This window comes from Methylobacterium sp. 092160098-2 (assembly GCF_028920805.1).
In the GTDB taxonomy this organism is placed as follows: Bacteria; Pseudomonadota; Alphaproteobacteria; order Rhizobiales; family Beijerinckiaceae; genus Methylobacterium; species Methylobacterium fujisawaense.
On record NZ_JAQPZJ010000001.1, the window covers coordinates 573833 to 631503 of the forward strand.

Genomic DNA, 57671 nt, shown 5'->3' on the forward strand with positions numbered 1-57671 from the left:
CCGACATCCTTGGCCTGGATCTCGGACGCCTGCTGCGAGGTCAGGTTCCGGACACCCTGCTTCGGGATCCAGTGGAACTTGCAGAGCACCGCCTCGCCCTGGTCGTTGACCAGCTTGTAGGTGTTGACGCCCGAGCCTTCCATCTCGCGGTAGTTGGCCGGGATGCCCCAGGGCGACTTCAGGTGCGTCACCATGTGGATCGACTCGGGGTGCTGGGCCACGAAGTCGAAGAAGCGCCACGCCTCCTGGCGGTTCGTCACCGGATCCGGCTTGAACGCGTGGATCATGTCGGGGAACTTGATCGCGTCGCGGATGAAGAAGACCTTGAGGTTGTTGCCCACGAGGTCCCAATTGCCGTCGACGGTCTTGAACTTCACCGCGAAGCCGCGCGGGTCGCGCTCGGTCTCCGGGCTCTCCTTGGCGCCGGCCACGGTGGAGAAGCGCACGAACATCGGCGTCTTCACGCCGGTCTCGTTCAGCACGCGGGCGCGGGTGTACTTGGAGGCCGGCTCGTCGCCGATCTTGCCGTAGGCCTCGAACCAGCCGTGGGCGCCGGCGCCGCGGGCGTGCACGACGCGCTCCGGAATGCGCTCGCGATCGAAGTGCGTGATCTTCTCGATGAACTGGTAGTTCTCGAGCGTCGCGGGCCCGCGCTCACCGACCGTGCGGGTGCTCTGGTTGTCGCGGACCGGATGGCCCTGGCGGGTGGTCAGATAAGGCTCGTCGGGCATAACCTTTGAACTCCAGATCCGATCGCGATCGGTTTCTCTCCCGCGGAGAAAGACCAGAATACATACTGGACTTTTCGTCACCCCGACGGGATCAATTGCCTATGTTCTTAGTTTTACCAATTTCATAGTACAGTGAAGCGACAAAATACCCACAAGTCAATGCTCTGCGTGTAGCAAAATAGGACTTTGTGGGTGCGACGTTCACTGCAAATCCGGCAGAGTTCTCGTGAAGGGTTTGCTCTCTGCAATGAAGCGCGCGGCGAGCACGAGCGCGCCCATGGAAAACTCTTTCCCGTGGGCCGCAATCATACGCTCGGAAAGCTCCGCGATCTCTCGGAAGAACGCGTCCTTGCTGTCGTTCTCAGGTTGTTTCGTCTCGGCTTGGGACATGATGGTCTCCTCTTGGCCGCTTCGCTCATTTGAACAGCTGCGGCGGGAAGGTGATGATGCTGGCCTCGCCCGCCTCTGTGCCGAAGACGAGTGACTGCCCGTCGCGAGACCAGGTCATCTCCGTGACGGGATCTCCACCCGGCGTACGGACAACCAGTTCGTCGCGCTCCCCGATCGGCGCCACAACCACCATCCCGTTCTCGTAGGCGGCGGCGATGAGCGCGCGTTGTGGATGGACGGCGATGGCCTTCACCGTCGCCAGCCCGGAGCGCCCGGTCGGCAGGCTTCGCGGTTCCGTGACTTCGGTCTCGAACTGTTCGACGGGCCAGACGATGATGCGGTAGGCGCCGCTGGTTGCGAGCAGACGTGACGTCGAGTCCCAGCTGAGGGCACGGACCGGCGCCGGATAATTCGGGAGACCGATGGTCCGCAGGACACGACCGTTCTCAAAGCGCAGCAGCGCGACCCCACCGCCGGTGAGCGAAGCCGCGAGCCAACGTCCGTCCGGACTCCAGGTCAGACGCTGGGGGTCGAGCGCGGTTAGGACCTCGACGCCACGGCGAGGGTCGGTGACGTGGCGGAGCGTCAGGCCGACTCCTCCATGTGCCAGCCAGTCTCCACCGGGAGCGGCAGCCACGGGCGCGGACGCCCGATCGCTCTGCAGCAGAGGATGGATGCTGGCGTCCCCGGGAGCGGCGGTCATCAGCGCCTGACCGAGCGCGACCAGCACGCTGCCATCGTTCATCTGCGCGAGCGCCCGGAGCGGTTGCTCGACGCTCGCCAGCCGCGTGGTGTTTCCGTCCGGCGCGACGATGTTGAGCGCACCCGAGATGCCGCCGGCGAGGAAGCCCGCGGCACCGAACGCAGCGACGTGGCGATGTCCCGCCTCCCCTGCCACGACGATGATCGGCGCCGTGCCGCTGCGGCGGGGCGTGATCGTTGCCCGTCCGGTATCGCCCGCGACGTGGTAGCGATCGACAGCCGAGTCGGGATCCGCGACGGGCGCGAGCGCGAGACCACCGTCGGCCAGTGCAAAAGCAGCCGTCGTCTCCGTCGCGTCGAGGGCGATCGCGGTAACAGCCGACCCCAATGCCCAGCGCCGTCCGAGCAGATCAATCAGGTTCGTAGCATTCATAGCGACAGTGGCTCTATTCGCGCGCCGTGGATCAGGACGTCCTCTGGGCGGCAATCTGCTGGTCGACAGCCGCGAGTTCGCGTTCCAGTTGGTCGATCTCGGTCTCGAGCGCGGTGATCGTCGCCTGAAATCCGTCGTCGCGCCCAGTCGTCTCGGCGGCTTCGCCGGCGTGTGGCGACTGGCGTCGCTCGGCGAGCGCCGCGATCTGGTTCCCGAAGGCCAGCTGTTGACAGGTCACCATCTGAGCCTGCGCAGCAGAGATCCGGCCGCAGAGTTCGAGGCGGGCCCGCAGGAGATCGTCCAGCGTTCGGCTCGGTTCGGCCATCGCGTGTGATCCTCTCGTGGAGCGTCGCCGCAACGGCGGCCGGGCATAAGCGGTCGGGCAGACGTCCGTAGGGATAAAAGCCGGTCTGGTCCCGTGGTCCCGGCCGCGAAGGTGTCAGACAGGCCTCAGGCATCGGCATCGTCCTTCCGGCGGCTCTCCTGAAATGTCGTGACCTCGGCGAGAATGGCCGGCAGCCCCTGGGGCGAAGCGGCAAAATGTGCCTCGGCCTGCTCGATGAGCGAGCGGAGATCATCCCAGAGATCGACGCGCTGGAGATCGGGTGGCGTGATGTTGGTCGTCTGAAAGTCGCCGAGCCCGAACCGGTGTCGAAGAGAGATCCCGTTGTGAACGAACTCGGCCAGTTCACGCGCGTGTGTGTCGACGAACGGCCGCAGGAGAGGATGATCGCCGTAGCCGATGCCGCACGCGGTCAGCGACTCCTCAATGAAGCTCTGAAAGTGGTCGACGAGTGTCTGTTGGCTCTCGCCGACGATTCTGAGGATGAACGTCACGTCGCGGTCCGCGACAGCGAGAATGCGCGTGGCGACGTCCGCGGCTGAGGCGCTCGGCGTTCCGGGCGGCGTAGTCATGAGCGGCGCCTGCCCTTGAGGTGGTGAATTTGGCGGTAGATCGTGCTGCGCGCGACACCGAGCCGGCTGGCCGCGACGGAGACGTTTCCGTTCGCGTCGGCGATGGCCTGCTCGATCGCGCGCCGTTTGGCGTCCTCCAGGCGATCGGTCGGAAGCGCGGCGTCTATGTGCTGCGACGCTACCGGTGGGAGAGGATCACGACCTGCCGGCGTGTCGGCGATCATCTCTTCGGGCAGATCCGTGAAGCCCACCGGTTCGCCGCTCGACAGAAGCACCAACCCCTCGATCAGGTTGCGCAACTCCCGCACATTGCCCGGCCAATCGTAGCGCTGCAGAAAGGCGAAGACGTCCGGCTCGAAACGCAGCGGCGGACACCCGTGCCGGATCGAGAGCTCCCTGTTGTAGTGCTCGATCAGGGCCGCGATGTCATCCGAGCGCTGGCGCAGCGGCGGGATCGTGATCCGCACGACGCTGATCCGGTAAAAGAGATCCCGCCGGAAGCGGCCCTGCTCGACCTCCAGCTTGAGATTGCGGTTGGTCGAGGCCACGAGCCGCACGTCGACGGGGCGCGGCTTGCTATCGCCAAGCCGGGTGACGGCGCGCTCTTCCAGAGCACGCAGGAGATAGGGTTGCAGGTCCAGCGGCATCTCGCCGATCTCGTCGAGGCTCAGCGTGCCGCCGTGAGCCTGTTCGAAGCGGCCCGCGCGCCCTTCGCGCGTCGCACCCGTGAACGCTCCGGGCGCGTGGCCGAACAGTTCGCCGCCGAGCAGATCCTTTGAGATCGCACCGCAATTGAGGGCGACGAAAGGTTCGTGGCCCGTGGTCGAACCGACCGTATGGGCAAGCTGGGCGAAGAGCTCCTTGCCGACACCGGTCTCGCCTTCCAGGAGGATCGCGGTGCGTCCCCGAGCGGCCCGGACGACGCGATCAACCGCCTGCAGAAGCGGCTCGCTGCTGCCGATGATCCGTGCTTTGGCGGCGGTGAGGAGCGGCGTCTCCGGGATGCGCACCGCAACGCTCGGCCGCGGCTTGCCGCCGAGGACCAACATCGCGCCTCTCACCGCGCCGCCGCGCATGAGCGGTTCCAAGCTGTGGCCGGTCAATGGCTCCGGGAGCCGCAAGCCAAGATCGGTCACTGCGCCGGTCTCTGACCTGGCGAGCCGCTCCCCGATTCTGAGGTTCGCACCGGCGCCGAGCGTCGGCCACCGTCGGCGGGCGACCTCGTCGAAGTGCAGAACTCGCCCGAACTGGTCGAGCAGAATCATGCCGTCCGACGATCCGACGTGCCGAACCCGATCGAGAGACGCTTCCAGAAGAGAGATCCGTTCGATGTTCGCGCGCTCGACCAGCATCTGCTGGATCTGCCCGGCCGAGAGCATCACCAGCGCCAGGTTGTAGCGGTGAAACAGCCCCTGTGGCCCGGACAGGTCGACGAGACCGATCACGCTCCCGTCGAGCGGGTCGCGGATCGGAACGCCGACGCAGGCCCAGGCCTTCACGCCCTCGCAGAAATGCTCCGCGGCGTGAACGTGGACCGGGCGGCCCGTCGACAGGGCGGTACCGATGCCATTTGTGCCGGCGACTGACTCCCCCCAGGCGGCCCCAACTTCCAGACGAATGTCATGCGCACGCTCGATGGTGCGGCGGCTTCCGCCGACATCGAGAATGACACCCTGCGCATCGGTGACCACCGCCATGGCCCCGGTCTCGCCGATGATCTCCGTGATCCGCTGGAAGGCGGTACGGGCCGAGACCAAGAGATCCTCGTTCTCGCGGCGAAGCCGCTCCAACGCGTCGTTCGAGGTCGACTGCGCGCTACCGCGCCCGTGCGCGTCGACGCCCAGGGTGGCGCTGCGCTCCCAGGAGTGTCGGATCGCAGGCCGGATCATTCCGGTCTCGCCCTCGAGCCGACCCGAAATCACGAAGTGCTCCCAAGCCCGCATGATCCGCTTTTCGTCGTAGTCGCGGTCGCGGAGCATCTCCGTGTCGGCGGCCCAAACGCGCTCTGACGCCAGCTCCTGGCCAGTCGGCAGTTGCGCATCGGGACCGAGATCGGTCGGAGGTTTGAACGGAAGCTTGGTCATATGGACGTCGCTGTCACGCCAAGCGGCTGCCGCCACGCGGAGGATATCCGAACGGGATGAGCACCCATCTCGCCCAGGCGTGCGCGGCGTGCTGGGATCCAGACATGTTACTCCTCGATACCGAGCCTCGCGGCGATCTCCCGCTTGAGACCGTCTTCCGTGTTCGCATCCGTGACGACGGTGCCATCCAACGCGGCGAGCCGCTCGGCAACCGCGGCGTCGAGCGGTGCGAAATAGCCGTTCTCCTTGGTTGCCAGGACGAAGCGCAAGGCCTGCCGCGGTCCGCGCAGATCGCCCACGTGATGCAGTTGCCGGCCGGACTCGAAGTCGGCAACGACCACGCGGCCGTTCGGGCTGAGACGGATGTAGGGCGTGACACTCTTTTCCGCCGCGCTCCGACGGGTCCCGTAGGCGCGCGTGACCTCTGGTGACGGAGTTTCGATGATACGCGTTCTGGCACCCCCTCCCGTGATAGCCCGCTTGATCTGATCGATCGTGCCGCGGTTCTCGGTGAGGATCCGCTTCATCGCAGCGTCCTCCTTCCGCGGCCCATCCTGCCTGGAAAGAATATGCACCATGGTTTCCTCCCGATGCCTCAGCAGCCCCGCCTCGACGAGCGGCTGGTTGTTCGCGCCAATTACAGAGCACCGCTCGAATACGACAAGGCATCACTAGTTTCGGCCAGCTATGCCGGGCGACCGCTGTAACGGGCGGTCGCCCGCATGGTCGGTTGCGGGATGTCACGCGCGGCCCAGGTTCTCCGCGCCACCGCCGAGAGCGGGGCCCGCTGTCGGATCGACATGTTCCGGAAGCTCGGCCACGAGCGTGTCGGTCGTCAGCACCAGGGTCGCGACGGAGGCCGCGTTGCGAAGCGCGGTGTAGGTGACGCGCACCGGATCGACGATGGCAGACTCGACCATGTCCGTGAACGTACCGGTCGCGGCATCGAAACCGCTACCGCGGCGCGCTGTCGTGAGGTTCGAGATGACGCGCCCGGGGTCGTGTCCGGCGTTGCGTGCGATGAACGCCGCAGGTCGCGTCAGGACCTCTTTGACCAAGCCAATGCCGCGCCCAAGGTCACCGTCAACGTTGCCGAGCGCGCGTTCCAGAACGGGCGCGCACTGCGCCAAAGCCGTACCACCGCCGGGGACGATCCCTTCCTCGGCCGCGGCGCGGGTTGCGCTGACGGCGTCGTCGATCAACTGCATGGTCCGCTTTTGCTCGACAGGCGTCGCGCCGCCGACCATCAGCACGGCCGTTCCGCCGGATAGCTTGGCCAACCGCTCCTTGAGCTTGTCTTGCTCGATGTTGGGCGGCGCCAATTCGTACTGCCTCGTGACTTGAGCGAGCCGGGCGGCGATCGACGCTGGGTCGCCCCTACCGCGCACGATTGTGGTCTCACGAGCGCTCGACCGCACGCGGTCCGCCGAACCGAGATCGGACAGGCTCATCTCTTCCAGGCGACCCCCAAGATCGCGAGCGACGACCTTGCCGCCCGTGATGATCGCGAGATCGTCCATCATGGCCTTGCGCCAATGCCCGTAATCCGGCGGATGGACGACGAGGACCTTGCCACGATTTTCGTCCCCGAGAAGCGTGACCAGAACCTCCGGAGAGACTTCTTCGGCCACGATGACCAGCGGCCGTCCGGTGCCGGTCACTGCCTCGCGGATCCCGGCGAGTTCCTCTGGGCTCCTGATCTTCAGGTCGGTCAGGAGTATGAACGGGTCGTCGAGGACGACCTCCATCCGTTCGACGTCGGTGACCATGTGATGAGAGATATAGCCGCGATCAAACGAGAGTCCCTCGGTCACCTCCAACGTCGTCTGCGTGGTGAGCCCATATTCCGACGTAACAATCCCAGTGCTGCCGACTCGTTCGATCGCCTCAGCTACGAGAGCGCCGAGTCTCGGATCCGTGGCGGCGATCGTCGCGACTGCCCGCAGCATCTTACCGTCTCGAGCCGGCACCGCCGACCGACGCAATTCTTCGACGACCACCTCTACGGCACGGTGGATCCCCTTGCAGAGGTCGACCGCTCCGGCGCCCCGCTCCAGGGCCCCGACGCCGCCCTGGATCAGGCCGTTCGCCAGGACCATCGCCGTCGTCGTTCCGTCGCCGGCGACCTCGTTGGTCTGCATCGAGACTTCCCGAACGACCTGAGCACCCATGTTCTCAAACCGGTCCGGCAACTCGATCTCAGAAGCGATCGTGACGCCGTCGCGCGACACGATCGGCGTCCCAATCGGCCGGTCGATCATCGCGTTCATTCCCTTCGGGCCGAGCGTCGACTCCACGGCGACGGCGAGCTTCCCCACGCCGCGGGCCAGCGCCCGACGCGCCTCGATATCGTGCAGGAGGACTTTGGGCATGTGTGTTTCTTCCCCGGTGGTGTCGTTGATTCAGAAGGGGGCCGCTGAACTGAGGTTCGAGATCCCCCAACCGCTCCCGCGGGCGTCCGATGTTTCGGGCGGGAGGCGCCGGCCGCCCGTGGGCGGCCGGCCGATCTGTCCATCGACGTCGTTTACTCGATGTACTGCAGAGCAGCTTCCATATCGCCGAACAACGTGACCGTATTGTCGTCGATGCGGATCATCCTGCCGTAGTGCGTCGAAGTGTTGACCTCGAAGATCTCCGCGGTCATCTCCTTGCCGAGAATTTCGCTGATCTCGTCCATCTTGAAGACGAGTTCGCCGTTTCCATCGATGCGGATCAGCGCAGGCTGGTGGGTGATGGTGACGCCCGGCTTCTGGCCCATGAATTCAGCGATCGCGCGCGCCTCGACGCTGTCGTTCATGGTAACACCGCACTGGTGTGAGATCGTCTGATCGAAAGAAAGATCCCCCATCTTTTGGAAGATGTTCTGGTTCGACGCATTGCGTGCATTCACAGACATGCCAATTACTCCTGAGGAAGATCGAGGCCGAGCTCGCCGAGGATCTTGGTGACACGTTCGGTGGACGCCGCTTTCGCGTCGGCGAACTGGGCCGGCTTCGAATGAGGCTGTGACCAGATCGGCTGGAGATCGGCAGCTGCCTTGCGAGCCAAAGCGACGTGCCGGTCGACCCAGCTCCGGAACAGGGTCCGGTTGTGCTCGGCGTGCGCGGCGTCCGTGGCGAGCAGGTGAAACAGGTCGATCGCGTTGGCGAGGTTGCGCTCGTAGTCCGCCTCGGCCGCGGAGATCACCGGCGGCGTGATGAAGTCCCCGTTCGAGGACGCGACCTGCATCAGGAAGCCGCTGCGAAACAGCTCGCCCACCAGCGGCTCGAAGACGATGTTCGTCGCGAAGTACTGCTCCAGGTAGTCGGTCGAGCCCATGATGGCCTCCACCGCTTCCCGGGTGCCCTGCCAAGTTCCGTCCTCGAGCCAGTGCCGCTTACCCGCCGTGTCGTCGAACCCGGCGATGTCCATCCCGATCTCCGCGAGGTAGAGCGTGATGTCCTGGGCGAGGCGCAGCTTGTAGGACGAGTTCGTCAGGGTCGCGTTGTTGATCATCTGCGTGTAGCCGTAGCGCTGCGCCTGCATGAGCGCGGTGCCCAGCCCGAATTCCACATGCTTCCATGCGCCGAGATGGTTCTGGAGGATCTTCACCCAGGCCTTGTCGAAGGCGGCCGGAGCGCCGGCCTTGCGACCATTGGCGATCACGGATTGCACCATCGCCTCGATCTTCGACTGTCGCTGATAATGCGTGCGCTCCCACTCCTGATCAGGCGCGCGGAAAGCGTGCCAGTCGGAGCTCAGGGCCGCCGTATTCTCCTTCGAGTACGCGCCCTTCCCGTCCGCGAACGAAATGATCCAGTTCTGGAGTAGGTAACGCTCGGGATCGGGCTGTACGTCGACCGTCATGTCTTCGTAGTGGGTCGCACGTTTGCCCTTGGGTTCGAAATACCGGTACTTGCGGCTATCCGAGTCCGCGAAAATCGCGGAGCCGGCTGCGCCCGACTTCCGTGTGGCGGCTTCCAACGTCATCATTGTCCTCCCGGTGGTAACTCGCCGCTGGTGGCGACTTGGTTCGGCCCGGTTACGTCCGTGCCGGTGTGAACTTGTCGAAGAAAATCCGCTCCGAAGATACGTCGTTCATCTGCAGCACTGGGGTGAGTGCCTCGATCATCGGCTCCGGACCGCAGGCGTACACGTCGAGATCTTCCCCGTAAGCGAGACGACGTAGATGGTCGTTGACGACCTCGTGGACGAACCCCCGCTCACCCTGCCACGCGGCGTCGTCCGAAGCGTGGGAGAGGACCGGTATGAAGGTGAAGCGCGGATTGGACCGCGCCACCTCGGCGAACAGATCCAGATAGAACAGATCCGTTTGCGTGCGCGCGCCATAGAAGAAATGGACTGGGCGTTCTTCTCCGCTCGCGATGTGGTCGTGAAGGATGGACCAGAGCGGTGACATCCCCGAACCACCCCCAACGAGGATTAGGGCTCCTCCTCTGTTTTCACGGCGGAAGCAGGTTCCGTAGGGTCCTTTGACGCCGACGGGGGTTCCGACGTCGAGCTCTCCGTCGAGGCGGGAGGAGAATCGGCCGCCGGGATATTTTTTGATGATGAACGAGAGTTTTTGCGTTTCGCTCGGCGGATTTGCCATGGAAAACGAGCGCGTAATCTCCTCTGCTCCCGGAAGTGTGATGTCGACATACTGTCCAGCCCAGAACTTCAGAGGTTGATCAAGTTCGATTTCAAGCAGGCGAATGTCGTGCGTCAGACTCGAGACGCGGCTGACACGCCCTTGGAGGTCCCGGACCGGGATCGATTTTGAGAGCAGCTCCTCGTCGTAGTTGAGGAGGTCGACCTCGATATCGCTCGATATAAGGCTCCGGCAGAGAAGAACATGGTTCTGGTCACGCTCCGTCTCGTTCAGCGCGAACGTGGAATAGGGCAGCATCTCGACTTCGCCGTCGGTGACGATGCATTTGCAAGCCGCGCAACGCCCCTCTTTGCAACCGTGTGGGAGCGCAATGCCCTGCCGGAAGGCCGCGTCGAGGACGGTCTCGTCTTCCTCGACCTCGAACTCGACGCCCACCGGGTTGAGTTTGACGGTGTATACCTCGCTCATGGGAGCCAGTTCCTCCTGTGTCGGTGTGTTCTTTTCTGACCGGCTGGCCGGGGTGCCCCGGCCAGCCGTCCGACATCAGTTGCAGGGATTGATCGTGAAGCCCGCGCGATATTCGGCGAGATGCGCCTCGCGCGCCTCCGGCGACATTTCGCGCAAGGTGATCAGCGGGCTCTTCAGCGTGTATCCACGCACATCGTCGAGCGTCCACATATCCTTGTTGTCGAAGCGCAGATGCGGTTGAGGAACGAGGGTCTTGCCGTCTGTGCGGACGAAGCCGAGATCCTTGATGGCATCTGCCAGATCCCAGTTGTGGTATACACTCTCCCATTCACGACGGCCGCTGAACCGCCCCATGGCCGGTGTGGGACGTCCCTCGTATTCGTTGGCGAAGGCTTCGACCGCGGTCCAACGATCGATCTCGTGCGCGAAGGTGTGCAGCTGGCCGTCGATCTCGTCAGTGACGAGATCCTCGCGCACGACGCACGGCACCAGCGAACTCCAGCAGCGGTGCGGATAGACGTAACCGACATCCTCGTTGAAGGTGACGATCTTCTGGCCGGGCCGGCTCAGCTTTCCGTACCACTTCCAGTACTCGCCGAACTGAGCGTACCAACCCGGATATTTGTGCTCAAACCACTCGAAGTCTTTCTCGGTCTGCGCCTCAATCCGCCAGAAATTCACCGGCCAGCCGACGGAGAAGAACTGTGCGATCTTGTGAACGTAATGTTTCTCGGTGATGCGCTTCCAGGCCGTCTGAACGTCGTCGTGGTGAATTTTGATGCCGTATTTCTCCAGCGGGAGCATGTAGGTGCGATAGTAGTCCTCGAAAATCCAGCGGTGCCACATCTCCGCGTAGGACTCCTTGTCCTTGTCACGGTTCGTGGTGCCGTACTCGATGAACGTGCCAATCGCGGCATCGACGATGGCGTGGTTCTGCCAGAAGGCGTAGCGCAGGTCGCGCTCGAGCAGGAGGTGGTTTTCCGGCTCTTTCAGGATCGACATCAGCATCGAATGCCCGTTGCCGACGTGCCGGCTCTCGTCGGACTGCACCGACAGGAACACGGTCGGCAGAGCATAGTCGCCGTTACGGGCGGCCTCGGACGGCATGGCCACGAACAGCGTGTTCGTGAAGGCGGTCTCGGCGACCACGGTCAGGTAAATGTTGGCCGAGGTGATCGCGTCGCCGGTGATGAAACCTTCGCCGAATTGACGACCGATCGTCGTCGCATAGCATTTGCCGAACGCCTCTTCGGTGATGTCGAAGCCCGCCGGGTCGATATAGTTCTCCATGTACCATTTCTTGAGGTTCATTTGGATGGTCGAGTGGCGGAACTCGTCGACCATCTGCATGGTAAACCCGGTACGCAGCTCCTCGCCGGGCGCCAACCGACCGACCATCGCCATCGAACGGGCGGCCGAAATCTCGGGAAACGGAATGATAGCCAGGAAGAGCTTCATCCACTCGACCCACCGCGGCTCGACGTTTCGGAACATGTCGCCGCGCAGCGCCGCATCGAGCGCCCCGTAGACCCGATTGTCCTTCTCCTCCTGCATTGGGAAATAGGACCGCAGAACCTGCTTCATCGGATCTTTGGGGGCCTTGGTGATCTTGTAGTCCGTTGGGAAGGTCATAGCCTCCTGGACGTACGAGGGGTTCCAGCCGAGATCGGCGATCTTCTTGGCCGCCTCTCCGACGGAGATCCCTTTCTGGGCTGTTATCTTGTTGAGTGTCAGTGTTCCAGACATCGCTGCATCCTTAGGTTTCGCGATAGTCGATGTGAAAGACCAGGTAGGTCCCGGGATACCGGGCCCTCAGACGCAGGAAGGCGTCGAGCGCGGACGCGCCTGGTCTCAGCTATCGGCAAAGGTCTCGGATGACTGCTGGAGCGTCTTGCGTGCCCCCGATCGCGACTGCGCAACACCGAAGTCTTGCATCAGGCCGCTGAGCGTGGCGTCCAGATCAGTCTCCTCCCTCGTTCTTGTCGTGACCGCCACCTTGGGCTTGTCATCATTGTTCTAGATCGAACTTACGCATGGGCCGTGCCAGGTCAACCGGAAAAGGGATTTTAGCAAGAAAATGCAGGTTTTTCGCGCGGCCTTTTCAAGCATCGAGGCCGCCATCGCTCGAATTTGCTGCACTTCAACTGTTGCAAAATGCGCCACTGTCGCATCGTGCAACAGTACGGAGAATATTCTTTTCTCAAGGGCAGGTCGGTGGCAGACGAGAGATGGGAATGGTCAGCCGAATGATTCGCTCGGATCCCTGGCGTCGTGGCGGGAGGACATGCGAGCGTCATCGCGATAGTAGCTGATTCTTGGACTGCCGCCGCTTTAAAGGATGTCGGCCAGAACATGCGCAGGGTTCCATGACGGTAGTGTATCAGCCCGGCACCGAGGCGGAGGCCGGGGAGATCGTGCGGGCGGCGGCCGGGCGGGGCGAGCGTCTGCGGCTCGCCGGCGGCGGGACCGCCGCGGGGCTCGGCCGGCCCGCGCAGGACACCGCGACCCTCTCGGCGAAGGCGCTCACCGGCGTCACGCTCTACGAGCCGGCCGAGATGGTGGTGGCGGCCCGGGCCGGGACGCCCCTGGCCGAGGTCGAGGCGCTGCTCGCCTCCCGGGGCCAGATGCTGCCCTTCGAGCCGATGGACCTGCGCGGCCTCTACGGCAGCGCCGGCACGCCGACCCTCGGGGCCGTGGCGGCGATCAACAATGCCGGACCGCGCCGGATCAACGCCGGGGCGGCCCGGGACAGCCTGATCGGCGTGCGGTTCATCAACGGGCGCGGCGAGGCGATCAAGTCGGGCGGCCGGGTGATGAAGAACGTCACCGGGCTCGACCTCGTGAAGCTCATGGCTGGCGCCCACGGCACGCTCGGGCTCCTCACCGAGGTCACCTTCAAGGTCCTGCCGGCCTGCGAGCGGGTCGCCACCCTGGTCTTCCCCAACCTGGACGACGCCCGGGCGGTCACGGCCCTGTCGGAGGCCCTGGGCTCGCCCTTCGAGCTCACCGGCGCGGCCCACCTGCCGGCCGGGATCGGCGCCCCGCAGGCGCGGACGCTGATGCGCCTCGAGGGCTTCTCCGACTCCATCGACTACCGGACGGGCGAGCTGCGCCGCCTGCTGAAGCGCTACGGCCAGCCCGAGATCGTGGACGGCGAGGCCGCCGCCGCCCTCTGGCGGTCGGTGCGCGACGCCGCGCCGCTGGCCGAGCCCGGGACGCCGCCCTCTGGCGGATCTCCACGGCGCCGACCCACGGCCCGGCCCTGGCGGCGGCGATCGCGGCGGAGCGCGACGCGCGCTGGTTCTTCGACTGGGGCGGCGGCCTGATCTGGCTCGCCACCGGCTCGGAGGGCGATGCCGGCGCCGGGACGGTGCGCCGGGCGGTTCAGGCCCAGGGCGGCCACGCCACGCTGGTGCGTGCCCCCGACGCCGTGCGCGCCGCCGTGCCGGTGTTCCAGCCGCTGGCCGAGCCGCTGATGCGGCTCACCGCGGGCATCAAGGCGGCGCACGATCCGGCCGGGGTGCTCAACCCGGGCCGGATGTACGCCGGACTGTAAGCTTCAGATTCCGCCCCTCCCCGATCGCGGGGAGGCGAGGCGCCGAGGATGTGACCCGTGCAGACCAACTTCGCCCCCGCTCAGCTCGCCGACCCCGCCATGGCGGCCTCGGAGAAAATCCTGCGGACCTGCGTGCATTGCGGCTTCTGCACGGCGACCTGCCCGACCTACCTGCTGCTCGGCGACGAGCTCGATTCCCCGCGCGGGCGGATCTATCTGATCAAGGACATGCTGGAGGGCGGCAAGCCGGCCTCGCAGGAGGTGGTCAAGCATGTCGACCGCTGCCTCTCCTGCCTGTCCTGCATGACCACCTGCCCGTCGGGGGTGCATTACATGCACCTCGTCGATCATGCCCGCGCGCATATCGAGAAGACCTACGCGCGGCCGACGGGCGACCGGTTTCTGCGCGCCCTGCTTGCCCAGGTCCTGCCCTACCCGAACCGCTTCCGCCTCGCGCTGGTCGCCGCCAAGCTCGGCGTGCCGTTCCGCGGGCTGGTCGGCCGCCTGCCGCGCGTGGGCAACCGCCTCGCCGCCATGCTCGACCTCGCTCCGGCCGAGATGCCGCCCCGTGAGCCGACGAACCGGCCGGGCCGGTTCGCGCCGGCGAACGGACAGGCCGCCAAGCGCGTCGCGCTGCTGCGCGGCTGCGCCCAGAGTGTGCTGCGGCCGGACTTCAACGCGGCGGCGATCCGGCTGCTCAACCGCCACGGGATCGAGGTGGTGCACGCCAACGAGGGCTGCTGCGGGGCGCTGACCCACCACATGGGCAAGGAGCATTCGGCCCACGCCCACGCCAAGCAGACGATCGACGCCTGGGATGCCGAGATTGCCAAGGGCCTCGACGCGATCTTGGTGACGGCGTCCGGCTGCGGCACGACGATCAAGGATTACGGCTTCATGTTCCGCGACGACCCGGCCTATGCCGAGAAGGCGCGGCGGGTCTCCGCGCTCGCCAAGGACGTCACCGAGTACGTGGCACAGCTCGACCTGAAGACAACCACGGACGCGAGCGACCTCGTGGTGGCCTACCACTCGGCCTGCTCGATGCAGCATGGACAGGGCATCCGGACGGAGCCCAAGGCCCTGCTCAAGCGCGCCGGCTTCACCGTGAAGGACGTGCCGGAGGGGCATATCTGCTGCGGCTCGGCGGGGACCTACAACATCCTGCAGCCGGAGCTCGCCGCGAAGCTGCGCGCCCGCAAGGTCGCCAATATCGAGCGCGTGCGCCCCGACGTGATCGCCACCGGCAATATCGGCTGCGCCACCCAGATCGGGAAGGGCACCGGCATCCCGATCGTCCACACGGTGGAGCTGCTCGACTGGGCGACCGGCGGTCCGAAGCCGCGAGTTCTGGATCGCAGGGATCTTTGAGGAAACCGTTCTTCTGTGCCCCCGGCGTTCCGGGGCGCACAGGAGACGCGACTTCACAGCGCCTGCGCTTCCCGGGGACGCACCTCCACGCGCGTCCAAGCCTCCTCAGGCTGCTTTGACGGAACGCAGAAAATCCGAGATCGATGTGCCCAGTTGGCTAGAGCGCTCCAGCACGTCTCGGGAGGCGTTCAGGACGTCCTCCGCCGCCCGTTCCGTCTCATTGGCTCCGTGTCGCACATCGAAAATATTCTGCGACACCGTCTTAGAGCCGTCGGCCGCCTCGCAGACACTGCGCGCGATCTCGCCTGTCGCTGCTCCCTGTTCCTGCATCGCGCGCCTGATGCTCGAGGCCATATCGCTGAGGGTCATGATCGCCTCCCCGATCTCGGCGATCCCACCTACGGTCGAATGGGTCGCTTGCCGGATCTCATCGACTTGTATCGCGATCTCCTCGGTAGCCCGCGTGGTCTGAGCCGCGAGGCCCTTCACCTCTGCAGCAACGATCGCAAAGCCCCGGCCAGCCTCCCCGGCCCGAGCCGCCTCGATGGTGGCGTTCAGGGCCAGGAGATTGGTTTGGGCCGCTAGAGCGTTGATCATCCCGACCACAGCGCCGATCCTGTCCGCGGCCTTCGAAAGCGTCTGGACCCGAGCGTCGGTCTGCGTGGCCTTCTCCGACGCCTCGCGCGCCATTTCCTCCGATCGCGCGGCCCTGGCGGACAGTTCCGCCACGCTCGCGGTCAGCTCCTCCGTCGCGGCAGCGACGGTCTCGACGTTGCCCGAAGTTTGCTCGGCTGCACCGGCGACCTCGATCGACCGGCGGTTCGTCCGGTCGGCCACCACCGCCATAGCTCGAGCGATGGCATCCATCGCCGTCGCCGCAGCGGATAAGCCGGCGAGGACACCCGAGGCGTCTCGGTCGAACGCGGCAACCAAGTGATCGATGTGTTGCGTCCGGGACTGGCTTGACGCCGCGGCTTCGATCGCCACGTGGATATCGACGAGAGACCCGCAAGCGCGGACGGCCTTGCCAGTCGCATTATGCACGACTCCACCGGTGGCGCGGAACCAGCGATAGTCACCATTGCGAAGTTTCAGCCGGTAGTTGATGTCGTACGCGCCCTTGTTCTCGATATTGGTCAGCGCCGCGCCGAACGCCTCGAAGACTCTGGCGGCATCGTCCGGGTGCAACCGATCGGACCATGAATGTACGACGTCGGGGAAATCACTCTTCGCGGCAAATCCGACGAGACGACGAAACTCTTCGGACCAGGTCCAGCGGCTCTTGGGGTGCATCGGATCGCCGTCGTGAAGAATGGCATCCCAAAGGCCGATGCCCGCATGGCGGCCAAGCACATCCAACAACTCATCACTCGTGGAGCGTCTTCTAAACATGTTTATTTCCCCATGGAGCATCGCCTTATAGTTGGCCGAATTTCTTAATAAATATACGCATCGTTTGCGTTTCATCGGAAATACGTCGATCTAATCTGTTTTCCTAAGCCCTACGTTGCCGTCATGAAGGCTAGATCCGAGAAGCGAGCATTGTGGGACACCTTTGTCATCATGCCGCGGTGAAGAACCCCGAGGCTGCTTCGGCCGCAAATGGCGTGTGGCTCTGAATGAAGTTCAATGCCGAGGCCGCTGGCAGTGGCTGACCGTACAGAAAGCCCTGAACCTCGGTGCAGCGTTCCTGCCGCACGCGGACGAGCTGTTCCTCGGTCTCCACGCCTTCGGCCGTGATGGAGGTGCCCAACTGCCCTCCGATGCTCACGATTGCCCGAACGATCGTCGCGGTGAAATTGCGGCCAGCGAATCTCGTCAAACGGCTCCCCGTCCCGCAGCTCGTCGGGGGAAGGACCCAGCAGCTCGCGGGCGCGGCGGTTCTGTAAAAGAACCCGATTGTTCGGACACAGCATAAGTATGCCCTGGTCCATGTTCTCCAGAACCGCATGCACGAATGCGGTACTCCCGTGGACCGGCGGCCGGTCCATCGGCGCGGGACCGGCTATGTCACTGCCTTCTCCGAAAGGCGCGAGACTTGTTCCTGAAGCTTCGCGCTCGCACAGTTCGGCCCTGAACCGGCCATATGGCGTTCTCGATGCCGGGTGCGCGTTGACAGACCCGTCCTCGAACTCGGCGTCTTGAGTGAGGAGCCCACTGCCGCTGCAATCCGGAAGTTCGCGACCGGCTGCCGACCGGCGGCGTCGCAATGTTACTTCAGGGCCGTAGGCAATCACTGCGGAGCCAAAGCGACCGCCAGCAATCAGTCGCACGCCCACGACCAGCGCATGGACGAGTTTGGTCGCGAAGTGGTGGAGGTAAGTGAATCGCACGCCGGATCCGCCGGCATCCCGTTCGTGCGGGATCGCGCTACGACAGGCCACCTCCTTGTCAAGGCAAGCCACTGCGGCTTTCTCCCGTGTGCGTATCATAACGCATCGCGTAGCCCTTCTCGAACGTAGGGCCCCTCAGTCCTCTGACGGCTTCACGCTTACAGAGAAATATTACGAAATCATTATGCGTCTACCGTAAATCGGCGTATTTGCCGAGTATCTTCAGCCTTCATCGCAGCATAAGTGACCACGAGCAAGACATTGATCGCCGCGAAAGCCGGAACTCGCAGTGGTGAGAGCTCAGGCTTCCGAGATAGATCTTCACCAGACGTCGCAGGACGGCGCTCAATGAGGGGTTGAACGAGGTACTCGACCATTCTGCTACACTAGGGATCTGTGAAGCCGCACAATCCCAGCTCACCAGCGCGGCGCCTTTGATCAATCACGTTATGCGCAGGATCAAAAACCCCGAGGGATCGCTCAGGGCGCGCGTGTGACCCAGTCTGTGACCGCGCTGGGCTATGGCACGCGCCGGGCGGAGGTGTCTTTCAGATTACCGGCACCATTTTCCAGAAGTAGACTCTTTCGGCGCCGCCTCGCAGGAATGGCGCTTCGGACCAGCGGTCCGCCTAGCATGATTGAGGACCGACGCCGATACGGGCGTCACAATTCTGCGACATCCGCCGCCTCAACCTAATCAGCGAGCCTCGAATAGATCCCAATCCGGAAAGAACTGCCGCAATTTGAAAGCCGAGATCGCGGGGCTCGTGTAGAACCTGAGCGATACGTCGGCGGCATTGGTGCCGACGTTCGCGACCTGTCCGTCAAGCGACAGGCGGATCTTGGAGCGGAACGCCGCACGTGAAACATCTCGATCCTCTTTGTAGCCGGTACGCCCAGTGCGGCTCGCTCGCAATCCCGCGGCCGGGAGCCGGCGCGTCAGGAACAGCACTGCCGGCGTTGCCTCACCTGATGCAGGACGGAGCAGCCTTATGGTCAGGCCATCGTGCTCCTCAGCCTCGTCCGTAATACGCAGCCATTCGGCTTCGGAACACGAACGGCGATGAGATCGGCAGCGCGCCGGCCGCATCAGCTCCGCGCCGCATGCGGCCGTCGACGGGCAACGTCCCCAAACCGCCTAGAGCCACACATATCAAAGGTTGCAGGCTCCCGCGCCACCTCGCTTACTCCCTTGTAACCTCTGATTGTGTACGCCCACCAGCCGACGCCGTCTGCCGTGCCGGCGTAGGACGCTCACAACCCCAACGGACAACGCTCATGGCGCGGACCGTCCTTGATCTCTCTGCCTTCGCCGCGCGGCTGGACAGTCGATCGCGCGCCGCGCCACCGCGCGTCTCGAGACCGCCGACCCGGCGCCATCTAGCCCAGCCCCTCGAGCACTTCGCAACGATGGCGGTCGGCTGTGGCATTTAGGGTCGCCGCGCGGACGATACTCGAACTCGGCGCCGAGCTGATCAGCTCGGACGCGACAGCGCTCTATGAACTCATCAAGAATGCGTACGACGCCCGCTCGAAGCGCGCGACAATCGCGATCACGACGGTGTTCAAATACAGCCATCTGCGCGACACGCTGAAGCGTATCGAGCAAGCACAAAAGACGGTGGCGACGCAGGGCGCTGATGCCGACGTCCTCGCGGACCGCATCTTAAAGGACGTTCTCTCGAAGATCGACGAGAGCGCACCTGAGCACATGCGAAGGCGCGAGAGCGCCCGACGCGCAGGCCGACCCCGTCGAGATGGCCACGTCGCCGAGCGCCAACACGAGTGCGTCGGCCTCGACGCCGGGAAGGCTGACATTCAGGTTTCCGGGCAGACGCTGGTCGAGGGTACCATTGACGGTCAGTTCGGGTATCGCGTGGCGTAAACGTTTCAACAGGGCATCGCGCAGATGGCCCAGTCGTCGGGCCTCGGCGGCCATCTCCTGGGCCGCGATGCGGCAGGCTTCACCGAGCCCAACGCAGAGCGCGAGCGGCAACGTCCCCGGCCGTAGGCCGCGCTCCTGTCCGCCCCCGAAAATGACAGGTCTGAGGCGCCTGCGAGCGCCCGCGCTGCAGTAGAGGGCGCCTATGCCCTGCGGACCGTACAGCTTGTGGCCGGATAGGCTGAGCAGATCGATACCGGTCGCCCGGACGTCGAGCGGCACCTTGCCGACAGCTTGAGCCGCATCCGTGTGGAAAAAACAGCCATGAAGGTGACAGAGCGCGGCCAGATCCGAGAGAGGCTGCAGTGTCCCGACCTCGTTGTTCGCCGCCATCACCGAGGTGACGATCGCACCGCAGGCAAGCCTATCCTCGACCACATCGAGGTCGATCAAACCGTCCGCGTCGACTGGGAGTTCGAGAGCCTTGACCCCCTCCGCCTGAAGCGCATGGGCCGTTTCCCGCACGCAGCTGTGCTCAATTGCGCTGTACAGAAGGCGGGGGACAGGCCTGCCCTTCGCGGCCTTCTCCCGCGGCTCGAACAATCCGCGCAGTGCCAGGTTGCAGGCCTCTGTCGCACCCGCGGTGAAGATGATGTCCTCCGGCTCTGCTCCGATCAACTGCGCCACCTGCCAGCGCGCCTTCTCGACCGCAACGCGGGACATTTCCGCACGCGCGTATCCTATGGAGTGAGGGTTGCCGAACTGCGCGCCATAGTAGGGCAGCATGGCTTCCAACACGCGACCGTCCAGCGGGGTCGTAGCATGATGGTCCAGAAACACGCCCTGCTCGAGGACGGCAGAGGGGGCACCCTGGACGAGGTCAGGCATCTGGCTTTCTGAGCGGCTCGAAAAATCGCTACCTATCACCGGAAGCTTTCCCTTCCTACGGGAAGGGGCTTCCAGGATCGTTGCGTCGGCCCTATCGGAAGGCGGTAGCACAGCTTCAAGCATGCGATTCGAGGCGGTGCAACGTTCCAGCTTTCCTGGTCACGATGCATTGAGGCGGGGCTCAACTGCGGTTCGCTGAGCAGTGGAGCCGCCAACTCGACCAAGTTCGGACCGCATCGCGCCATTCTCGCTCCTGGCGGCCCTACACCGCTCGCCGCCGAAGTAGAGACCAGTTCGGTGCATGCGTGCGCGTCACGACATGGCCTGAGAGCGAGATCCGATCGCGACCGAACGGGACGCGGCTCTAGTCGCATCGCGGTGTCGTGCGCAGAGCGCGCTTCGGCGGCCGCTGGTTCAGAGCGCGAGGCGCTCCCGGACACGCAGAACTGGAGACTTGAGAGTCCAAGCACCGTTCGCAGGTCGCGCAGGCCCCGCACACAAACACACGCGTAGTCCGGGTTCTCGAGAGGCGAAGAGCACCCCGTAACGGGATTGCCGTTGCCGGGTGCCGGTCATCAGAGCTCCGGACGTCATGCCGGACAGACCACACCATTCGCTAGTTCCCAAATACGAAAGGTGTCCGTCCTCGTGGTGAGAAGCGGCCTTAATCTTTTCTGCTATCTGGCTGACTACCGGAAGTCCACCCGGGCTGACTCGGGTTGGTATTCGGCTTTCCAGGGCTCAATCTATCTTTTCCTTCGTCGCCGGAGCCGGATTTATCTGAGGTATTCGCACTCGCGCCCGTCGAATTCGCGGATGAGCCACTCGGTGTCGATGTAGAATTTGATGAAGAACCAATTGTATTTTGAGCGATGGCGTCAAAACTTATTCCGAGCGCGCAACCAACTAGGATGCTTAAAATGAAAAACTTGCTTGGCATGGTCATCTCCCTGCACGCTCCTTGAAAAGGTGGTGCGTGGGCCAAGAACGTCTCTGCCTTTTGGCTGTTCCGGCAGTTGTGCCGCTCCAGGCATGACAGAAGCACGCGCGCTGTAGTTTTGACGATTCGGATTGCGCACTGAACCGCGATCGAGCGCGACACCGATGTTCGAACTAGCCGGCACCAAGTGACAACCCCGCCTGCTGAAGCAGGCGGCTTCTCAGGACAGCTCCGCGGCAACCCGCCCGCTTAAGTCCTGAAGGCAGGATGTCCCGGCCTTATCCGAAGGCCCGCCGATGCACGATCTTGGCCGCAGCAACGTCACGATCCAAGACACAGCCACAGGTGCAGCGGTGCTGGCGTTCCTTGAGCGCCTTCGGCCCGATCGCGCCGCATGACGGGCACGTCTGCGATGTGCCGCGCGGATCGACCAGGACGACCTCGGCTCCGGCGCTTGCAGCCTTGAACCGGACGAACTGGACGAGCGTGCTCCACGCGGCATCATGAACGGACCGGGCCAGCATACCTTTCTTGAGCCCGGTGAGATTGAGATCCTCGAATGCAACGCCATGTTACCGCGACACCAGGGCTCGCAAAAGCTTGTGCAAGTGATCGCGGCGCTGGCGCGCGATCTTCGCCGATGCTGCCGCGAGGCGGGCCTTGGCCTTCAGTCGACGTTTCGACCCGATCTTGCATCGGGCGAGTTGGCGCTGTCGCCTGCGCTGGGCCTTGTGGGCTTGGCGGGCGTAGCGGGGAACCGAGATGGTCTCCCCATCACTGGTCGCGACGAGGCTGTTCAGCCCGAGATCGATACACACGGTTCCGGTCGCGCAGGTCTCGGCGAAGGCGGCCTCGACCGAGAACACCACGTACCACTTGCCCTGCTGGCGCGTGAGGATCGCGGTGGCAAGCGTCGCGTCTTCGGGCAGGTCCCGATGCCACACGGCTTTGATCCCGCCCGGCACGCCGACCACGCCGAGGTGGCGATCCTTCCTCAGGGTCAGCCCGTCACCGGAGCGGAACGTGGCGGCGTGGTAGCGGGCGGCGGCGCGAAAGCGCGGGAACCCGTGCCCGCGCTTGAAGAAGGCGGCGTAGGCCTGGTGGGGCCGTCGCAGCACCTGCTGGAGGGCGGTGAACGATCAGCGTCCGAGACCTTCGGGATCGGCGGTGCGGCAGGCCTTGAGTTCGTTTGCCTGCGGCGCGTAGCCCAGGCTGACACGTCGACGGCGGAACGCCTCAATGCGCTGCTGAAGCCCAGCGTTGTACAGGCTGCAGAAGTCCCGCAGCATGGCGTCGAGCGCCGCGGCCTGCGCGCGATTGGGCCGGAGCCGGTCTTTGTACGATCTCAACGCCACAGGCAGATCGTACCCGATCTGTTCTCAGGAGCAATCGCCGAGCCGCATTCCCCCTTCGCCTAAAGGCGACGGTCCTCTGCTAAACCATTTATGGGATCATCAACCTCGAGTGTCGAAGAACCGTTGAGCCCTCCTCTCGCTCAATCCCGTGACCTCAGCTTAGTTCGGCGGGATTGCTCGCTTCCGCCTCCGGCGCGGCACCGCTAGTCCACGTGCTGCTGCGTCAAATCGGCCCAGTCTAGTGGCCATAAGTCCGGCGAAACTGGGCGTTGTCGTTTCTTGAGCCCTTCTTGCATCATCTTCGCCAGTTCTCGCCAGATCTAGGTCATTTCTGAGGAGTTTCCGAGTAAATCTCAAGATAAAAGAATGTCCAGTTCGAGCCTGCCACCACGTATGAACGGCGTATCGTCATTGACTTAGGTCTAAAGCTGAGTTGTTCTTTGCATCTACCATGAAGGAGATCGCGATGTGGTTTAACTCCTCCGCGGCCCGATCCACATGGCGTGCGATCAAAGGCTGTGCATCTCTAGGACCACCCGCTTCGCACAACCCAATAAAGGACCAGATCACCGGAGCGAGCGACGTATGTAGAGACCGTCGCCTAGAGGGTGCGCGTAATCCGACCGTTTTGGAGGCCGATCCGGCGCGGGTCGCGCCGTACCGTCACCGACCTGGACCAATCCAGCCGCTCAGTCCGCTTCGACGACCAACCCGGCAAAGCCGGGTGGGCGCAGGATGCTGGCTGAACAGCCGAACCTGCGCCAGGACCTCGGCCGGGTTTCCGGGCCTCGCAACCTTGCGTTGGAGCCGGGAACCCGCGTCGCCCCGACTCTCATGAAGTTGATCGGCTACCCGTCAAACGCGGACGGCGCAGGTCCGGCCATTAACCCAATTGAGCGCCGCCCCGAGCACATCTTTGTGGGTGAGGATCGATGTTCGTCTCCTGAAAGCGCGGAACGAGCCGAGTTCAGATGGTGCAGGTCGCAACGTCGACCGCACACCAAAGCATCTCTCGGGAAAAAAGAAAATATTTCGGTCTTTACGCCCGGGTTTGCGTGAATCGCTTTATTCACCGCAGAATTTAAGTCGGGAGCAGTTCCAAACTCCGACGAGAACCCCATGAGTGACGATCTTATCCGAGAGCCAGGGCCGGCGGCCCAGGAGTGCAGTCGGGGCGACACGACCGGTGTGGCGACTGGCGAGAACACCGTACTCTTTCATCTGCCATCGGAGCGAAAGCAGGGTGAGGGCCTCAAAGTGGCGTCTCTCGGCGATATAGAGGCTTCCTAGAGGCCGAGCGCCAACGGCCGGATTGCGCGAAGCTCCGCCAAGGAGCGCGCAAAGAGCGAAGTGCGGGAGCTGCCTCTGTCTCCAGGCGCCTGGCGACGATCTCGCTGCTGAGGACGGTGCCACCGCAACGGCTCTCGTCATCGCCTGTTCGGTGCATATCTCCTGCGATATCCACGCAGATAAATCGTCGAGCGAATGAACGCCGTCGTTCGGCCGGACATTCGAGCTTTAGACATTAGTCGTGCTGTCTAAATCTGAACTTTCTAGATGAATGTGCGCAACATCGATTGCGTTACTTACTTAAGTCTGTCAACAACCTTCGACATTCGCTGTGAGCCCCCAATGAATCTCATGTTCGCCGGCCATCTCGACCGGGCTTATTTACTCGGAGGGAAGCCGGACCGCTTCCGTCCGCCGCTGACGCGCGCGGGTTCGCCGCACGCGGATGCGTTCGATGCGTACAGGTCGTTTTTTCATCGCTCCGCGATGGCGGTGGCTCTGAGTTCCGCCCTCGTACGCCATCTGGATCGTTCGCCGCCCGGCGAGACCATCGTCTCCCATCGTGGCGAAGACGGTCGGCTCTACGACTCGATCCTTCGAGCGGAGCTCGAAGACGACGCGCTGCGCCTGGCGAAGATTTCGGTGGCAGCAGAGGCCTTTTCTGACGCGACGGCGGAGATGATGCGCCTGCGCGCCCCCGGTGATCCGCACGAGGCGAATCTAATTCATCATGTCGAGGGCATCTTGTTCAACGTCCTACATGCATGGCAAACCGGCGCGACGCTCGTATTGGCGGACTGCGACCGGCAGGTCCTCGTCGAATTACTGAACTGCGTGATCGCCAATGGCATCGCCTTGCCATACGGCATCCCCGACCTTCGCAAAATGAAATCATCTGATAGCAAGACGTCCGGCGTCATCGCCAACCTCGAGCCGGGCGACTACAACGATCTCAACGCGATGTTAGAGGACTCCGCGATTCGAACATATCAGCACCGGCTGAGCCGCCTCTCGGAGAGTCGAACGGTCAACGTCGGGATTTTGCTGAGAGCGGCCTTGGAAGAAGCCCGCAGGAACAGCTCGCGCATCCGTGAGGCGCCGGCCGACATCACGCTCACGTCGGCCCGCGTCCGGACCATCGACACCGTCGACCTCGACGCCGTCGAGATCGATCCCTTCAAATGGGTGAACCGAAAGCCGTCCAAACCGAAGATGCACATTATCGTGCTCTCGAGCGCACGGAGCTTGGGCTGATGGCGTGCGGCGCAGTTGGGCCAAGATCGGCGCGCCGACGACCGGAAGCGGCGTGGAACACCGCAGACCTTCGCGAGATCAACGCCGCTTGGCCAAATAGCTCGGCGGAAGTGATTTATATTTTCCGCAAGTCGACGTGGCCCGTCAGTGATTGTGCGACCGATCAAGCCGACGAGAGACACTTCAAGGGAAATAGAGCTCATCAATGCGATTAAAGCCTGTCGTTCAAAACTAAAACCCTAAAGGACATCGAAATCATGACCAAATCCAAAGATGAGCACGACGCTCACGAAGACGCTTGGCCGTTTGAAGAGGTCCTGATGGCCGGGCGCACCGCCGCACGAGCGCGACAACAGCGCTTTCTGGACTACGTCGCGGACACCGATCCTAGCCTGTCTGCCGCGCTGGCATCAGAGGCCGCACGCTTCGATGTCCTGACGCGCACGGTGATCGAACCTGCGATGCGCGAGGTTGCCGATAAGGTAATGCAGCGCGGATGGCACGTCTCTGTCGTCCGCGACGACGATCTCGACCGTTTGGCGCCATTCGCCACACCGGGCATCCGCTTCTACTGCAGTCGCCGTCCGCCCCGGATCGCGACCGTCGACTGGCTCTGGCCGCCTGCCTTTGTCGCCTATTATGGGTGTGCGCAGATCCAAGCCGTGCGGACCCATGTGGAATTGGACGAGGTCGCAACTGCGCCTCTTTCGTTTCACGACGAAACGCCGCTCGCCTATCCAGAGGTCACGCGCGATGCCGTTCGTGCGCTGCTCGTCGCCTTCCTTGACCATCTGTAGCGCATCGGCCGAGAGGCCCGATGCCGCAGAGCAGGCTTGCGAGAATCATCGTCGCGGCTGCGGTCTCAGCCAGCCGACGAACGGTGTGCAGGAAACTGGCTACGAAGCAGGACATCCGCGGCAGATAAACGACTGATCGCCGCTGCAAGCAGAGCTTGTTCGAATCGCTTAAACCGCAGCATAGCTAAACTTCGCTGCCGTCTTCGATGAGGGACGTGCTGAAGTCATCTGTATGCCTCCTGTGAGGAGCAAGATCATGTCTACAAAAGCTCGGTATCCCGCGGCCGAGAAAGGTTGTACGCGAATTCAGATCGAAGCGTTCGAGCGGATCGCCACCGGTGCTGATCAGGGCCACGCGCCTGCGACGCTCGCGGCGCTCGAGAGGCGCGGTTTAATCAAGCTGCAAGAGACAATCCTGCCTGGCGACTTCGTCGTCTGGGTCAAGGTTCCGGTCGTACCGCTCTCGGTTCACCACGCGTGGTGCGCCTGGTGCGCCGAGCAGTCACACACAGAATAAAGCGATTTGGATTCACGAGGCGTACTGGGATGAATATCGTTCTAGCTGGGCAGTTCGACCGCGTATACGCAAATGCGCTCGCTTGCGGCGCACAGGGGCAGGATCACATTCCGGACACACGTTCCAACGACGCACAGCCCGAAAAGGATCGGCACCTCTTCCGTCGGGCTGCGACACTTGCCGCTCTCAGCAGCACTGTCGTGACGGCACCGGATTGGTATACCTTTGACGACGGGATCGAGGAGAGCCAAGCCGCGCTTCTCCGCCAGGATCCCAGTTTCGCGCCCGGCATGGCTCTCCCGAGAGAGACGTGGGCCGAGTTATACGACGACGCAGTCGGGCTCGTGAAGGCGGTGGACTTTCTGGGGAGCTATTCCGAGCAGTCCTTGGCTACGCTGGATGATCTCAGTGCGCCGCATGTTTGGATCGACGGCGACAGTCCGCGCAGCCTGCAGCGCGCTAGCATCGGTGCGACTCATGCCTACCTCACGGAACTCCTGCTGCAGCCGTTCCTGGCCTGGGTATCGGGTGCCGTGCTCGTAATCTCGGGAGCTGACTGCCACCTGCTGGCAGACATCGCCGCGTTCCTCGTCGAGCAAGCCCGGCCCCGACCATTTCCGATACCGGATCTGAGTGTCTGTCCGGCGACATATTGAGTGATGTGAGGGGTTTGTGATTTAAGGCGGCCTGTGTGGAGGCTGCCGATGTGGACGACCGAGAACCGGGCCCGCTACGATCGAAGCGAGCTTCGGTATCCGAGCGATCTGACGGATGACGAGTGGGCGCTGATCGAGCCCCTGATCCCTCCAGCCAAGCGCGGCGGCGGCAAGCGCAGCGTCGACATGCGGGCGGTGGTGAACGGCCTGCTGTACGTGCTGAGCACCGGCTGCCAATGGCGGGCGATCCCAAAGGATCTGGCGGCGCGCTCGACGGTGCACGATTACTTTGACCTGTGGGACTATGACGGCACGCTGGAGCGGATCCATCACACGCTCTACGTCGCCTGCCGGGAACGAATGGATCGGGAGGCCAGCCCGACGGTGGCCATCATCGACAGCCAGAGCGTGAAGGGCGCGGAAAAGGGGGGCGCTCGATCGACCCGCCCGGCTACGATGCGGGCAAGAAGATCAGGGGCAAGAAGCGCCACATCCTCGTCGACACGCAGGGCCTGCTGATGCACGCGCTCGTCCATCCCGCCGACATTCAGGATCGGGATGGCGGCGTGCTGGTGATGGCCACGCTGTTTGGCCTCTACCCGTTCCTGCTCAAGCTCTTCGCTGACGGCGGCTATCAGGGACCGGCCTTCCAAGATGGCCTTCGCAAGGTCTGCCGCACCCTCACGGTCGAGATCGTCAGGCGCTCCGATCAGGCTAAAGGCTTCGCCGTACTGCCCAAGCGTTGGATCGTCGAGCGAACGATCGGCTGGCTTAACCGCTGCCGCCGTCTCGCAAAAGATTGGGAATGCAAAAGCCGGAAAGGACGAGCGTTCGTCCTCTTGGCCTCCATCCGCCTCATGACCCGAAAGCTCTGTCAGAAAACATCATGATGCCGGACAGACTCTGAGAGAGATCGGCCTGCTCGACAACGCTTCCGTGTCGGGCCGGGTAGTCAACCTCGACCTGACGGATGTCAGCGATATTGGCAAGGCTCGGCGGGAGCTGCGCGTCCAGGGCTATGCGCATCGACTGAAATCAATCTTTGAAGCGCCTGATTTAATTAGCGTCGGCGAGCGCCTCGAACTGGCGATGGCTGCGGCGCCTCCGGCGGAGGCGCGACCGCGATACGGCGACAATGACATTAAAGTCGTCGTTGTAGATGCCGAGATCTTGAGGAACTCAAATGTGCGAGTGGCAGCGCACAATAAGGCTCTTGTCCGGTGGGCGCGCCGACAATTCGCCCCTCAGATGCTCCGCACCATCGTCGTCGCCTGAAACCGCAACCGATCGGATCAAGTCACATGCATTGTAACCTGCGGCTGCGAGACAGTTTCGGCAGTCTATTGACGAGAAGCCTCGGAAGCCTCGTTTGATGGTATCCAAGTGGTTTCCTACTGTGCCGGCTAACTCGTAACGTAGTATAGTCCTGGGCTTGGCGAAGGTGATTTCAATCGGCTGAAGTCGAATCAGTAGGCCGGCAGATAGAGCTGCCGCGATCCGGCTACGTCAATGCGCTCGCGAAGACTGCTTATCTTAGGGTCGAGCATGTCGTCGGGGACGACCGTATGGACGTGCATAAGGGCCGGAACCAGGGTCTCTTCGATATAGGTGCCGAAGCGCGATACTATCAACAGCCCGTCGAAGAGCGCAGTTGCCGTCTGATCGCTGGCGCGCAGGCCGGCGTTAACAGGAGAAGTCTACTTTGCCCGACCAGCACCGCGACCCGGCAGCATCCGCAACACGTAGAGCGTCGGCCGCGCTATTTTCGTGGTTGCGACTGTCGCTAGAGCGCGTCTGAGTAACGGGGTTTGGGGCTGGGTTGGAGCGGCGAGACCTGAGCAGAGGCTGCGGCTTGGCGGGCTCAGCGGCCGGCCTGTGCCAGCTTCAGCAGGTTGTGGGCGGTGCAGATCAGCGCCCATTCGCCCCGGACCTGATCGAGCCCTCTCATCAGGAACTGTCGGAAGCCTCGGGCCTGCTTGATCTGCCCGAACACCGGCTCGACCACCTGCTTCCTGAGGCGATAGCGGCTGCGGCGCCCGGCCCGCTTCAGGTGGGCGGCCATCGCGCTCATCAACGGCATCTTGGTCAGCCTCCGGCGGCCGGCTGCGTCCGCCTCGCCATGACGCGCCCGGCCCGGAGCGAGGTAGCCCGTGATGCCCCGCTCTCTTAGCGCGACGAGGTTCGCCTCGTTGGCAAAGCCGGCATCGCCCGAGACCTCCCGCGGTTTGCGCCCGAGATGAGCCCGGACCCCGTCCACAAGCGGCACGAGCGCGCGGTGATCGGCCGGGTTGGTCACGAGCCGGTGCGCGACGATCACCTGATGCGCGGAATCGACCGCGATCTGGCCGTTGTAGCCCTGCACGAAGCCATCACGCGTGGGCTGGATCCGGCTGTCCGGGTCAGTGAAGTTGCGCTGCGCCCGGTCGGGCGGACCGCCATCCTCCCCGCGCAGTGGCCGGCCCTGTCAGCGCATCCCCGACGAGGCACCCGGCCCGCTCTCGTCCTCCGGATCGGGCGGGTCAGCCGCCTCCGCTTCCAGCGCGGCCTTAGCGGCGCGGATCGCTTCCAGCCGCCGCTGCTTGTCGGCCATCCAGTCCGGCGTCTCGTCGCCGCGCAGGTCCACGCCATGAGCCTGATCCTCGGCCGTGTCAGCCTCGCGCGCTCCAGCCAAGCATCCACCTCGGCGGCCAGGGCCGGCTCGGCCGTCTTCATCCGTCCGTAGCTCATCGCCTTGTGGCGGGAGGCGTTGGCTGATCGCTTGGTGCCGTCCACCGCCACGTGGGCGAACGCGACCAGACCGGCAGCTCGACACAGGCGCAGCGCCTGCACGAACAGGTCCGACAAGGCCACGAGGTGGCGCTTGCGGAACTCGGCGATGGTGCGGAAGTCGGGCCGGTTCAGGCCGGTGACGGCCATGACGTCGACCCGCTCCTCGCAGGCCCGGGCGAGCTGGCGCGACGAGTACAGACCGCGGCTGTAGCCGTAGAGCAGCAGGGCCACCATCATGCCGGGATGGTAGGGTGGGTAGCCGCGCTCCTCCGTGTAGGTGTCGAGAATGGCCGAGAGGTCGAGCGCCTCCCGCACTGTGTCCCGCACGAAGTGCGACATGTGCCCGGGCGGCACGAACTCGTGCAGCGAGGGCGGCAGAAGCCAACCCTGATCGACGTCCCAGGAGCGAAACACCCTGGCCATGAGCCGAGTGAATCACCTCTGGGTGCCGCCGTCGAGACAGTTACTCGGACACGCTCCTAGCATGAAGATGAGCCGGTCCGGGTCGCGATCGAGCCGACCTCTGAACCAGGACGAGCGAGCCGCCTACAGCCCGATAAACCGGCCCTTTCCTGGTTAAACAGCCAACTGTCTGATCGATGACGTATTTTTGCGGCAGCGCGAGATCTCGGCATCATTATGCCTGGTTTTACCCGCGCGCTCGAGCACAAATGGGCTGAAGAAAGTTGGGCTTGAAAAGCACTTGCGAAACATAAATTGGCAGGACTTTGCTGCACGTCACAGTGGAGATTTGGGTGACGGCAGCGTTTGCCTTTGTTTAACGACGACGGCAGCACTCAAAATCCGAATCGCTCGATCTCCTTCCAGGCCGCCTTTCGGCGGCCTGGAACATTAAGCAGAACAAAACATGAATATATGGCCTCTTGCGACAATCATGGGCCGACCGAATAGAGCGCTTTACGTGTGCGAGACGGCTCTGGATCCCTGAGTTGTCGCGCTGGACCGAGAAGGCCGAACGTCGATCCGCTCGCCGAATCGTCAGGACCGAGCGGGCTTCGAAATTAACCGCTCGGGGCCATGATGGGACGTCTCAGTGTCGGACGTCATCATGCGGTTGCGCACGCTCCTCGCCCTCACTTTCGCGGCCGGGGCGCTGCTCCTCACCTTCGCCGCCACGATCGTCGTCTCCCAATTCATCGCGGCGCGGGTGCAGATCCGCGCGGAGGCCCACACGGCTGACCTGGCGGAGCATCTGCGCCAGATCATCGACGCCAACATCAGCGAGCGGCTCGGCGACATGGCCGTGCTGTCCTCGGTCGCCCGGACGAACGCCACCACGCCGGAAGCGCGGCGTGCTTGGGTCGACGCCTTGCGCGAGAGCTTTCCCGCCTATGCCTGGATCGGTTTCGCGGACCGGACCGGTATCGTCCTCGCCAGCACCGACGGCATGCTGGAGGGCGAGAGCGTTGCGGCGCGCCCGTGGTTCCAGCGCGGCATCGAGGCCTTGGCCGTCATCGACATCCACGAAGCGAAGCTGCTGGCCAAACGCTTGCCGTCGCTGCCCTACGGCGAGCCGCGGCGGTTCGTCGACGTGGCGATGCCCTTCCGCGACCCTTCCGGCGCCGTCGTCGGCGTCGTCGGCGGCCATCTCAGTGTCAGTTGGATGCGTGAGATGAGCCGAGCGGCCATCGCGACCGCCCTGAAGCGTGAGCCGAGCGTCGAGGTGCTGATCCTCGCTGGGGACGGAACCGTGATCCTCGGTCCCGGCGATCAGGCCGGTCGACGGATCGATGTCGATCTGCCCGCGCTTCCAGCCCTGACGGCCGGAGCCGAGCTCGCGAGCGCCCGCGGGACGTGGCCCGATGGGGGCGATTACTTCACCGGCGCGAGCCGCGCCCGACCTGTGGCTGACCGGCCGACGCTGCCCTGGACAGTCCTGGTCCGCCAGCCGGTCGAGGTCGCGAAAGCGATCTCCGATCCCATCGTCAATCAACTGGTACTCGGCGGCGCGGCTTTCACGCTTCTATTCGCGCTGCTCGGCTGGTGGGCGGCCGAGCGCTTGGCCGAGCCGCTTCGCGCCTTGGCGGGCGCCGCTGGCGGCATCGGCCATTCCTCGACGAACGCGCAGCTACCCAAGCCGCACGGCTACCGGGAGATCGCCGAACTGACGGATGCCCTGACAAAATTGCTGGCCCGGCTCGGCGAGCGTGATCGCGCCCTGGCGCAGGCCAACACCGATCTGGAAGGCCGGGTCGCAGAGCGGACTGTAGAACTGGCCGAAGCGTGCCATCGCGCCGAGAGGGCGCAAGCGCGAGCCGAAGCCGGCGAGCGTGCCAAGGGCGACTTCCTGGCGACGATGAGCCATGAGGTCCGCACGCCCCTGAACGCTATCGTGGGCTTCGGTGACCTACTCCGTGATGAAATCAACCTCACCCCGCACCAGATGCGCTGCATCGATCAGATGCGCGTCGGTTGCGAAGTCCTGACGACGGTCGTCAACGACATCCTAGACTACGCACGCATCGAAGCCCATGGCGTCGTACTCGAAGCTGCCCCGTTCTCGCCGCGAGGGCTGATGGAGGAGACCGTCGCCCTCGTCGCCGGCACCGCCGAGCGCCAGGGTCTCGACCTTCGGTTGGACGTCGGCGCAGGCGACGAGCATTTCCTCATCGGCGACAAGACCCGCTTGAGACAGGTGCTGCTCAATCTCGTCAATAACGCGGTCAAGTTCACGCCGCAGGGCTCTGTGACCGTCTCTTTGGAACAAGCGGCAACGCCGGATGGCATCGCTCTGCGCGTCGCCGTCTGCGATACGGGCATCGGTATTCCCGCCGAGGCGCAGGCGCGGCTCTTCACCCGCTTCGTGCAGGCCGACAGCAGCACCACGCGCCGGTTCGGCGGTACAGGATTAGGGCTGGCCATATCGAAAGGGCTGATCGAAGCGATGGGCGGGGCCATCGGCCTTGAGAGCCGCGACGGTGTCGGCTCGACCTTCTGGTTCAGACTCGTGCTTCCGCGTGTGCCGACTGGCGAGCGGTCGCCCGAACGACCGGTTGCCGCGGCTCTGCCCAGGCCGGTCGAAGACGACGCGTCGCGGCAGGCACATCTGCTCCTCGTTGAGGACGGCGCGATCAACCGCGAGATCGCCCAGATGGTTCTGGAGGCCATGGGCTATCGCGTGTCCATCGCCTGCGACGGCTCGGAAGCCGTGAAACGGGTGCAGGAGCAGGCTTACGATCTCGTGCTGATGGATGTGGAGATGCCGGTCATGGACGGCATCACGGCGATGCGGCTCATACGGGAGCTCGAGGGTGTGGTGCGCGCCGTGCCAATCATCGCGATGACGGCGCATGTCCTGCCGGAGCAGGTTCGCGCGCTCCTTACGGCGGGCGCGAACGATCACGTCGGAAAGCCCTTCGACCGAACCCATCTCCGCGCGGTTATCGAGCGCTGTCTCGTCGAGTCCGCCGCGCGGTCCCGAGCTGCTTGAACGACCCCCGACAGGGTGCGCAGAGGCGGTGCGCCGGGAGCCGTTGCGCGACCAGGAGCGTTCTTCGTGGGAAAACGTTGAAGCAATAATCTGGATAGGCGCGACGCATCAGTATCATGGCAGAAGACAGTTCCGGCTCCGCCACACCGCGCGGCGTCCACGGGCGCATATCCACCGGCGTTCCCGGCCTCGACGAGGTCCTGTGCGGTGGCCTCACGCAGGATCGACTATACTTGCTCGAGGGCACACCGGGCACCGGCAAGACTACACTCTCACTGCAGTTCCTGCTCGACGGCGCCGCGCGCGGTGAGCGCGGCCTCTACGTCACACTATCCGAGAACAAAGATGAGCTGTGTGCTGCAGCCGCCTCGCACGGCTGGTCGCTCGACGGCATCGAGATCTACGAACTCGTCAACGAGTTCGGCCTCGATCCCGACAGCGAGCAGTCAATCCTGCACCCGTCGGAGATCGAGCTGGGCGAGACCGTCAGGGACGTCATTGCTCGCGTCGACGATTTGAAGCCGGCGCGGGTCGTCTTCGACAGCCTGTCCGAGCTGCGCCTGCTGGCCCAGAATCCGCTGCGCTATCGTCGTCAGATCCTGGCCCTCAAGCAATATTTCGCCCGACGCAGCTGCACCGTTCTCATGCTCGACGACCGCACGTCGGAGCCGGGTGATCAGCAACTTCACAGCATCGCCCACGGGGTGATCTCACTGGAACAGGCACCGCGCGAGTTCGGCTCCGAGCGCCGTCGCCTGCGCATCGTCAAGATGCGCGGCATCAAGTTCCGCGGCGGCTATCATGACTTCGCCCTCGACACCGGCGGTCTGACGGTCTTTCCTCGCCTCGTCGCCGCCGAGCACCACGCGACGTTCGATCCGACCGCCGCTTCGACCGGGTCCGCCGAGCTCGATCTGCTGCTCGGCGGCGGCTTGGTGCCCGGCACCAATACCCTGCTGATCGGCCCATCGGGAGTCGGGAAGACCACGACGGCGCTCGGGTGCATGCTGGCGGCCTTGGAGCGGGGTGAGTCGGCGACCTACTTCCTGTTCGACGAGGGGCTCGCCACCCTGCTCGCCCGTTCCGCGATGCTCAACATGAACCTGTCCCCGCACATAGAGGCGGGCCGGCTGACGATCACCCAAATTGACCCGGCGGAACTCGCTCCGGGTGAGTTCGCCACCCATGTTCGGCATGCGGTGGAGAAGCGCCGCTCCAGGTTCGTCGTCATCGACAGTCTGAACGCCTACCTGCACGCGATGCCGGGCGAGGAATTCCTCATCCTGCAGATGCACGAGCTTCTGAACTACTTGAATCAGCAGGGCGTCACGACGCTGCTGGTTCTTGGACAGCACGGCATCATCGGTGATGTCCAGACCGACGTCGACCTCAGCTATCTCAGTGACGGCATCCTGCTGTTCCGGTTCTTCGAGGCGAAGGGAGAGGTCCGCACCGCCGTTTCTGTGGTGAAGAGCCGGGTGAATGCGCATGAGCGCACGATCCGTGAGTTGAAGCTCACGAGTCAGGGGCTGCGGGTCGGCTCGGCCCTGGACGACTTCCAAGGTGTGCTCACGGGGCTGCCCTCTTACCGAGGGAGAGTCGCGCTGTTGCCGGACGACGCTCCCCTCGGAAGCCAAGCGTGATGCCTCAGCCGCCGGATCACGAAGGGCGCGTCCTCGTCCTGGCGCCGCGCGGGCGTGACGCGGCGGTGATCGCGCAGGTGCTCGACCGCGTCGGCACGCCGACCGAGGTCTGTGCCGACGTGTCGGATTGCGTGACGGGCCTGAAGGCGGGGGCCGGAGCCGCTTTGGTCACCGAGGAGGTGCTCGCCGGGGCGGATACGGGAGCCTTATTCGCCTGGCTCGACGCGCAGCCCGCTTGGTCCGACTTCCCGTTCATCGTCCTGGCGACGCGGCAGACAGGCCGCCGGTCGGAATCCGCCGCCGGCATCCTCGCGCGGCTCGGAAACGTCGTCCTGCTGGAACGCCCGATCAATGCCGAGACCCTGATCAGTGCCGCCGAGTCGGCACTGCGGGCGCGCCGGCGCCAGTATCAGGTGCGCAGCCTCCTGGCCGGTCGTGAGCGCACGCAGGAGCACCTGCGACTCCTCAACGAGGGTCTCGAACGGCGGGTTGCCGAGCGGACCCGCGAGGTCGAGGCCGCCCGGGAGACCCTGGCCTTCGCCCTCGAAGCAGCCGGCATGGGCTCGTGGGACCTCGATCTCGCGAACGGAACCTCCCGTCATTCCCCGCGCTTCGATGCCATCTTCGGGTATTCCGACCCGTGTCCATCGTGGACCCGAGGCACGTTTCTCGCCCATGTCGTCGAGGAGGACCGTCCCGCGGTCGAGCAGGCGTTCTCGGCCATCCCGGAGACCGGCCGGATCGACCTGGAATGCCGCATCACGCGCCGGGACGGCGCCGGGCGCTGGGTCGCGGCGAAAGGGCAGGTCAAATACGACGCGTCCGGCGTACCGACCCGCATCGCCGGGATCCTGGTGGATCGAACCGACCAGCGCATCACCGAGGACGCGCTGCGCCAGGCCCAGAAGATGGAAGCCATCGGTCAGCTGACCGGCGGCGTGGCCCACGACTTCAACAACCTCCTCACCGTCATCGTCGGCGGCCTCGACATGATGCTTCGCCGGCCCGAGCAGACCGACCGCGTGAAGCGGCTGGCCGAGGCGGCGATGAGCGCAGCCCGGCGCGGCGAGCAGCTCACGCAGCAGCTCCTGGCCTTCTCCCGCCGGCAGATGCTGCGGCCACAGACGCTCAACCCGAACCGCCTGCTGCTCGACTTCAGACCGCTGGCCGAACGGGCGGCCACGGGTGCCGTCGAGCTGGTGTTCAACCTCGACCCGGCGCTCGATCCGATCCGCATCGATCCGGCACAATTCGAGGCGGCGGTGCTGAACCTGATCGTGAACGCCCGCGACGCCATTGAGGGCCGCGACGGCCACGCCCGCATCGCGGTCGTGAGCCGCAACGTCCACCTTGGCACCGCGGCCGTCGCCGACCAGGGGGTGCCCCCGGGGCCCTACGTGGTCGTATCGGTCAGCGACACCGGCAGCGGCATTCCACCCGACGCGCTCCAGCGTGTATTCGAGCCGTTCTTCACCACCAAGGAGGTCGGCAAGGGAACGGGGCTCGGCCTTTCCCAGGTCTACGGCTTCACGCGCAGCGCCAAGGGCTTTGCCCAGATCGAGTCCGAGATCGGCTCGGGCACGACGGTCAACCTGTACTTTCCGCGTTCGACCGACCCGGCCGGCGATGAGACGGGCGCCGCTTCGGCGAGCTCGATCCCGCTGCGCCGCGCCGGCGAGGGCGAGACGGTTCTGTTGGTCGAGGACGACGAGCAGGTGCTCGGGATGGCTGTCGAGAGCCTGGAGGAGCTGCGCTACCGGGTCATCATCGCTCGAAACGCCGTCGAGGCTCTTGAGCACCTTCGCGGCGTGGAGCGGATCGACATTCTGTTTTCCGACGTCGTGATGCCGGGCGGGATGAACGGATCACAGCTGGCGGTCGAGGCGCAGAAACTTCGGCCAAGTGTCAAGGTCCTGCTCACATCAGGCTACGTCGCAAACCTCGACGAGGGTCAGGTCATCGGTCGAGGCGAGATGCCGGTCCTGAACAAGCCCTACCGCCGCGACGAGCTCGCCCGCTCGCTGCGCCTGGTCCTGGGGGGAGAGGGACGTTGACGCGACACCGAGGACGATCTGGTCTGTTAGAGGCTTTGCACAATGAAGAGCGCGAGGGAGATACACTCTGCGCCGGGAGTATAGGCATCAGACTCTGAGCCTGTCATGTTCGGGGTTCGGCGCGCGCATTCGACCGATCTCGCCGCGTTCAAAGCTCTGCTGTATTCTAACAACCGACTTGCTCGGGCCGACACCATCGCGCGTGTTCGCTGCTCCGGCGGGATCTACGGCGTGGATTACAGGATCGTTCATCCCGGCGGGCAGATCCGCCGGTTGCGCTCGCGCCGGCGCGTGCAGGTAGACGAGGAGGGCCAGCCGGTCCGGCACCGCGGCGTGGTCTTCGACATCGACGCGTACAAGCGCGCCGAAGAGGAGCGGAAGACGGTCGAGTCGCAAGTGCGGACGCGCGAGGCGCGCCTGTACGCCATCCCCGACACGATGACTGAAGGCATGATCGTCATCGACGAACGCGGCATCATCCCTTCGTTCAACCCTGCTGCCGAGCGCATCTTCGGCTACCGGTCGGCCGAGATCGTGGGTCGGAAGATCAGTCTGGTGCTGCCGGTGCCGGATCGCGACCGATCCTATGCGGCCTGTCGTCATGGTGACGGGGCACGAAGATCCGTCGTGCGCCGTCGAGGCGATGAGGCTCGGGGCCTGCGACTTCAGCGAGAAACCGTTCGACGAGAAAGCCCTTGTACGACATTTGCGCGCCACCCTGTAACGCGGCTGCGTGACTGAGACGGGGTCGAACACGCTGCGAGTGCACATCCGCCGGATCGCCGAAAGCGAGCGACACGTTCTGGACCACCTGGTCGGCGGGGACACCAGCCAGAATCGGTCGCGTGCTCGACTTCAGCCCGCGCCTGGTCGGGATTGATCGGGCGAAGCGCATCACCAAAACGCAGGCGGCCCACCGACAGGAGCTGGTGCGTTGGTGGATGCTGAGCGGTCTCCGGTGGGTTTGATCCTCCGCAATTCGACGGAACCGCGGAAGTGGCAGCGTCATTTCCCGCTCTATGGTGCCAGTCGAGTTGTTAGGCGAACGGACCCTGTCTTCCAGGATAGCGTCATGCCGATCTTCATCGTGGACGACGATGCCGCCATTTTGAGTTCAGCACGGTTCATGCTGGAGGGCGAAGGTTACACGGTCGCCACGTTCGAGTCGGGCAGCAAGCTGATCGCCGCATTTCCGCAGGCGAAACCGTGCTGCATCGTGATCGACTACGTGCTGCCGGACATGACGGGGCTGGATGCCTACGAACGCGTGCGGTCTTCGGGCGGGACCGCTCCGGTGATCATCATCACAGGCCATCCGAGCGCCGCGATCCGCGCGAAGGTGCGGCAGGCTGGCTTGCCGCTGGTCGAAAAGGCCTTCGTCGAGGACCTGCTCGGCGCCATCGAGGCGATAGGTCCGCTGCATTGACCATAGGCTCTTGGTCGGAGGCTGGACGGCGAGCAGAACGTCATTCTGGGGCAAGGGAAAACCAGATCTATTGGTGCCTGTTCGGATCAGGGACCGCAATGCGCAAGTGAATCCTTCCGGCACCTGATGGCCGAGCGCGGCATGGACTGCTTCATGAGCCGGTCGGGCGATGCCGTGGGACCGCGCGACCATGGAAGGCCGTTTCTCGTCGCTGACGATCGCGCGCACGGCCCCGAGGACCGACTGCACGCGGGACGAGGCGCCCGCGGATGTGTTCGATGACATCGAGCGCTTCTATAGCCCGACAAGGCGGCTCTCGACCTTGGGCTGTCTCAAACCTGTCGAATTCCAATACCATGCTCGATTTGCTTAAGATGGTATCTGTCAAACCGGCTACAGTTTAATTTGCGGACGGCGCTCAGGCTCGCCAAGTCATCGCGATTTGGTCAACGGACACACTCCATAGGCAGCCAAATCGGTCGGATTGCTTCCGATCCCGGCGCGATTCTGCGGCGTCCTCACCGTATTCCAGCTGAAAAACTCGGCCGCGCCGATCCCCAATCCGCTTGCCGGCCCCAGGGCCACTGAGGTTTCGCCGACGTCGTCCTTACAGGCGGAACGCGATGCGGGGGCTACTTGAAGTAATTATGTCTCCGCTCCGTGAACACCGACGCAGATATTTTGCATCGCTTTCCCATGTTGCCGCGTTCTATTAACAAGCGAACCGGTTTTTCGGTACGATTTCTGACATGAAGGAGGCGCGAATGCTGCGCGGTGGAATGCTGTGGCTGCTGGGGATCCCGCTGCCAATTATCCTGCTGTTGTGGTTCTTCGGCGTGTTCCACTGAGCGCCGGTGGGCCAGCATCATGCCCTACACAGTCGAGATCACAACGCTCGCGGCGCAGGTCGACGGCGAGGAACGGCCAGCAAGGCTGTACCAGTTGCCCGATCCCTTCAGCACGCTGGCCGAAGCCAAGGAAGCCGCTGTCACCCACATAGCGGGGCTCGGGCTCGATCCTTCCTGTGTCCTCTACAACGTCTTCGACCGCGAGGGCTTCACGGTGGCATCCAATGCTGAACAGATGGCAGGGTCCGGGTGACGTCAAAGCCGCTGGCCAGCACCGCTATGCCGGTGAGGAGCCGGGCCTATCAGAAGAAGGCGTTTGGAGACGCGTCTTCCTGAGCAAAACCCGCTGGACGGCGCGTATACGCCTTTTCGCTCATGGCCGACGACGCGTGCGCCGACGACGGGGTGCCGGAGACGGTGCAGCGGGCCTGGACGCGCCAGGATGACGTCACGCCAAGCTCGAACCTGGAGGCGCGGCTCTGCACCATCAGCCACAATCTGTTTCATGCGGAGTGCCGCGAGCGCAGGCGCGTGATCGGAAATGTGGACGGCTCCGTTACGACTCAGCGCGCTGCGCCCGCGGCCCACGAGCACCGCTCCGATCTGCCGACCGTCCCGTCGCCCATCGGTCAGCTGCCTGAGATGTGGCGCGGGGGTCTGCTGCTCGTGAGCGCGCGAGACTTAACCTATGAGGCGGCCGCCGAAGTGATGGGCTGTCAAACCGGTCCTGTGAAAAGCCGGGCGCGCCGCGCCCGGGCCTGGCGCGTTGCGAATCCTGCCAGCGAGGAGCACCTCAACTTGCGCGGGCATCCATGCTGACCTGTCCGGAGGCACCGAACCGGCCTGACACGGCCATGCCAGTGTGAGCGTATTCGTTTCTGTCAGATCGGCCACGACACAAGTTCTACGCAGGACGAGGCTCGCGATTTGGCTTCGTCCCGAGTTCCAAACGATTGAGCAACCCGCTGGGCTGAGCTCAATTGCCGTGCCACTTCGTTGGTGGTCACTCGTAGTCGCTGACGATTCGGATGGCTGCCACGCTTAGCCATGCGCATCTACCCTGAGGTTGTTTCCGCATGACGCCGACTACGTCGCAGTTGGAGCCGAAGCTCCTCCTGAAGAGCCTCCGCGCCTTTCGGAAAGGTGACTTCTCGATCCGGCTGCCGCTGGATCTCACGGGCATCGATGGCGAGATCGCGGACGCGTTCAACGACATTCTCGAACTCAATCAGGGTCTCGTCCGGGAACTCGACCGGGTTGCTCGTGCCGTGGGCAAGGACGGGCGCATCGGCGAGCGTGGCAAGCTTCCGGCCGCGACCGGCGGATGGAACGACTGTGTCGACTCGGTCAACACGATGATCGGAGATCTCGTTCAACCGACCACCGAAGTGGCCCGCGTCATCGGGGCGGTCGCGAAAGGCGACCTCGGTCAGACCATGCAGATCGAGATCGAGGGCCGCCCGTTGAGGGGCGAGTTCCTCCGCATCGGCAAAGTGGTCAACACGATGGTCGACCAGCTGAACTCCTTTGCCTCGGAGGTGACCCGCGTGGCCCGGGAGGTTGGCTCGGAGGGCAAGCTCGGCGGACAGGCCAAGGTCAAGGGCGTCGGCGGAACCTGGAAGGACCTCACCGACAACGTGAACCTGATGGCGGCCAATCTGACAGGCCAAGTCCGCAATATCGCGGAGGTCACCACTGCCGTGGCCAATGGCGATCTGTCCAAGAAGATCACTGTCGATGTGAAAGGTGAGATCCTCGACCTGAAATCGACCATCAACACAATGGTCGATCAGCTCAATTCCTTCGCCTCGGAGGTCACGCGCGTTGCCAAGGAGGTGGGTTCGGAAGGCAAGCTTGGAGGCCAGGCTCAGGTCAAGGGCGTCGGTGGTGTCTGGAAGGACTTGACCGACAACGTCAACATGATGGCCGAGAATCTGACGGGCCAAGTACGTAACATCGCCGAAGTCACGACCGCGGTCGCGCGTGGCGACCTCTCCAAGAAGATCACCGTCGACGTCAAAGGCGAGATCCTGGCGCTGAAGCTGACCATCAACACGATGGTGGACCAGCTCAACTCCTTCGCCTCCGAGGTGACACGTGTCGCCCGCGAGGTCGGCACGGAGGGCAAGCTCGGCGGTCAGGCCCAGGTGGAAGGCGTCGGTGGGACCTGGAAGGACCTCACCGACAACGTGAACATGATGGCGGCCAACCTCACCGGCCAGGTGCGCAACATCGCCGACGTGACCACCGCGGTGGCCAACGGCGACCTGTCCAAGAAGATCACCGTGGACGTGCGCGGTGAGATCCTGGAGCTGAAGAACACCATCAACACGATGGTGGATCAGCTTAATTCCTTCGCCTCGGAGGTGACCCGCGTCGCGCGCGAGGTCGGCTCGGAGGGGAAGCTCGGCGGGCAGGCCCAAGTTCCTGGGGTCGCCGGCACCTGGGCCGATCTCACCGACAACGTGAACCTCATGGCCGCCAACCTTACCGGCCAGGTGCGCAACATCGCCGACGTGACCACCGCGGTGGCCAACGGCGACCTGTCCAAGAAGATCACCGTGGACGTGCGCGGCGAAATTCTGGAATTGAAGAACACCATCAACACGATGGTGGATCAGCTCAATTCCTTCGCCTCGGAGGTGACCCGCGTCGCCAAGGAGGTCGGCTCGGAGGGGAAGCTCGGCGGGCAGGCCCGCGTCGAAGGCGTGGCAGGAACCTGGGCCGATCTCACCGACAACGTCAACCTGATGGCCGCCAACCTGACCGGTCAGGTGCGCAACATCGCCGACGTGACCACCGCGGTGGCCAATGGCGACCTGTCCAAGAAGATCACCGTCGACGTGAAGGGCGAGATCCTGGAGCTGAAATCGACCATCAACACGATGGTGGACCAACTCAACTCCTTCGCCTCGGAGGTGACCCGCGTCGCCCGCGAAGTCGGCACGGAAGGCAAGCTCGGCGGGCAGGCGCAGGTCAAGGGCGTCGGCGGCGTGTGGAAAGGCCTGACCGACAACGTGAACATGATGGCGGCCAACCTGACGGGCCAGGTGCGCAACATCGCCGAGGTCACAACCGCGGTGGCCAACGGCGATCTCTCCAAGAAGATCACCGTGGCCGTCGAAGGCGAGATCCTGGAATTGAAGTCGACCATCAACACGATGGTGGATCAGCTCAACTCCTTCGCCTCGGAGGTGGTCCGCGTCGCCCGCGAGGTTGGCATCGAGGGCAAGCTCGGCGGACAGGCCCAAGTGCGCGGCGTCGGCGGAACCTGGAAGGATCTCACCGACAACGTCAACATGATGGCCGCGAACCTCACCGGTCAGGTGCGCAACATCGCCGACGTCACGACTGCGGTGGCCAACGGCGATCTGTCCAAGAAGATCACCGTCGACGTGAAGGGTGAGATCCTGGAGCTGAAATCGACCATCAACACGATGGTGGATCAGCTCAACTCCTTCGCCTCGGAGGTGACCCGCGTTGCCCGTGAGGTCGGCTCGGAGGGCAAGCTCGGCGGACAGGCACAGGTCCGCGGCGTCGGCGGAACCTGGAAGGACCTCACCGACAACGTGAACATGATGGCGGCCAACCTGACCGGTCAGGTCCGCGGCATCGCGGATGTCGTCACGGCGGTGGCCCAGGGCGACCTCACGCGGAAACTCTCGGTCGATGCCAAGGGCGAGATCGCCGCCCTGGCCGACACCGTCAACGAGATGATCGAGACGCTCGCCACCTTTGCCGACCAAGTCACCAACGTGGCCCGCGAGGTGGGCGTCGAAGGGAAGCTCGGCGGTCAGGCCCGGGTGCCGGGTGCCGCCGGGCTGTGGCGCGATCTCACCGACAACGTGAACCAGCTCGCGGCAAACCTGACGACCCAGGTGCGCGCCATCGCCGAAGTGGCGACGGCGGTGACGAAGGGCGACCTCGCACGCTCGATCTCGGTCGAGGCTTCCGGCGAAGTCGCCGCGTTGAAGGACAACATCAACGAGATGATCCGCAATCTGCGGGACACGACCCTCAAGAACGCCGAGCAGGACTGGCTGAAGACGAACCTCGCCAAGTTCACGCGCATGCTGCAGGGCGAGCGCGACCTCGCCACCGTCTCAAATCTGATCCTGTCCGAGATCGCGTCGCTCGTGAATGCCCAGCGCGGCGTGTTCTTCATGGTGGAGGACGATGGCGGAGAGCCGGTTCTGGATCTGATGGCGAGCTATGCCTTCACGGAGCGCAAGAACCTGTCGAACCGGTATCGCCTCCGTCAGGGTCTCGTGGGCCAATGCGCCTTCGAGAAAAAGCGCATCACCCTCACCAACGTGCCCGGCGACTACATCACCATCGGCTCGGCTCTCGGCGAGGCACCACCCCTCAACATCATCGTCCTGCCAGTCCTGTTCGAGCAGGAAGTTCGGGCAGTCATCGAGCTGGCGTCGTTCAACCGTTTCAGTGAGACCCATCAGTCCTTCCTTGACCAACTGACCGAATCCATCGGGATCGTGCTCAACACGATTGCCGCCAACATGCGGACCGAAGGTCTCCTCAAGCAGTCGCAGCTCCTGACCGGCGAATTGCAGAGCCGGCAAGAGGAGCTAAAGAAGACGAACGACCGCCTGGAACTTCAGGCGGCCTCCCTGCAGCAATCCGAGGATCTGCTGAAGAGCCAGCGCGAGCGCCTGCAGCAGACCAACGAGGAGCTGGAGGAGAAGGCGCGGCTGCTCGAAATCCAGAAGCGCGAGGTCGAGGGCAAGAACCGCGAGGTCTCCGTCGCCAAGACGGCGCTGGAGGAGAAGGCCGAGCAGCTGAGCCTGACCTCGCGCTACAAGTCACAGTTCCTGGCCAACATGAGCCACGAGCTGCGCACGCCGCTCAACAGCCTGTTGATCCTCTCGAAGCTTCTCTCCGAGAACCGCGACGGGAACCTGACAGACAAGCAGCGGGAGTTTGCCAAGACCATCAACGCAGCCGGGACCGACCTCCTGTCGCTCATCAACGACATCCTCGATCTCTCCAAGATCGAGTCCGGGACGGTGTCGCTCGAAGTCGGCGATGTCGCGCTGCAAGATCTCGTCGAGAACCTCGAAAGGACCTTCCGCCAGCTGGCCGAGGACCGCCACCTCGCCTTCGTGATCGATGTCGAGCCCGGCTTGCCGCGGTCGGTACGCACGGATTCCAAGCGCCTGCAGCAGGTTCTCCGAAACCTTCTCTCCAACGCCTTCAAGTTCACCGAGACGGGCAGTGTTTCGCTCAAGATCGGCTCGGCCGAGGGCTCGCCGCTGCGCGCCGGGAGCCAGTGGATGTCCCTCTCCGTAACCGATACCGGCATCGGCATCGCCGAGGATAAGCAGCGGATCATCTTCGAGGCGTTCCAGCAGGCCGACGGGACCACGAGCCGCAAGTATGGCGGCACCGGCCTCGGCCTCGCCATCAGCCGCGAGATCGCCCGCCTGCTGGGCGGCGAGATCGTGGTCGAGAGCCGCATCGGTTCGGGCAGCACCTTCACCCTGTTCCTGCCCTTCGAACCGCCCGTTCAGGCAGTCACGGGCCGCGCATGGGAGACGGCCGCGGGGACCGGACCTGCTGCGCTGACCGGCCGCCAGCCGAACGCCGCGATGGCCCTTTCGGCCGCCGCGGACGACCGCCATGCCATCCACCCGGGGGATCACATCGTGCTCATCGTCGAGGACGACGCGATGTTCGCCTCGGTGCTGCTGGAACTTGCGCGCGAACGCGGCTTCAAAGGCTTGATCGCGCAAGACGGTGCCGGCGCGCTGAGCCTCGCCCACCGCTTCAAGCCGCACGCCATCACCCTCGATATCGGCCTGCCCGACATGGACGGCTGGGCCCTGCTCGACCTCCTGAAGAACAACTCCCGCACCCGCCACATCCCGATCCACGTCATCTCCGTCAACGACGAGAAGAAGCGCGGCCTGCGCGCCGGCGCGTTCGGCTTTCTGGAGAAGCCCGTGGAGCGCGAGGGCCTGCTGCGGGCCCTGGAGCTCTCGAAGGATTTCATCACGCGGCCCGTCCGCAACCTTCTGCTCGTCGAGGACGACGAGAACCAGCGCGCCAGCATCACGGCGCTCCTGAGCGAGGAGGACGTCAAGATTTTCGGGGTCGGCACGGCGTCGGCCGCACTGGAAGCCCTGACCGGCGGCCGGTTCGACTGTGCGATCATCGATCTCGGCTTGCCCGATATCGGTGGTTCCGAGCTGATCGAGCAGATCCGCGCCTCGCAGGACGGGGAGGAACTGCCGATCATCGTCTATACCGGTCGGGCGCTCACGCCCGCCGAAGAGCAGCAGCTGAGGCAGACCGCCTCGACGATCATCATCAAGGACACGCGCTCGTCCGAGCGGCTTCTCGACGAGACCGCCCTGTTCCTGCATCGGGCCATCGCCAGCGCCCCGGCCGACGAGCAGGGTCCCGGCGATCGCAGTGACGGCGTGTCTCTCCAGGGCTGCCGGGTCATCCTGGTCGACGACGACCTGCGTAACATCTTCTCGCTCACGAGCGCCCTGGAGCAGCACGGGCTTGAGGTTCTGTTCGCGGAGAACGGGCATGACGGCATCGCGCTGCTCGAATCCCATCCGAACATCGACGCGATGTTGATCGACATCATGATGCCAGGAATGGACGGCTACGAGACGATGCGCGCGATCCGGGTCCAGGGCGCCTTCCGAAGCCTGCCGCTGATCGCCGTGACCGCGAAGGCCATGAAGGGCGACCGCGAGAAGTGCCTCGAGGCGGGCGCGTCGGATTACGTCTCGAAGCCGATCGACATGGACGAGCTGCTGGCCGTGCTGCGGGTGCAGTTGGCACGACGGGGCGAGATCGCCGACGGTGTAACGCCGCTGCGCGCGGGAGCGAGAGACTTCGAGCGGCAACCCCGATGAGCCGCCGACTGGATCCCCATCCGGCTGGTCCGGACGATACGGCGGGACAGCTCGGCTTACCCACCGAGCTGGCCCCGGTCCGAGCCAAGATCCTGATCGTCGATGACGACCAGCGTAATCTGCTTGCCGCCTCCGAGATTCTAGCCGATCCCGAGACCGACTTGATTCTAGCGAACTCGCCGGAGGAAGCCCTACGCCGGGCCCTCCGGGAGGACTTCGCCCTCATTCTGCTCGACGTACAGATGCCGCGCATGGACGGCTACGAGGTGGCCGCCCTCATCCGCAGCCGCTCGCGCACATCCCGTGTCCCGATCCTGTTCCTCACGGCCCACAACAAGGACGACATCCACATCTTCCGCGGTTACTCCGCAGGCGCGGTCGACTATGTGTTCAAGCCGATCCAGCCTTTGGTGCTGAAGTCGAAGGTCGATGTCTTCGTCGATCTTTACCGCAAGACCGAAGAGATCAAGCGCAACGCGACTGCCGAGAAGCGTCTGCTCCTGGAGAACCTTCGCGTACGCGGTGAGAAACTGGAAGCCGAGCAGGCGCTGCGCAGGCGGGAAGAGCATCAGGCCGCTGTCCTGCGCGGCCTTCCCATCGCCCTCTACACCTCACCGATCGGCGTCGCCGACCGACGCCTCTACTTCACCAACGACAGCATCGCGCGCATCACCGGCTTCTCGCGCGAGACCTTCGCCACCTCCGGCCTCTGGAGCTCCCGCCTCGAAGCAGACGACCGTGAGCGGGTGTCGGCGGCGCTTTGCGCGGTCCTCGAGACCGGCGAGGTGGCTCTGGAATATCGCTGGCGCAACGCGGATGGCATGGAGCGGCACATCCTCGACCAGATCGCGGTGAACCGTGATGAGAGCGGCACGGCGGTCGAACTCTTCGGGATGTGGTTCGACGTGACGGAGCGCAAGGAACTTGAGCTCAATTTGCAGCACGCTTCGAAGCTTGAGGCGGTGGGCCGCCTAACCGGCGGGATCGCGCATGATTTCAACAACATGTTGAGCATCGTCATTGGCAATCTCGACTTGGTCAAGGGCGCGTTGCTGGGCAATGAGAAGGCGCACCGCCGCATCGAGAGCGCCATCGAGGGGGCCCATCGCTGCGCCGAACTCACCAGCCGGCTGCTGGCCTTCTCGCGACGCTCCCCTCTCCAGCCGAAGGCGCTGACCTTCGCGAACTTCATTCCTGGCCTGATCAAGCTTCTGGAGCGCACGCTCGGCGAGCGGATCACGATCTCCGCGGATCTGGAGGCGGGACTGCCGGAAGTCTGTGTCGATCACGCTCAGTTCGAGGCCGCTCTCATCAACCTCGCGGTGAATGCCCGGGACGCGATGCCGGATGGAGGGACCTTGGACATCCGCATCAGGCGCCGCGACCCCACTGGGCCGGAGGGGGTCGAGGACGTGCGTTTCGTAGAGATCACGGTCGCCGACTCGGGCACGGGGATGTCACCTGATGTTCTGGCGCGCGTCTTCGAACCCTTCTTCACGACGAAGGAGGTCGGCAAAGGCACGGGCCTCGGTCTGAGCATGGTCTATGGCTTCGTGCAGCAGAGCGGCGGGACCATCGTTGTCGACAGCACGCCGCATCAAGGCACCCGTTTCGTCGTCACGATGCCCGTGCTCGCTGAAGGAAGTCCCAGATCGGAAGAATGCGCTGCGGGTGCGACGAACGAGCCGCCGAATCCGATGAATGGTGCGGGTAGGGCCGTGCTTGTCGTCGAGGACGACGCCGATGTTCGCTCGACCGTTGTCTCGACCCTCGAGGCCCTCGCGTTCGAGGTGCTCAGTGCGCATGATGCCAGCGAGGCTCTGCGCGTTCTGCGGAGGGAGGCGAATATCTGCCTCGTTTTCAGCGACGTGAACATGCCCGGCACGATGAACGGCATCGAGCTCGGACACATCATCCGGCAGCAATGGCCACACATGCAGATCCTGCTGGCCTCCGGTTACCTTCGGGAAGGTCAGGATGCCAATGACTTCCCCTTGCTGCAGAAACCATTCCGTGCGGACGACTTGATTGACAACCTGCGGGAGCTGCTTGGCAACGCGCGGGGGTGAAGCTTTCTCGATCGCGCCCGAGAGAATCGACAGCGGAACGCGTGCCGATCGCAGACAGGCGCGGCGATTTTGCCCGGCAGAGATCCCCGGGATCTGTGGAGATCCGCCGTCCCCGCGTATCGGCACAGGGCTGCCGGCGTTCGGGTTCCCGGTAAGACGGCCAGCGGTGCCCCAAGACGGTGCGTGCGAACGTCACCCGGGCGACGCCGGTTGTCGAGGGATGGACGCGCGGCCTGTCGATCAGCCGTCCGTCGCACGCACCGGGATGGACGGGTTCAGTCGGCCGAGCCGGCCGACTTCCGCGGCAACGTCCTGCAAGCTGGCGTCACCCTTGCGCAAGATCCGGTCGGCGGCAGACAGATCATGACGCTCTTCCTCCGAGACGTCGCGGGCACTCAGGACGACCACCGGAACTTCGTCGCCGCCTGGCATTGCCCGCAGGGCGCGCAGGAATGCGAAGCCGTCCATCACCGGCATGGTCAGGTCGAGGAGCACGAGCCCCGGGCGCGCCGCGCGCACGCTGGCCAGGGCCTCGGCCCCGTCGCCGGCCTCCCGAACCGCGAACCCCTGGCGCCCCAGCACGGTGCGGAGCCGGCGCCGCATCTCGGCGTCGTCATCCACCACCAGCACGTCGCCCGCGCCGGCGCCGATCCGGTCGAGCACCCCCTTCAGGCGGCTCCAGTCCACCGGCTTCGGAAGCGAACCGGCCGCCCCGAGCGCGGCCCCGAGTGCGGCATCGGCCACGAAGCTGACCATGATCACCGGGATGTCCCGGGTGGCCTCGTCGCGCTTCAGCGCGGCGAGCACGGCCCAGCCGTCCATCTCCGGCATCATCACGTCGAGCAGCACCGCGACGGGCTGCAACTGGCGTGCGAGTTCGAGACCCGACCGTCCGTCGACCGCAGCCTGGGCCGAAAAGCCCTGGCGGGCCAGGAAGCGGATCATCAGCTCGCGCTGGCTGGACTCGTCGTCGACGACCAGAACCAGACCGCGCGTGCCGTCCGCCGTGCCACCGTGAAGGGCCGGAGGATGCCCATCCGCGATCTCGGGCCCGGGCATGGTCGCCGGCAGTGTGAGGGTGAAGGTCGTGCCCCGACCTTCGGCGCTGTCCGCGGAGACGTCGCCGCCCATCAGATTGGCGAAGGCCTTGGTCAGGGCCAAGCCCAGTCCCGTGCCGCCGTACTTGCGCGTCGTCGATTCGTCGGCCTGCACGAACCTCTGGAACAGCCCGGCGAGCTGCTCGGGCGTCATGCCGATGCCGGTATCCGATACGGCGAAGGTCAGCCGGTCACCATGGGGTCCGGGCTCGCGCCGGACCCGCAACGTCACGGTCCCGCCCTCGGTGAACTTGGCGGCGTTGCCGAGCAGATTGAACAGGCACTGGCGCAGTTTCACCGCGTCGGTCTGTGCATGGCCGAGGTCCGGAGCAAGGTCGAGGACGAGGCGGTTGCCCTTCTTGGCCACGAGACCCTCGACGGTCGCGGCGGCGTCTCGCACGAACGCCTCGACGGCGACGTCCTCGGCCAGGACGTCCATCTTCTCGGCCTCGACCTTCGAGAGGTCGAGGACGTCGTTGATCAGCCCGAGAAGGTGCTGGGCGTTCGAGCGGATCTTTCCGAGATCGGCCTGGAACGTGTCCTGCCCGAGATCCTCCGCCTCCTCCTGAAGCATCTCGGCGTAGCCGATGACCGCCGAGAGCGGCGTGCGCAGCTCGTGGCTCATGTTGGCGAGGAACGCGCTCTTGGCGCGGTTGGCGGCTTCGGCCGCATCCCGGGCATCCCGCAAGGCGGCCTCGTGGGCGTGACGGGCGCTGACATCCGCGTGGACGCCGACCCATTCGCGGATCGCCCCGTCCGCATCCCGCACGGGCACGGCGCGCACCGCGTAGTGCCGCCAGCTGCCATCCGATGCGCGGACGCGGTGTTCCACGGCGTAGGCGCCGCCCGTCCGGGACGCCTCCTGCCAGATCCGGTTCGTCTCGGGGAAATCCTCCGGGTGGATCGCTTTCGCCCAGCCGCGACCGCGATACTCAGCGAAGGTATGGCCCGTGATCTGCTCCCAGCCCGGCTGCTCCTCGATGAAGTCGCCGGCAGCGTTCGTCGTCCACATCACGCCATCGACGGCCCGGACCGCGGAGCGGAAGCGCGCTTCGCTGACGTGTAGGCGCCGCTGGGTGCGCCGCTGGTCGAACGAACCCGCCATCATCGCCAGGAACAGGACGACGAAGGTGATACCGGCCACCGCCAGGGCGAGATCCTGCTGGCCGGTGGACAGGATGGCCGCGTGGGCCGGGTGAGCACCCGCCTCCTCGGCTGTGAAGGTCGCGGCGGCCATGCCGGTGTAGTGCATGCCGGCGACCGCCAGCCCCATGACGCCGGCGGCCATGAGCCTCTGCCAGGGGCGGTTGCGACGGAAGGTGAGCCACAGGGCGGCGGTCGATGCGGTGACGGCGATGGCGACCGACACGGCGACGATGCGCGGGTCGTAGGCCAGGTTCCCAGGGACCCGCATCGCGGCCATGCCGGTATAGTGCATGGCCGCCACGCCGAGGCCCATCGCCGAGCCCGCGACGAGCAGCGGCGCGGTGGCGATGCCTTCCCGCGCCACCCAGGCAAAGGCCGCGGCCGTGCTGCCCACAGCGATCAACAGCGACAGGACGGTCGTGCCGAGGTCGTACCGCGCCGGCATGCCCATCTCGAAGGCAAGCATCCCGACGAAATGCATGGCCCAGATGCCACCGCCCATGGCGAACGCGGCGGCTGCGGCCCAGGCCCAGCGCGGACCGGAATCGGGCTGGCGGATGCGCGCTCCGAGGTCGAGCGCCGCATAGGATGCGAACACCGCGATCACGATGGAGAGCGCCACAAGGGCCGGGCTGTAGCCGGTATGGATCATACGAGGATCGATCAGGGAGAGGTCGGGCGTCGGGCGCTCGGGAGGGCGGACGAATCTGCGGGCGGCGACGGAGCGTGTCCACTCACCGATGCGTTTGGCTTCGGTATCCGCCCGCGCGGGACGCCGATAGCGTGGCATTGTCGCGCGACGACCGCGGTGAAGAGGTCGGCTCAGGCCTCCCGCCAGCCCGAATCCCATTCCGTGGATGAGAGATCGGGGTCGGCTCACGTGGCTTTCGATCACGCTGCGGACAGTGGCTCAGGCATGTAGCTGGGCCCGCCCACGCTGGCGGACCGTGACGGGCACCGCTCATGCACCGACGCGGACAGGAGATTCACGCGGCGCGTGACGCGTGCGACTCCGGGCGACGGTCGTGCCCATATCGTCCCAGGGCAGGATCGCCGATCAGCGCGCGTCCGGATCCCGTCAGCACCGTGGGCATGGCCGAGCGGAGTCGGGGACAGCCACGGGTCGATTTCGGCCAAGCCGTGTGGTCCCGTCGGCGACGGACCTGGTGCAACCGTCGCAGTCGGCGCACGCCATGCAGGATCCAGATGCGACCCATTCCCCGGATCTGCCGGAACCGGGACGCCAGGGTCAAAATGCGGACGCAGACGTTGCATCCGAGCGCCAGAAGCATCACACACGCACCAGATTTCCGGACCGTTCGGTGCGCCGCCCATGAGCGAGGCGCACCGAAGAGTCGGCAGTTCGGCGCCGTCCGTGATCGTCCAGACAACAGGAACTTGTGATGAAGACGCGCGCGGCTGTCGCGTGGGAGGCCAAGAAGCCTCTCACGATCGAGACCATCGACATCGAGGGGCCCAAGGCCGGCGAGGTTCTCGTCGAACTGATGGCCACCGGGATCTGCCACACCGACGCCTACACGCTGTCGGGCCTCGATTCCGAGGGCAAGTTCCCGGCGATCCTCGGCCATGAGGGCGCGGGCATCGTCCGCGAGGTCGGCGCCGGCGTCACCACGCTGAAGCCCGGCGACCATGTCATCCCGCTCTACACGCCGGAATGCCGCAACTGTAAGTCCTGCCTGTCCCAGCGCACCAACCTGTGCACCGCGATCCGGGCGACCCAGGGCCAGGGCGTGATGCCGGACGGCACGAGCCGCTTCTCCTGCGTCTCCACCGGCGGCAGCCCGGGCGGTTCGAGCACCGTGTTCCACTACATGGGCTGCTCGACCTTCTCGAACTTCACGGTCCTGCCCGCCATCGCGCTGGCCAAGATTCGCGAAGACGCCCCCTTCGACAAGATCTGCTACATCGGCTGCGGCGTGACCACCGGGATCGGCGCAGTGATCTACACCGCCAAGGTCTGGCCGGGCGCCAACGTGGTTGTGTTCGGTCTCGGCGGCATCGGCCTCAACGTGCTCCAGGCCGCCCGGATGGTCGGTGCCGACAAGATCATCGGCGTCGACATCAACCCGGAGAAGCAGGCCATGGCCCGCAAATTCGGCATGACGGACTTCATCAATCCGAACGAGGTCGGCACCGACAAGGTGGTTCAGGCCATCGTCGATCTCACCGGCGGCGGCGCCGATTTCTCCTTCGACTGCACCGGCAACGTCCACGTGATGCGCCAGGCCCTCGAGTGCTGCCATCGCGGCTGGGGCGAGTCGATCGTCATCGGCGTGGCGGAAGCCGGCCGCGAGATCTCGACCCGTCCGTTCCAGCTCGTCACCGGCCGCGTCTGGAAGGGTTCGGCGTTCGGCGGCGCGCGCGGACGCACGGACGTGCCGAAGATCGTCGACTGGTACATGGAGGGTAAGATCAACATCGACGATCTGATCACCCACACCATGCCGCTGGAGGAGATCAATCACGGCTTCGACCTCATGCACGAGGGCAAGTCGATCCGCTCCGTGGTCGTCTACTAAGGAAGACAGATCCGGGGCTCCCCCGCCTGCGAGGTCGGGGAGCCCCACGCACGCCCCCGCATTCCCGGAGCCCCGGTGCCCGCGATCCGGCCCCCGAGCGGGGCTCTCGGCGCCCGAGCAGGAGATCACAGCTGATGGAAACCGTCTCGAAGGCCCGCGCCCACGGCGGCACGCAGGGCGTCTACAAGCACGACGCGCAGACCACCGGATGCCCGATGACCTTCGCGGTGTTCGTGCCGCCCCAGGCCGAGAAGGGACCAGTCCCGGTGCTGTGGTACCTGTCCGGGCTGACCTGCACGCACGCCAACGTCATGGACAAGGGTGAGTATCGCAAGGCGGCAGCCGATCATGGTGTGATCGTCGTGGCTCCGGATACCAGCCCGCGCGGCCCCGGGATCCCGGACGAAGAGGGCAACTGGCAGTTCGGCTCCGGTGCCGGTTTCTACCTGGACGCCACCGAGGCGCCCTATGCGAAGAACTACAAGATGTGGAGCTACGTGACTGAGGAGTTGCCGGCCCTGATCGCGCGGGAATTCCCCGCCGATCTGTCGCGCCAGGGCATCTTCGGCCATTCCATGGGCGGCCACGGGGCGCTCACCATCGCGCTGACCTACCCGGAGCGCTTCAAGTCCTGCTCCGCATTCGCGCCGATCGCACAGCCGTCCACGGCCGGCTGGTCGAAGCCTGCCTTCGAGAAGTACCTCGGGTCCGACCCGGCCGCCTGGCGCGCCCACGACGCCACCGCGCTGATCGAGGACGGCAAGCGCTTCCCCGAGATCCTGGTGGATCAGGGCACCGCCGACAGCTTCCTTCAGGACGGTCTGCGCCCCTGGCTGCTTGAGGAGGCCTGCAAGAAGGCCGGCATCGCGCTGACGCTGAACATGCGCGAGGGCTACGACCACTCCTACTTCTTCATCTCGACCTTCATGGCCGACCACATCGCCTGGGCTGCCGCGCGCCTGAAGTAAGTTTGTCAGCACCCTCGGCGCAGTCGGGAAGCGATGCTTCCCGACCTCGGGTGGAAGACACCGTCCTGGGCGCCCGCGGAGGCTCGATCCCCCCGCTTTCGGGAAGCCCAGGCGGTTTTCCGCATGCCCGACATGGATCGGTTGGAACTCGTCCGCTTGTGCAGCGCGCCCTCTGCAAGGCGGACGTTTGACTTCCGGCCAGACCAACGCACGCCGGATCGCCGAAGCCCGCAAGACCGGGCATCCGGATTTGCGCTCCATTCGGCTGAACGGCGAGGGGCAGAAACGTCCCCCGAAGCCGGCACGGTTCCGGGGCGAGATCGATCCGCTTCACGTCCCGGACCGGAACCAGGCCGACCGACTGGCGCGACGTCTGTCAGGACAGGATCCCGGCGGCGCGCCCGGACATCTCGGGACCTCGTCGTTGCGAACCCAACGGTCGCCCTGATCAATCGGGTGTCCGGCCACCAAACCGGCAACGGCGGCGACACCGCCTTCCAGAAAGCGCCGCCGGGCAGGGATATCGGTGTCGTCGTCGGTCATGGCCGTGCGATCCGAAGTCGAAGGCGCTTGCGGCCGGGGCACAGTCATGCCGCTCCCCGGTCGGACGCGGCGTGCGGCGTGGAGAACCGGTCGGCAGGACGCGGCAGGCCGAGATTCTCCCGCAGGGTCGTCCCCTCGTATGCCTCCCGGAACAGGCCCCTTCGGCGCAGTTCGGGGATCACCAGGGAAACGAAATCGTCGAGGCCTCCGGGCAGGGTCGGCGGCATGATGTTGAAGCCATCCGCGCCATAAGCCTCGAAGCGCTCCTGCAGGGCGTCCGCGATCTGCGTCGGCGTGCCGACGATCGTCCAATGTCCACGGGCGCTGGCGGCCCGCAGGTACAATGCGCGGATCGTCAGCCCTTCGCGGCGGGCGAGACGGAGGAAGAGATCCTGACGGCTCTTGCCGCCGTCGGTCTCCGGAAGATCCGGCACGAGGGCATCGTCCGGGTAGGCCGAGAGATCGGCGCCGATGAGCTGCTGCAAGAGCGCGCGGCCGACCACCGGATGAATCAGCTCCTGCAGGGACGCGAATTTGTCCTGCGCCTCGGCCTCCGTCCGGCCCACGACGGGGAAGGCGCCCGGCATGATCTTGAGGTGGTCGGGGTTGCGGCCGTGGCGTGCCATCCGATGCTTCACGTCGCCGTAGAAATCCACCGCGTCCTCCAGGGTCTGCTGGGCGGTGAAGATCACTTCGGCGGTGCGGGCGGCGAGGGCTTTGCCCGCCTCCGAAGAGCCGGCCTGAACCACCACGGGATGCCCCTGCGGCGGCCGGGGGACGTTGAGCGGCCCCCTCACCGAGAAATGCGCGCCCGCGTGCGCGAGCAGGCCGAGCTTGTCCGGATCGAAGAAGCGCCCGGTCTCGCGGTCGCGCACGAAGGCGTCGTCCGCGTAGGAATCCCAGAGGCCGCGGACGACGTCCACGAATTCCTCCGCTCGGGCGTAGCGGTTGGCGTGGGCGAGATGGCTCTCACGGCTGAAGTTCCAGGCCTCGCGCGGATCGGCGGAGGTGACGAGGTTCCAGCCCGCCCGGCCGCCGCTCAGGTGATCGAGCGAGGCAAACTTCCGCGCGACATGGAACGGCTCGTTGTAGGTCGTGGAGGCGGTCGCCACGAGCCCGATGCGCTCGGTGACCGCCGACAGGTGGGACAGCAGCGTCAGGGGCTCGAACTGGCCGACATAGCGGATCGCCGTGCGGCTCAGGGCGTCAAGATCGTCCCCGCGAATGCTGACGCCGTCCGCGAGGAAGAGCAGATCGAACTTCGCGGCCTCCGCGATCCGGGCGATCTGCCGGTAATGGGCGGCGTTGATCCCGGCATCGGCCTGGGACGACGGATGCCGCCACGCGGCGACGTGGTGGCCGCCGGGATACAGGAACGCGCCCAGGCGCATGCGGTCGCGGCGTGCCATGCCCGTCGCCCCCTCACGCCGAGCCGACCCGGTATTGCCGGGGCGGCGCCTCCCCGGAAATCGCGAAGGCGCCGACGGAGCGGTCCCGGTAGATCCGCGGGTTGTGGGAGGCGATGGTGCGGGCGTTGCGCCAGTAACGGTCGAGCCCGTTCCCGACCTTCACCGCCGAGGCGCCCAGCGCGTCGAACAGGCTCGTCGTCGCACTCAAGATCAGGTCGGTCACCACGCTGACCGCTTGGTTGACCTCGACATCGGCGAGCGTCGCCTGACGCTCCACGTCCGGCGATCCGGCCCGGTGCGCGTCGTGGACCCTCTGGAGGGCCTCCGCGACCTTCAGGACGATCGCGCCCGCCGCGTAGGCGTTGGCACGCACGCGCCCCACCACCGCCTGGATCTGCGGGTCGTCAGCCGTCCGCCCGGCATTGCCGTGGCTGTAGACGCGGGTCCGCTCGGCCACGAGCCGTGCCACGTCGTCCGCCGCCGCCCGGCCGATCCCGGCGAGCGTCGCGAGATGAACCAGCTGGAAGAACGCCATCGCATAGGGGAAACGGGCCGGATCAGGCTTGATCAGGTCGGGGGCGAGCACCACGCCTTCGAAGGTCGCGGTGCCGCTGGCTGTGAGCGACTGCCCGAACCCGTCCCAATCGTCGACGATGGTCACCCCCGGCGCGCGCACTGGCACCGCCGCCGTCACCGGGCTGCCCGCCTCGTCATCCGCCGAGAGGTGGATGTAGTCCGCGAACAGCGAGCCGGTCGTGTAGAACTTCCGGCCGTCGACCACACGGGCACCGTCACGCCGGCGCACCACCGTGTCGAATGCGCCGACCTTGGCGGGGCCCGTCTCCGAGACGCCGCTGCCGATCGTCTCGCCCGCGCCGATCCGGCCGATCCAGGCCGCGCGCCATTCGGGCGAGGACGAGCAGAGCGCATCCTCGGTGAAGCCGAAATGCGCCCGCAGCGCATTGGTGACGTTGGAATCCGCGCTCGACAGCTCGATCAGCAGAGCGAACAGTTCCGACAGGCTGGCGCCATGGCCGCCCTCGGACGGCGCCAGGCGCAGCGTGGTGAAGTTGGCCTCCCGCAGCCAGCCGATCTCGGCATGGGGCAGTCGGCGGGTCCGATCCCGCTCGACCGCCGTGGCGCGGATCTCGGCAAAGACCGGCCGAAACCGGTCCGCGAGGTCCTCGTAGCGCCCGCTCGGCCCCGCACCCCAGCCCGCTTCCGTCTGAGACATGAACACGACTTCCCGATTCCGGCCGACGGCCCGACAGCGATGCCCCTGGAATCGGTGAGTTGTTCCCGGATCTCAAGCCGAATGGTCTTGCACTATCCGTTTTTGGAAACTCGGTCTTGCAAGGAAGACGCTTCGGAGATTTTCATTTTCTTCAACGTCCCAGAGAGAAAAGGCTGCCTCTTCGGGTCCATGATTCGTAGGTGATCCGACAAATATCGATCATCGGCGCCGAATTCCGAACTGTAGGGCGTCGACAGTGAAAGAATACTTTTCCGAGCGCCCGTCGAGGAACGGTCTGCCATGCTGCAACGGCAAATCGAAAACACGTTTCATTGATCCGGCGCCCCCGGGCGGCTTTCAATACGGGGCCGCCCTCTTCTTTCCCTGCCGCGTTGCGAGCCTTCGATGACCGACGAGACCCTCTGGCGGAT

The 57671-nt window shown here is 64.9% G+C and carries 42 protein-coding genes and 3 pseudogenes (2 of these 45 running past the window's edge); 20 read left to right on the top strand and 25 right to left on the bottom strand.

Translation table 11 applies throughout. The features are described 5' to 3' along the window. The 12 genes from PQI07_RS02640 to PQI07_RS02695 all read right to left on the bottom strand — a co-directional run. On the bottom strand, positions 1-731 hold the beginning of the coding sequence (locus PQI07_RS02640) for a catalase (protein WP_091995066.1). Its footprint begins 856 nt before the window's first position; 731 of the gene's 1587 nt are visible here — the first part of the coding sequence; its start codon is at positions 729-731; its stop codon lies off the left edge, out of view. 201 nt (positions 732-932) lie between these two features. After that, complete coding sequence (locus PQI07_RS02645; protein ID WP_043387326.1) at positions 933-1121, bottom strand: hypothetical protein; 189 nt, start codon at positions 1119-1121, stop codon at positions 933-935. 25 nt (positions 1122-1146) lie between these two features. Next, complete coding sequence (locus PQI07_RS02650; protein WP_051976245.1) at positions 1147-2256, bottom strand: WD40 repeat domain-containing protein; 1110 nt, start codon at positions 2254-2256, stop codon at positions 1147-1149. Positions 2257-2287: 31 nt separating this feature from the next. After that, a complete protein-coding gene (locus PQI07_RS02655; protein ID WP_043387324.1) occupies positions 2288-2581 on the bottom strand; it encodes a hypothetical protein in 294 nt (97 codons plus the stop codon). Positions 2582-2706: 125 nt separating this feature from the next. Further along, positions 2707-3171 carry a hypothetical protein gene (locus PQI07_RS02660; RefSeq protein ID WP_043387323.1) on the bottom strand — a complete coding sequence of 155 codons (465 nt, stop codon included), beginning with the start codon at positions 3169-3171 and terminating at the stop codon, positions 2707-2709. Then, positions 3168-5255 carry a sigma-54-dependent Fis family transcriptional regulator gene (locus PQI07_RS02665; protein ID WP_051976244.1) on the bottom strand — a complete coding sequence of 696 codons (2088 nt, stop codon included), beginning with the start codon at positions 5253-5255 and terminating at the stop codon, positions 3168-3170. Before PQI07_RS02665 ends, PQI07_RS02660 begins: the two co-directional genes overlap by 4 nt. A 107-nt stretch (positions 5256-5362) precedes the next feature. Then, on the bottom strand, positions 5363-5782 hold the full coding sequence (locus PQI07_RS02670) for a hypothetical protein (protein WP_051976243.1): 420 nt from the start codon (positions 5780-5782) through the stop codon (positions 5363-5365). Positions 5783-5995: 213 nt separating this feature from the next. After that, complete coding sequence (locus tag PQI07_RS02675) at positions 5996-7627, bottom strand: molecular chaperone GroEL (RefSeq protein WP_043387318.1); 1632 nt, start codon at positions 7625-7627, stop codon at positions 5996-5998. Between the two features lie 152 nt (positions 7628-7779). Then, the gene (locus PQI07_RS02680) at positions 7780-8151 is read right to left on the bottom strand and encodes an MmoB/DmpM family protein (RefSeq protein ID WP_043387316.1); all 372 of its coding nucleotides are present in this window, start codon (positions 8149-8151) and stop codon (positions 7780-7782) included. A gap of 5 nt (positions 8152-8156) precedes the next feature. Beyond that, positions 8157-9224, bottom strand: a complete 1068-nt coding sequence (locus PQI07_RS02685; protein ID WP_043387331.1) for an aromatic/alkene monooxygenase hydroxylase subunit beta — start codon at positions 9222-9224, stop codon at positions 8157-8159. A gap of 52 nt (positions 9225-9276) precedes the next feature. Beyond that, positions 9277-10314, bottom strand: coding sequence for an NADH:ubiquinone reductase (Na(+)-transporting) subunit F (locus tag PQI07_RS02690; protein ID WP_043387315.1), 1038 nt, complete (start codon positions 10312-10314; stop codon positions 9277-9279). A 75-nt stretch (positions 10315-10389) separates the two neighbouring features. Then, the gene (locus tag PQI07_RS02695; RefSeq protein ID WP_043387314.1) at positions 10390-12060 is read right to left on the bottom strand and encodes an aromatic/alkene/methane monooxygenase hydroxylase/oxygenase subunit alpha; all 1671 of its coding nucleotides are present in this window, start codon (positions 12058-12060) and stop codon (positions 10390-10392) included. 620 nt (positions 12061-12680) lie between these two features. Here PQI07_RS02695 and glcE point away from each other — a divergent pair. Continuing rightward, positions 12681-13870: pseudogene (gene glcE / locus PQI07_RS02700) on the top strand (glycolate oxidase subunit GlcE). Between the two features lie 57 nt (positions 13871-13927). Beyond that, positions 13928-15241 carry a glycolate oxidase subunit GlcF gene (glcF, locus tag PQI07_RS02705; protein WP_043387310.1) on the top strand — a complete coding sequence of 438 codons (1314 nt, stop codon included), beginning with the start codon at positions 13928-13930 and terminating at the stop codon, positions 15239-15241. A 105-nt stretch (positions 15242-15346) separates the two neighbouring features. Here the strand turns inward: glcF and PQI07_RS02710 are convergent, their stop codons facing one another. From PQI07_RS02710 to PQI07_RS02740, 8 genes and pseudogenes are all read right to left on the bottom strand, one after another. Next, entirely contained in the window at positions 15347-16594 is a 1248-nt protein-coding gene (locus PQI07_RS02710) for a methyl-accepting chemotaxis protein (protein WP_244538970.1), read from the bottom strand. Positions 16595-16802: 208 nt separating this feature from the next. Then, complete coding sequence (locus tag PQI07_RS02715; protein WP_446720937.1) at positions 16803-17063, bottom strand: EAL domain-containing protein; 261 nt, start codon at positions 17061-17063, stop codon at positions 16803-16805. Further along, positions 16996-17673, bottom strand: a pseudogene (locus PQI07_RS37840) (PAS domain-containing protein); the annotation flags it as partial. The gene PQI07_RS02715 and the pseudogene PQI07_RS37840, both read right to left, overlap by 68 nt. 598 nt (positions 17674-18271) lie before the next feature. Then, entirely contained in the window at positions 18272-18526 is a 255-nt protein-coding gene (locus PQI07_RS02720; protein ID WP_139239547.1) for a hypothetical protein, read from the bottom strand. Between the two features lie 714 nt (positions 18527-19240). Continuing rightward, positions 19241-20344: a cysteine desulfurase family protein gene (locus PQI07_RS02725; protein WP_051976242.1), complete on the bottom strand. Its 1104-nt coding sequence runs from the start codon at positions 20342-20344 to the stop codon at positions 19241-19243. A gap of 1218 nt (positions 20345-21562) precedes the next feature. Continuing rightward, complete coding sequence (locus tag PQI07_RS02730) at positions 21563-21808, bottom strand: transposase (RefSeq protein ID WP_244538966.1); 246 nt, start codon at positions 21806-21808, stop codon at positions 21563-21565. A 48-nt stretch (positions 21809-21856) separates the two neighbouring features. Next, entirely contained in the window at positions 21857-22402 is a 546-nt protein-coding gene (locus tag PQI07_RS02735; RefSeq protein WP_244538965.1) for a transposase, read from the bottom strand. 21 nt (positions 22403-22423) lie between these two features. Continuing rightward, positions 22424-22639, bottom strand: a complete 216-nt coding sequence (locus PQI07_RS02740; RefSeq protein WP_274925978.1) for a helix-turn-helix domain-containing protein — start codon at positions 22637-22639, stop codon at positions 22424-22426. Positions 22640-24271: 1632 nt separating this feature from the next. Between PQI07_RS02740 and PQI07_RS02745 the strand changes: the two genes are divergently transcribed. The 6 genes from PQI07_RS02745 (at position 24272) to PQI07_RS02770 (ending at position 28428) form a co-directional block, all read left to right on the top strand. Beyond that, entirely contained in the window at positions 24272-25183 is a 912-nt protein-coding gene (locus PQI07_RS02745) for a hypothetical protein (protein WP_043387305.1), read from the top strand. Between the two features lie 257 nt (positions 25184-25440). Beyond that, positions 25441-25980, top strand: a complete 540-nt coding sequence (locus tag PQI07_RS02750) for a hypothetical protein (protein WP_043387304.1) — start codon at positions 25441-25443, stop codon at positions 25978-25980. Between the two features lie 256 nt (positions 25981-26236). After that, on the top strand, positions 26237-26497 hold the full coding sequence (locus PQI07_RS02755) for a hypothetical protein (RefSeq protein ID WP_139239546.1): 261 nt from the start codon (positions 26237-26239) through the stop codon (positions 26495-26497). Between the two features lie 29 nt (positions 26498-26526). Then, on the top strand, positions 26527-27153 hold the full coding sequence (locus tag PQI07_RS02760) for a hypothetical protein (protein ID WP_043387302.1): 627 nt from the start codon (positions 26527-26529) through the stop codon (positions 27151-27153). Positions 27154-27201: 48 nt separating this feature from the next. Further along, a protein-coding gene (locus PQI07_RS02765; RefSeq protein ID WP_091995063.1) for an IS5 family transposase occupies positions 27202-28043 on the top strand; the annotation gives its coding sequence in 2 pieces (ribosomal slippage) (positions 27202-27592 and positions 27592-28043; 843 coding nt in all). A 46-nt stretch (positions 28044-28089) separates the two neighbouring features. After that, the gene (locus tag PQI07_RS02770) at positions 28090-28428 is read left to right on the top strand and encodes a hypothetical protein (RefSeq protein ID WP_139239463.1); all 339 of its coding nucleotides are present in this window, start codon (positions 28090-28092) and stop codon (positions 28426-28428) included. Positions 28429-29014: 586 nt separating this feature from the next. Here the strand turns inward: PQI07_RS02770 and PQI07_RS02775 are convergent. Continuing rightward, positions 29015-30345 (bottom strand): annotated as a pseudogene (locus PQI07_RS02775) (IS1182 family transposase). Between the two features lie 631 nt (positions 30346-30976). On the opposite strand from PQI07_RS02775, the gene PQI07_RS02780 reads away from it, so the two are divergent. The 9 genes from PQI07_RS02780 (at position 30977) to PQI07_RS02825 (ending at position 48303) form a co-directional block, all read left to right on the top strand. Then, on the top strand, positions 30977-33373 hold the full coding sequence (locus PQI07_RS02780) for a hybrid sensor histidine kinase/response regulator (RefSeq protein WP_274925979.1): 2397 nt from the start codon (positions 30977-30979) through the stop codon (positions 33371-33373). 116 nt (positions 33374-33489) lie between these two features. Beyond that, positions 33490-35016, top strand: coding sequence for an ATPase domain-containing protein (locus PQI07_RS02785; protein ID WP_053610321.1), 1527 nt, complete (start codon positions 33490-33492; stop codon positions 35014-35016). Beyond that, positions 35016-37070, top strand: coding sequence for an ATP-binding protein (locus PQI07_RS02790; RefSeq protein WP_274925980.1), 2055 nt, complete (start codon positions 35016-35018; stop codon positions 37068-37070). The genes PQI07_RS02785 and PQI07_RS02790 overlap by 1 nt, the downstream gene beginning before the upstream one ends. 105 nt (positions 37071-37175) lie before the next feature. After that, the gene (locus PQI07_RS02795; RefSeq protein ID WP_274925981.1) at positions 37176-37811 is read left to right on the top strand and encodes a PAS domain-containing protein; all 636 of its coding nucleotides are present in this window, start codon (positions 37176-37178) and stop codon (positions 37809-37811) included. 331 nt (positions 37812-38142) lie between these two features. Beyond that, complete coding sequence (locus PQI07_RS02800) at positions 38143-38496, top strand: response regulator transcription factor (protein ID WP_274925982.1); 354 nt, start codon at positions 38143-38145, stop codon at positions 38494-38496. A gap of 867 nt (positions 38497-39363) precedes the next feature. Next, complete coding sequence (locus tag PQI07_RS02810; RefSeq protein WP_043382083.1) at positions 39364-39597, top strand: hypothetical protein; 234 nt, start codon at positions 39364-39366, stop codon at positions 39595-39597. Positions 39598-39719: 122 nt separating this feature from the next. Further along, positions 39720-40163, top strand: a complete 444-nt coding sequence (locus tag PQI07_RS02815) for an RNA polymerase subunit sigma-70 (RefSeq protein WP_182592542.1) — start codon at positions 39720-39722, stop codon at positions 40161-40163. Between the two features lie 257 nt (positions 40164-40420). Next, entirely contained in the window at positions 40421-46234 is a 5814-nt protein-coding gene (locus PQI07_RS02820; RefSeq protein ID WP_274925983.1) for a HAMP domain-containing protein, read from the top strand. Continuing rightward, positions 46231-48303 (top strand): response regulator, encoded by a 2073-nt coding sequence (locus PQI07_RS02825; RefSeq protein ID WP_274925984.1) that lies wholly within the window; start codon positions 46231-46233, stop codon positions 48301-48303. Before PQI07_RS02820 ends, PQI07_RS02825 begins: the two co-directional genes overlap by 4 nt. A gap of 240 nt (positions 48304-48543) precedes the next feature. Here the strand turns inward: PQI07_RS02825 and PQI07_RS02830 are convergent, their stop codons facing one another. Next, positions 48544-51198 (bottom strand): MHYT domain-containing protein, encoded by a 2655-nt coding sequence (locus tag PQI07_RS02830; protein ID WP_274925985.1) that lies wholly within the window; start codon positions 51196-51198, stop codon positions 48544-48546. Positions 51199-51949: 751 nt separating this feature from the next. Here PQI07_RS02830 and PQI07_RS02835 point away from each other — a divergent pair. Both PQI07_RS02835 and fghA read left to right on the top strand, forming a co-directional pair. Beyond that, the gene (locus PQI07_RS02835; protein ID WP_043382090.1) at positions 51950-53086 is read left to right on the top strand and encodes an S-(hydroxymethyl)glutathione dehydrogenase/class III alcohol dehydrogenase; all 1137 of its coding nucleotides are present in this window, start codon (positions 51950-51952) and stop codon (positions 53084-53086) included. A 134-nt stretch (positions 53087-53220) separates the two neighbouring features. Further along, complete coding sequence (fghA, locus tag PQI07_RS02840; protein ID WP_043347027.1) at positions 53221-54054, top strand: S-formylglutathione hydrolase; 834 nt, start codon at positions 53221-53223, stop codon at positions 54052-54054. 330 nt (positions 54055-54384) lie between these two features. On the opposite strand, the gene PQI07_RS02845 is transcribed toward fghA, so the two are convergent. The 3 genes from PQI07_RS02845 to PQI07_RS02855 are packed head-to-tail and all read right to left on the bottom strand — an operon-like array spanning position 54385 to position 57240. Beyond that, positions 54385-54597: a hypothetical protein gene (locus PQI07_RS02845; protein ID WP_274925986.1), complete on the bottom strand. Its 213-nt coding sequence runs from the start codon at positions 54595-54597 to the stop codon at positions 54385-54387. Positions 54598-54641: 44 nt separating this feature from the next. Continuing rightward, positions 54642-56006 carry an LLM class flavin-dependent oxidoreductase gene (locus PQI07_RS02850; RefSeq protein ID WP_274925987.1) on the bottom strand — a complete coding sequence of 455 codons (1365 nt, stop codon included), beginning with the start codon at positions 56004-56006 and terminating at the stop codon, positions 54642-54644. Positions 56007-56019: 13 nt separating this feature from the next. Next, positions 56020-57240, bottom strand: coding sequence for an acyl-CoA dehydrogenase family protein (locus PQI07_RS02855; protein ID WP_043760626.1), 1221 nt, complete (start codon positions 57238-57240; stop codon positions 56020-56022). A 405-nt stretch (positions 57241-57645) separates the two neighbouring features. Here PQI07_RS02855 and PQI07_RS02860 point away from each other — a divergent pair, with 405 nt between their 5' ends. Continuing rightward, a protein-coding gene (locus PQI07_RS02860) for an ABC transporter substrate-binding protein (protein WP_091955193.1) crosses the window boundary here: on the top strand, positions 57646-57671 show its 5' portion. The gene runs 964 nt beyond the window's last position; the window shows 26 of its 990 coding nt (coding positions 1-26); the start codon lies at positions 57646-57648; the stop codon falls past the right edge of the window.

What these genes read in the sequence shown, in the direction of transcription:
- PQI07_RS02645 (WP_043387326.1), bottom strand. Translation starts at nt 1,121, where the DNA reads ATGTCCCAAGCCGAGACGAAACAACCTGAGAACGACAGCAAGGACGCG.
- PQI07_RS02650 (WP_051976245.1), bottom strand. Translation starts at nt 2,256, where the DNA reads ATGAATGCTACGAACCTGATTGATCTGCTCGGACGGCGCTGGGCATTG.
- PQI07_RS02655 (WP_043387324.1), bottom strand. Translation starts at nt 2,581, where the DNA reads ATGGCCGAACCGAGCCGAACGCTGGACGATCTCCTGCGGGCCCGCCTC.
- PQI07_RS02660 (WP_043387323.1), bottom strand. Translation starts at nt 3,171, where the DNA reads ATGACTACGCCGCCCGGAACGCCGAGCGCCTCAGCCGCGGACGTCGCC.
- PQI07_RS02665 (WP_051976244.1), bottom strand. Translation starts at nt 5,255, where the DNA reads ATGACCAAGCTTCCGTTCAAACCTCCGACCGATCTCGGTCCCGATGCG.
- PQI07_RS02670 (WP_051976243.1), bottom strand. Translation starts at nt 5,782, where the DNA reads ATGAAGCGGATCCTCACCGAGAACCGCGGCACGATCGATCAGATCAAG.
- PQI07_RS02675 (WP_043387318.1), bottom strand. Translation starts at nt 7,627, where the DNA reads ATGCCCAAAGTCCTCCTGCACGATATCGAGGCGCGTCGGGCGCTGGCC.
- PQI07_RS02680 (WP_043387316.1), bottom strand. Translation starts at nt 8,151, where the DNA reads ATGTCTGTGAATGCACGCAATGCGTCGAACCAGAACATCTTCCAAAAG.
- PQI07_RS02685 (WP_043387331.1), bottom strand. Translation starts at nt 9,224, where the DNA reads ATGACGTTGGAAGCCGCCACACGGAAGTCGGGCGCAGCCGGCTCCGCG.
- PQI07_RS02690 (WP_043387315.1), bottom strand. Translation starts at nt 10,314, where the DNA reads ATGAGCGAGGTATACACCGTCAAACTCAACCCGGTGGGCGTCGAGTTC.
- PQI07_RS02695 (WP_043387314.1), bottom strand. Translation starts at nt 12,060, where the DNA reads ATGTCTGGAACACTGACACTCAACAAGATAACAGCCCAGAAAGGGATC.
- PQI07_RS02725 (WP_051976242.1), bottom strand. Translation starts at nt 20,344, where the DNA reads ATGCCTGACCTCGTCCAGGGTGCCCCCTCTGCCGTCCTCGAGCAGGGC.
- PQI07_RS02730 (WP_244538966.1), bottom strand. Translation starts at nt 21,808, where the DNA reads ATGCTGGCCCGGTCCGTTCATGATGCCGCGTGGAGCACGCTCGTCCAG.
- PQI07_RS02745 (WP_043387305.1), top strand. Translation starts at nt 24,272, where the DNA reads ATGAATCTCATGTTCGCCGGCCATCTCGACCGGGCTTATTTACTCGGA.
- PQI07_RS02750 (WP_043387304.1), top strand. Translation starts at nt 25,441, where the DNA reads ATGACCAAATCCAAAGATGAGCACGACGCTCACGAAGACGCTTGGCCG.
- PQI07_RS02755 (WP_139239546.1), top strand. Translation starts at nt 26,237, where the DNA reads ATGTCTACAAAAGCTCGGTATCCCGCGGCCGAGAAAGGTTGTACGCGA.
- PQI07_RS02760 (WP_043387302.1), top strand. Translation starts at nt 26,527, where the DNA reads ATGAATATCGTTCTAGCTGGGCAGTTCGACCGCGTATACGCAAATGCG.
- PQI07_RS02785 (WP_053610321.1), top strand. Translation starts at nt 33,490, where the DNA reads ATGGCAGAAGACAGTTCCGGCTCCGCCACACCGCGCGGCGTCCACGGG.
- PQI07_RS02790 (WP_274925980.1), top strand. Translation starts at nt 35,016, where the DNA reads ATGCCTCAGCCGCCGGATCACGAAGGGCGCGTCCTCGTCCTGGCGCCG.
- PQI07_RS02795 (WP_274925981.1), top strand. Translation starts at nt 37,176, where the DNA reads ATGTTCGGGGTTCGGCGCGCGCATTCGACCGATCTCGCCGCGTTCAAA.
- PQI07_RS02800 (WP_274925982.1), top strand. Translation starts at nt 38,143, where the DNA reads ATGCCGATCTTCATCGTGGACGACGATGCCGCCATTTTGAGTTCAGCA.
- PQI07_RS02810 (WP_043382083.1), top strand. Translation starts at nt 39,364, where the DNA reads ATGCCCTACACAGTCGAGATCACAACGCTCGCGGCGCAGGTCGACGGC.
- PQI07_RS02815 (WP_182592542.1), top strand. Translation starts at nt 39,720, where the DNA reads ATGGCCGACGACGCGTGCGCCGACGACGGGGTGCCGGAGACGGTGCAG.
- PQI07_RS02820 (WP_274925983.1), top strand. Translation starts at nt 40,421, where the DNA reads ATGACGCCGACTACGTCGCAGTTGGAGCCGAAGCTCCTCCTGAAGAGC.
- PQI07_RS02825 (WP_274925984.1), top strand. Translation starts at nt 46,231, where the DNA reads ATGAGCCGCCGACTGGATCCCCATCCGGCTGGTCCGGACGATACGGCG.
- PQI07_RS02830 (WP_274925985.1), bottom strand. Translation starts at nt 51,198, where the DNA reads ATGATCCATACCGGCTACAGCCCGGCCCTTGTGGCGCTCTCCATCGTG.
- PQI07_RS02835 (WP_043382090.1), top strand. Translation starts at nt 51,950, where the DNA reads ATGAAGACGCGCGCGGCTGTCGCGTGGGAGGCCAAGAAGCCTCTCACG.
- fghA (WP_043347027.1), top strand. Translation starts at nt 53,221, where the DNA reads ATGGAAACCGTCTCGAAGGCCCGCGCCCACGGCGGCACGCAGGGCGTC.
- PQI07_RS02845 (WP_274925986.1), bottom strand. Translation starts at nt 54,597, where the DNA reads ATGACCGACGACGACACCGATATCCCTGCCCGGCGGCGCTTTCTGGAA.
- PQI07_RS02850 (WP_274925987.1), bottom strand. Translation starts at nt 56,006, where the DNA reads ATGGCACGCCGCGACCGCATGCGCCTGGGCGCGTTCCTGTATCCCGGC.
- PQI07_RS02855 (WP_043760626.1), bottom strand. Translation starts at nt 57,240, where the DNA reads ATGTCTCAGACGGAAGCGGGCTGGGGTGCGGGGCCGAGCGGGCGCTAC.